The sequence below is a fragment of the Bacillus sp. (in: firmicutes) genome, from assembly GCA_017656295.1.
Classification (GTDB): Bacteria; Bacillota; Bacilli; order Bacillales; family JACDOC01; genus JACDOC01.
Map to the genome: position 1 here is coordinate 1 of JACDOC010000023.1, position 48,535 is coordinate 48,535.

A 48,535-nucleotide genomic window follows, 5' to 3' on the forward strand; every position below is an offset into this window, starting at 1 on the left:
CCTCATTTGTTGAGCGTTCTAACGTTCCCTCAACAAATGAGGGGGTTAAATTTTGCCCACAATAATTTTACTCATACATGATACATATGAAGTCCATAAATATAAATTGATCTTCGTTTTGGTGAATAAATAATTTTATTGTCTGTTGATATCAGAAATATAAAAATATTCACAAATTTAGAAGGAGTTTGTCTGAATTTGTGGAATAAAACAATGATGAAAGCGTTTTAATTAGATGGATGTATGTTTCAATAATTATCCAAATATATTGAACTGTATGCATATCTTACATTTGGAGGGAATTGAATGATTGGTATAAGTAAGTATAGTTACCTTCTTCCAACCTTCCGACTCCCATTTCAACAGATGGATGAATTTTTCGGGTCGAAAGGGAGGAAGGGGTGGAAATACGTGGCGTCTTTCGATGAAGACAGTGTAACTCTTGCCACGGAATCCGCAAAACGATTGTTAGGACCGGAAGGAGAAAAAGGGATAGATGCGTTATTTTTTGCATCAACAACCGCTCCTTATAGTGAAGGGCTACACGCGAATATTTTGGTCAAAGCGTTACAGCAATCGCCCCATATCCAAACGGCTGATTTTGCCCATAGCTTAAAGTCTTCCACTGCCGCACTTTATACTGCTTTTCAGATTGTTCGAGGTGAGAATGATAAGAAAGTATTAGTAACCGCTAGTGATTGCCGAGTAGGTAAAATAAATAGTTTAGAAGAAAAAGAGTTCTCCGATGGAGCGGTCTCTTTTTTAATGGAATCTGGAGAAGGGGTAGCGGTCGAACTTTTACATACGTATCAGTTGCAAGACCGGGACTTTTTCCAATGGAGAAAAGGAAATCATGTATATGTTCAACGATGGGAAGAACGTTTTGGCCAATACGTTTCCTCTCAACTTGTCCAACAAGCAGTAGCAGAATTTGAACAACAAACAAACATGTCACTTCACCACGCTAACCACATCATTGTTTCAGCCCCAACATTGAAACTACAGCAGCAACTCGAAAAACAACTTCGTATTCCTAAACAGCAACTTATGTATAAAGAGAATTTAGTTCTTGGTCATTTTGGATCAGCAAATGGTCCATTGTTGTTTTCACTTGCTCTGGAACAAGCGAAAAAAGGAGAAACAATCATTTGGATTCAAGTAGGGGATGGATGTGATATTTTCGCTTTTGAAGTGCATAAAGAAATAACACCTAATGGAATGAATCGTACCGTTTTACAAGATGAACGCTATTTTAAAGAAGTATCTTACGGTCAATTTTTAAAATGGAGAGAGCTTATTTTAGTTGATAAAGGAAGAAGACCTGATGCACCTATTCCCTCTGCACCGGCTTTAAAAAGAAACGAAGAAAAGGTGTATTCATTAGTTGGTTCAAAATGTCAAACCTGTGGACAAGTGAGTTATCCAAAACAACGCATTTGTAGCCATTGTTTTTCTAAAGACAAAATTGAACCCTATTCTTTTTACGGAAAGGATGGAACCATTCGTACGTATACTATTGACTACTTAGCAAGTTCACCTTCTCAACCAACGGTGTTTGCCGTGGTGGATATCGATGGAGGAGGGCGGATGTTGCTTCAATTAACTGATTGTGATCCTCATGAAGTCGAAATTGGAAGAAAAGTGACATTTACATTTCGACGTCTTTATGAAGCCGGTGGAATTATTAACTATTATTGGAAAGGAACATTAAAGCGGGGTGACAGAGTTGAAAAAATCGATACATGATCAAGTAGCCATTATTGGGATGGGGTGTACATCTTTTGGTGAGCATTGGGAGAAGAGTACGGATGACTTAATTATTGAAGCGGCAGCTGAAGCGATTGAATGTGCAGGCATAGAACCTTCTCATATTGATGCTGCCTGGATTGGAACGATGGATTCAGGATATGCAGGTATGACGTTGGCCACCCCCTTAAAAACCGACTATTTACCTGTCACCCGAGTGGAAAACATGTGTGCGACTGGTTCAGAAGCATTTCGAAATGCTTGCTATGCCGTGGCAGCTGGGGCTTACGATGTGGCATTAGTAGTAGGAGTTGAAAAGCTAAAAGATTCTGGTTATAGCGGTTTAGTTATTAATAGTCAGCCTGGTGATGGGACCTTTCCAAATATTACAGCACCAGGAGCGTTTGCACTGTTGGCCCCGTCCTATTTTCAAAAATATGGACTTGAGAAGAAACAAGGAAAAGAGGTATTGGCCAGGGTTGCCTGGAAGAACCACCAAAATGGAGCAAAAAATCCAAAAGCACAGTTTCAAAAAGAAGTTCCAATAGAAACCATTTTAAAAGCTCCTCTAGTGGCCGACCCATTAGGTGTGTTTGACTGCTCAGGAGTAGCAGATGGCGCTGCAGCGGCTATTGTCGTTCGAACCGAAGATGTAAACAAATTTAGCGGACGACCGATGTACGTCAAAGCATTGTCTGTAGCGGTAGGAAATGGGAATGGTCTTTTACAGTCCGATTATGATTTTACATATATTCGCGAAAATCAAAAAGCAGCAGCTGAAGCCTATCGACAAGCTGGAATTACAAACCCTTTGAAAGAGTTAGATTTAGCAGAAGTTCATGACTGTTTTACCCCAACTGAATTGGTGATTTACGAAGATTTAGGTTTTAGTGAACGTGGGGAAGGATGGAAAGATGTCCTTAATGGAAAATTTGATTTAAATGGTGTTTTACCTGTCAATCCAGATGGAGGGTTAAAATCGTTTGGACATCCAATTGGTGCGAGCGGTCTAAGAATGCTTTACGAAGTATATTTACAATTTTTTGAACGTGCAGGTAATCGCCAGTTACCTAATCCGAAATTAGGACTTACACATAATTTAGGTGGATACCCATGGCAATGTGTGTCTTTTATTTCAATTGTTGGAAAAGAGTTGACGTAAAGGAGGAAAATGATGGCACATCCTTATTTAACAGAAGAACATGAAATGTTTCGGAAAGCATTTCGGTCTTTTTTAAAAAAGGAAGCAGAACCGTTTTACGAACAATGGGAAGAACAACAATGGATTCCACGGTCTTTTTGGGAAAAGCTTGGAGAGTATGGTTATTTATGCCCTCAAGTAGACGAAAAGTACGGTGGAAGTGGAGCCGATTTCGGTTATTCGGTTGTCATCAATGAAGAACTGGAACGGATTGGTTCAAGCCTTGTAGGAGTTGGGCTCCATAACGATATCGTCGTTCCATATATTGAATCCTATGGTACTGAAGAACAAAAGAAAAAATGGCTCCCCAAATGTGTAACTGGAGAAATAATTACTGCTATCGCCATGACGGAACCAGGGGCGGGATCGGATTTAGCCAACATTCAATCAACCGCGGTAAAAGATGGCGATGAATACATTATAAACGGTCAAAAAACGTTCATCACGAATGGAATTCATGCCGATTTAGTCCTTGTGGCTTGTAAAACAGACCCAGGAGCTGTTCCGAAACATAAAGGCATTAGTTTAATTGTGGTGGAAGCGAACACACCAGGTTTTTCAAAAGGGCAAAAATTAAAAAAGGTTGGTCTTCATGCCCAAGACACGGCTGAACTTTTTTTTGATGAATGCCGCGTGCCACAAACCAATTTATTAGGAAAAGAAGGGGAAGGGTTTCGCTATCTAATGGAAAAGCTGCAGCAAGAGCGTCTCGTCGTGGCAATCAATGCCCAAGTTGCTGCAGAAGAGATGTTTGAGTTGACGTTAGAATATACGAAGCAACGAAAAGCGTTCGGACGCTCAATCTCCTCCTTTCAGTCAATTCAGTTCGAACTTGTCGAAATGAAAACGGAAATTGAAATTGGACGGACGTTTTTAGACCAACTTATTGCTGAACATATGGAAGGGAAAGATGTAGTGGCCAAGGTGTCAATGGCAAAATGGTGGATTACCGAATTAGCTAAAAAAGTAGCTTCTAAATGTATGCAACTACATGGCGGTTACGGATATATGGAAGAATACAAGATTGCAAGAAGATATCGCGATATACCTGTGGCTGCCATTTATGCTGGGACGAATGAAATAATGAAAACAATTATCGCTAAAAAATTAGGTTTATAGGATAAATAAAGGAGGGTAGACAGTGAAGGCAGCGACAACCAAAACGTTATATACCTTTGATTATACAATCGAACGTGGAAAAATTCGGGAATTTGCTCAAGCAATTGGGGATCCAAATCCAATTTACCACGATATCGAACGAGCAAAAGAAGAAGGATTCAAAGATATCCCCATCCCTCCGACATTTCCGACGGTCATGGAAATGTGGGGAGGCTTGGATTTTGATGGACTTATTCGTTTGCTTCAATTAGACCCATTACGTGTCCTCCATGGTGAACAAAGTTACGAATATCTTCAAGATGTTTGTGCGAATGAAACGTTACATGCAACCCTCCACTTAAAACAAACCATTGACAAACCGACGATGAAAATTTTTGTGTTGGAAACGACGTATAAAAACGAACAAGGAGAAACGGTTTTAATCGGTACGTCAACGGTTTTAGAACGAAAAGGAGGCGATAAACGTGACTGAACTTCATCAATTGTCACCGATTACAAAAGACCGACTCACTCATACCCAACTAGTGAAATACGCTGGGGCTTCGGGGGATTTTAACCCTATCCATACGGTCGTTCCGATTGCCAAACAAGCAGGATTTCCTGATGTTATCGCTCATGGCATGTATGTCATGGGGATAGCCGGTGAAGCGATTACCACCTGGTTTCCACGAAAGACGCTTCGTAAATTCAACGTCCGTTTTAAACGAATCACTTATCCTGGAGAAACGTTAACCGTTCAGGGTCAACTTACTGATAACAAGCTAGTAAACGGTGAAACTAGATTAGTAGGAAAAATCCAAGTGGTGAACCAAGAAGAAGAAATCAAATTAGAAGGATGGTTCGAAGTCGAAAAAGTAGAGGAGGAAGCTACATGTTAACGGATCAAGTAGCGATTATTACAGGTGCTGGACGAGGAGTTGGAAAAGCGACTGCATTACAAATGGCAGCTAATGGGGCCTGTGTCATTGTGTCAGATAAAGATCCGGAACCAGTTGAGGAAGTTGTTCAAGAGATACGAAATCAAGGAGGCTCGGCTTACGCCTTTGTAGGAGATGTGACGGCAAAAGAATTTCCGGAATCGATCATCGATTTTACCATCCAACAATGTGGACAACTAGATATTTTAGTGAACAATGCTGGATATACGTGGGATGGGATGATCCATAAAATGAGTGATGAACAGTTTCAAGCAATGTTAGACATTCATTTAATTGCCCCTTTCCGGTTGATTCGGGCGGCAGCTCCATATATGCGAGAAGCCGGCAAGAAAGATATCGAAAACGGAAAAACGACCTATCGAAAAATTGTCAACGTTTCATCTGTCGCAGGAGTGATGGGAAACGTTGGACAAGCAAACTATGCTTCAGCAAAAGCGGGGCTTATCGGTTTGACGAAAACCGTTGCTCGGGAATGGGGACCGTTTAATGTGAACTGTAATGCGGTGGCCTTCGGTTTAATTGATACACGACTAACACAAGCAAAAGAAAAAGGCGAAACAGTTAACGGAGTGTCAATCGGAATTCCAGAAAAAGTTCGATCGATGTTTGAACAATCGATTCCACAAAAAAGAGGAGGAACCGTCGAAGAAGCAGCAGCAGGCATTTTTTATCTATCTTCCCCATTATCTAACTATGTGAATGGCCACGTTCTTCACATTAATGGTGGCTGGTATACATGATGTTAAAAGGAGTTCGTATACTAGACTTTTCCACTTATTTACCTGGACCATATGCTGCATTACGGTTAGCTGATATGGGGGCAGAAGTGATTAAAATAGAGCCCCCAACTGGGGACCCTGCGAGGTCGTTAGCTGGTGGTTATGTGTTTACAGCTAATAATCGGAACAAACAAAGTGTAACCATTGATTTTCGAAACAAAGACGATAGGAAGAAATTATTATCACTTATTCCCACGGCCGATATCATCATTGAGAGCTTCCGTCCAGGTGTGATGGAAAAATGGGGGCTTCATTATAACCGTGTAAAAGCGTTGAATCACCATATTATTTACTGTTCCATAACAGGGTACGGTCAAGATAATTCAAATCGTCACTTAGGTAGTCATGATTTAAACTACTTATCACTATCCGGTCTGTTATTACAATTGAAAAATGACAACGGGAAACCGGTACACCCGACCTTTCCACTAGCTGATTATTTGGGTTCGTTAGTAGCTTGTGAGCGAATCATCGCTGCCCTTTATGAACGAGAACGAACGGGTATGGGGAGTTACTTAGATATTTCCATTTTAGACAGTGTTCTGTCATTATTAGGTACACACATCGCCTTTTATGAAGAATTACACCGTACGAACGGAATCCCATTTATCGACGGTTCGATCGTTTCTTATGGAATTTACGAAACGAAAGATGGACGATATGTTTCATTAGCTGCATTAGAAGAAAAGTTTTGGAAAAATTTCTGTGAGGCTATTAATAAACCGGAATGGATTCCTTATCATTTGTCTGTACGAACAGAAAAAAATCCTATTTATATTGAAATAAAAAATGTGTTTGCATCCCGATCTTGGGAAGAGTGGTTACAATTTTCTACGTCTGTTGATTGTTGCTTAACTCCAATTTTTGACCTCCCAGATGTACTTCAACATTCTTACCTTTATGAACGTCAACTGGTAGAACAAACATCAAACGGTAGAACCGTCATGAAAACGCACCGTCATGCTCAATATAAACCCGCACCAAAATTAAATCAAAATAAATTGTCATTCCATTTATTAAGGGAGGATGAATCCAAATGATGAACACCCCATTAATTTTAACATCTTTCATTCAACGTGCTGAAAGGTATTTTCCTAACAAAATGATTATATCGAGAACGCATGACAAGATTCACCGCTTGACGTATCGGGAATATATAAAACGTACACGGAAATTGGCAAGTGCCCTCACTTCCCTAGGAATGAAGGAAGGAGACAAGATTGGTACTTTTGCGTGGAATCATCATCGCCATTTAGAAGCGTATTTTGCTGTTCCTTGTAGTGGTGCGGTCCTTCATATGATTAATATTCGTCTTTCCCCAGAACACATTGCTTATGTCATTAATCATGCCGAAGATAAGTTGCTTCTTGTGGATGAAGACTTAGTTCCACTAATCGAACAAATCCAAGACAGACTTTCAACGGTTGAGGCTTACATTATCATGACTGATAAAGAGGAGCTTCCAAAGACAAAGTTACATCCAGCCTATTCTTATGAGGAACTTTTGAAAAAAGGGGACGAAACATACGCCTTTCGGGACGACTTAGATGAAGAGACTCCTGCAGGAATGTGCTATACATCAGCAACCACAGGTAATCCAAAAGGAGTGGTATATAGCCATCGAGGGATTTATTTACACAGCATGGCGTTAGGTTTAGCCGATTCTGTAGCCCTTTCGGAAAAAGATGTCGTCATGCCTGTAGTTCCGATGTTCCATGCGAATGCTTGGGGAATGCCGTTTGCCTCCGTATGGTTTGGAGCTACTCAAGTGTTCCCAGGACCACAAATGACACCTGCGATTATCGCTCAAATGATCCAAGACGAAAAAGTGACAATGACTGCTGGTGTTCCGACCATTTGGCTTGCGCTCCTTCAAACGTTGGAAAAGGAAAAATACGATATTTCTAGTTTACGAGGAATTGTATGTGGCGGTTCGGCTGCGCCTATTGGCGTTATCAAAGCGTTTGAAGAAAAATACAAGGTGCCATTTATCCATGGGTATGGGATGACCGAAACAAGCCCAATCGTTACGTTGTCAACCATTACGAGTGAAATGGAACAAGTGAAAGGTGAAGATCGATTCCGCTTATTATCGATGCAAGGGCTAGTCGTTCCAGGATTAGAGATAAAAGTCGTTAATGAACAAGGGGAAGTGCCTTGGGACGGAAAAACAATGGGGGAACTTATTGTACGAGGTCCTTGGATCGCAAACGAATATTACAAAGATGAACGGACAGAAGAAGCGTTCCGGGACGGTTGGTTATACACTGGCGATATCGCTACCATTAATGAATACGGTTATATCAAAATTACGGACCGAACAAAAGATTTAATCAAAAGCGGAGGAGAGTGGATTTCTTCTGTCGACTTAGAAAACGCTCTCATGTCCCATGAAGCGGTTTATGAAGCAGCGGTTATTGCTGTGCCACATGAAAAATGGCAAGAACGACCATTAGCGTGTGTCGTCTTAAAAGATGAGTATAAATCAACGATTAAAAAGGAAGATTTACTCCAGTACTTACAACCGCAATTTACGAAATGGTGGCTTCCTGATGACATCATCTTTATAGACGAAATTCCGAAAACATCGGTCGGAAAATTGTTGAAACGTGCCCTACGTGAACAATATCAAGATTATTATTATTCCGTTTCTGAATAATTAATGAATATATGAAGGGGGAATACGATGTATCCAACGATTGCCACATTGTTTGACCAAACAGTCCTTAAATATCCCAAAAAAGAAGCATTAGTTGATGTCACTAACAACCGAAGATGGACGTATGAACAGTGGCAAGATGATGTTCACCGGGTGGCTCATGCTTTGCTTGATGCTGGGGTTAAAAAAGGAGATCGTGTGTCAACGTTCTTGTTCAATGGAAGTGAATTTGCCACGACGTATTTTGCTTGTGCGAAAATTGGTGCTGTTATCAATCCGATCAACTTTCGCTTAAAGCCGAAAGAAGTAGCTTATATTTTACAAGACGCCCAACCTAAAATCGTTTTATTTGAACAGCCTTTAAAACCCGTAATAGATGCTATCTATGAAGAGTTTCCACACATTCAGTTTTGGTATATTCATCCAGATGCTCCTTCCTATGCGAAAAGTTATCATGAACTAATCTCCCTTTATCCAACTGAGGCTCCGAACGTATCGGTACAGGAAACAGATTTGTACGCGATTATGTATACAAGCGGAACGACTGGACGCCCCAAAGGGGTTATGCATCGCCATCGCGATATGGTCGAACAAAGTTTAATTTGTTTAGCGGCATTGAAATTATCACCAGAAGATCGAGGTCTTGTCATTGCACCAATGTTCCATTGTGCTGAACTTCATTGCTGTTTTCTTCCACGAGTTCAAGTAGGCGCATGTAATGTCGTTATGCATCATTTTGATCCAAAGCTAGTCCTGCAAACAATTCAAAACGAACGGATTACCATTTTCTTTGGTGCCCCAACGATGTGGAATATGCTCCTCCAAGAGGATATTCATACGGAAAACATTTCTTCCTTACGCCTAGGACTATACGGAGCAGCTCCGATGGCACCTGTACTTGTAAAAGCGATTAAAGAACGTTTAGGAATTGATTTAGTTCAAGCATATGGTCAAACAGAAATGGGACCTGCAGTTACATTTTTAAGTGAAACTGAACAACTTTCAAAAGCTGGTTCTGCCGGAAAAGCTTGTTTCAATCACGAAATTCGTATTGTTCGTCTAAGAGAAGATGGGCCAAGTGAACCGGATGATGTGCTTCCACCTGGCGAAGTAGGGGAAATTCTCGTCCGTGGTTCTTGTACGATGGTTGGCTACTACAACATGCCAGAAGCCACGGAAAAAGCACTATATAAAGGTTGGTACCATTCCGGTGATTTAGGATACATGGATGCTGATGGTTACGTTTACATTGCGGATCGGGTGGACGATATGATTATTAGTGGAGGGGAAAATATTTATCCTCGCGAAATTGAAGACGTGTTATACGAACATCCAAATGTACTAGAGGTAGCGGTCTTAGGGGAACCGCATGAAAAATGGGGTGAACAAGTAACGGCTATCGTCGTTCCGAAACACGAAGGACTAACCGCTGAAGAACTCGATGAATTTTGTAAAAACAGCGAGCGTCTAGCGGATTATAAACGCCCAAGAAATTATGTATTTGTCAAACATTTACCTCGAAATGCGAGCGGGAAAATTCAAAAGTTTCTCCTTAGGAAGCAATTAAATGAGCAAAAACCGCTCCATTCATTCGAATGAGCCAGTCACCTTCTGACTGGCTTTCTTTAATGGAAAAATATCCTATTTTATGATACTCTCAAATTATTAAACAAAAATCCTATATACGAATGATAAGGGCAGTGCTATACTAATGCACATACATATTTTTCTAACTTCGATGAGGTTTCAGCAAGGAGGGGAAGGTATGGGATCGATTCGTTCATCCCTGTGGACGTTAAAAAGTTTTTATTTGTTATCGTTTTTTGGTGTAGGAAGCTTACTTCCGCTTCTAAGTGTATATTTAAGTGAAGTGGAAGGATTGAACGGTTATCAAATTGGAATCATTATGTCGATGACACCGATTGTGACGATTTTCTTTCAACCCGTTTGGGGTATCGTTAGTGATGTGACAAAAGCTCCGACATTGGTATTGTTTTGGACTTCTTTACTGGCGGGAATAGCAGGATTAACGTTCTTATGGACGCATGATTACATGTTATTTGTCCTTATTGCTTTTTTTGTTGCATTATTTCAAAGCGCGATTGTCCCGATTTCTGATAGTATTTCTATTCAATTTGCCCACCGAACAAACGTGAAATATGGAAGCATTCGCTTGTATGGTTCTTTAGGATTTGGGTTAGCGGTATTTTTCATGGGTCGACTAGCCGAAACAACTATTGGATTATCGGTTATTTTTTATGCTTTTTTTATTTCTTTAGCGATTTCAGCTGTGATTGCCCGCTTTGCCCCAAAAGAAACATCAGCAAAACGGGGGAAAATTACGGCGGGAATGAAAGAACTCCTAAACCAAAAAAAGTTTTCCTTGTTTCTTCTTATTACCTTCTTACTCTTTGGACCTAATTTGGCAAACAACTTTTATTTTGGTTTATTTGTCGAAGACCGTGGGGGGACGTTTACCGGTATTGGTATTGCTTTCCTTATTGCGGTATTATCAGAAATTCCATTTATGAAAGTTTCTGGTTCATGGATTATGCGCTGGGGTCTTTTACCCATTGTTCTTGTATCCGGTTTTATATCTATGATCCGATGGTTTTTATACTTTACGGAACCAAGTCTTACGGTTATTTATTTGTCAGCTGTACTTCAAGGATTTTCTCTTGGATTATTTATTCCTGCCGGTCTCCAATATATTCGAGAAATTACTCCAGCTCATATTGCCACCACAGGTGTTACTCTTTATTCAGCAATTGGAAACGGGTGTGGGAACTGGTTTAGTACGTTTTTAGCCGGTATTATTTTTGAAAAATTTCATATTTATATGGTTTATTTCTTTTTTGGAATTTTAACGCTAGTTAGTGTTTTATTAACGGTTTACCTTATTCGGTTAGAACGTCAAAGTCAAAAAAGAATATCAAAGGTGGCTCTTGTATCCAAAAAATAACAACTACATACGAGGAATTATTTATAAGATTTGTCCTTTTGGAGGAGAGATGAAACATTGTGGAAAGGACTGCGTGGTCTACTCATTCTCGTACTTTTTTTTGAGGGGGGAAATTGGTTTGCTCATGCTCTACAACTACCTGTACCTGGTAGTATCATCGGGATGATGTTGTTCTTTTTACTCATGGAATTAGGAATTATTTCTGTTCATTGGGTGGAAGAGATGGCTCAATATCTATTAAAACATTTATCCTTTTTCTTTCTCCCAATAACAATTGGCATTATGAGTATGGGAGATTTATTAGTAAGTAAAGGATGGAAGCTACTTCTCATTTTAATGATCAGTACTTTTTTTGGATTTATCGCATGCGGATGGACGGTGCAATGGTTCGTTCGAAAAAAGGGGAGAAGTATGGATGGACAATCAGCTCAGCGCTACCATTCTTAGTCTTCTTATTACCATTTTCGCTTATAGATTCTCTCGCTGGCTTGGGAGAAAAACAAACCATCCTTTATTTACTCCGATTTTACCCGCAACGATCATTGCTATATGGATGTTAACTACTTTGGAGATTTCTTATGAAGAGTACGAGTGGACATACAAAGGAATTACGTATTTATTAGGACCCGCTACACTTGCCTTGGCTGTTCCATTATACCACCATTGGCCAACGATTCGAAAATACTTTCTTCCTTCACTAATAGGAATCATTGTTGGAAGTACGGTTACATTACTGGCCGCGATTACTTTAGCCCATCTTTTGGGAGTAGAACAAGAGCTCTCCTTACCGCTTTTACTCAAATCGATAACGACACCTGTTGCAGTGGAAGTTGGTAAAATCATTCATCTAAATCCAACCCTTATTGCTTTTTATGTAACTGTAACCGGGATGACAGGTGCGGTTTTTGGGGGATGGTGGATGAAATGGGCAAGAATTACCGATCCGCTCGCTCGAGGACTCTCTTTTGGAACGATTTCTCACGGGATTGGAACGAGCGAAGCGGTAAAAGAAGGGGAATTACAAGGAGCTGTATCGGCTGTGTCGATGGGAGTAGCTGCTGTCTTAACTGCCTGTTTGATACCCGTTATCATTTCTTTCATTAATAGTTAAGGAAAGGAAAGATTAAAAATGTCGGTCACAACAAAAAAATTAGCCGCACCGTCTGTACTTCCTGTTTACGGGATTTTATTTGCCATCAGTTCCGGTCATTTTATCAATGATACGCTCCAAGCAGTTGTACCAGCGATGTTTCCGATATTAGAAAAAGAATTACAATTAACGTACACAGAAATTGGTTGGATTGCGTTTATGTTGAATATGACATCATCCGTTTTGCAGCCCGTATTTGGATATTTTGCCGATAGAAAACCGAGCCCGTTTTTATTACCAATAGCCATGTTGTTCAGTATGATAGGCGTATTAGGGTATGCGATGTTTCAGCATTTTTTATTTTTATTACTTGCCGTGATGTTTATTGGAATGGGATCAGCCATTTTTCATCCAGAAGGTTCACGGGTTGCTTATATGGCAGCGGGGAATCGGCGTGGTTTTGCCCAATCGATTTACCAAGTAGGAGGAAATACGGGCCAATCGTTAGCACCGATCATTACTGCGTTCATCCTTGTTCCATTGGGGCAAAAAGGGGCTGCTCTTTTCATGCTTGTAGCTTTGCTAGGTGCTATTATTTTGTACCGTGTTTCTTTATGGTACCGTAAACAAACCATGCATAGTAGAATAAAGCCGAAACATCAAACTTCAAAAACACGATTAAGCCATATTCCGCATCTGGTTAAAGGGGCAATTGCCTTATTGATTTTTCTTGTATTTGTCCGTTCTTGGTATGGTGCGGCGATATCAAACTTTTATCAATTTTACTTAATTGAAGATTACGGGTTATCAATACGAGAGGCACAAATTTACGTATTTATATTTATGTTCGCGAGTGTGATCGGTACGTTTATCGGCGGTCCGATAGCCGATCGAATTGGAAAACGTACTGTGATATTCGGGTCATTATTAGGTGGGGCTCCATTTGCCCTTATGTTACCTCACGTACCGTTAATTGGGGTTATTCCCGTTGTGTTTTTATTAGGAATTATCTTGTTTTCAAGTTTTAGTGTCACCGTTGTTTACGCACAAGAGTTGGTCCCGAGAAATGTTGGGATGGTGTCAGGATTAATTGTTGGATTAGCGTTTGGTATGGGGGCCATTGGAGCAGTGTTCTTTGGTGGAATGGCCGATGCCTTTAGCATTCGGACCGTCATGGTTGTTAGTAGCTTTTTACCGTTATTTGGTTTATTGACTTGGCGCCTTCCATCAGATCATACCATCCGTTCGTGGTATCAATAAAATACGGAACGGATTCGCTCAGGAATCCGATCCGTATTTGATTACTTTTTGTTACTTTTAAGCAGAGAAGAAACGGCAAATAAGCGGCTGCCTCCAAGTGTTAAGACAATGGCTAATCCTAAAAGAGCTAAATCAAGCTCGTATCCAGGCATTTGTCCGTTTCCGAAAAATCCTATCGAAAACTTCACCGTAACGATCGCGCCAACCATCACCAAGCCTAGTAGCGCTGCAGAATATTGAACGAATAAACCTAGAATAAGAGCAAGACCAGCGACTGTTTCAACAATGGCGGTAGCATAAGCAAAGAAGCTGGGTAATCCAAAATTTTCTGTAAACATATTGACAACCAAATCCAGCATTTTAAATTTTTGAATCCCGTGCGCTAACATCGTACCCCCTAAAATGAGACGAGCAAGAAATAATCCCCATTCAAGTCGCCGACTCATCTTCCATCACTCCTTTAAAAGAATTTGTTTTCATTACCATAAATATGACAGAATCCTTGTTTATAATTATGGGACATTACTGTTAAAAAACGAAAAAAGTCTGCCTTTAGTCGTTAGGCAGACTTTTATATTAACATGATTGTTCTAAAACAGCGAAGAAGAAGGGCTTAATTTTAGACTATTTGCAACCATATTCATACTGTTTGTACCAGAATAACAATTTCAGGAGAATGGTTCCTCGATTCATGTGAACGAAAGGAGTGAATGTCTGAAGGTCTGATTGGTTTTATACTGTACTTTATGAGGATAAAAATGGTTAAGACAATTGATTAATCTTCTTTTTTGGATAAGCAACGTTCACATTCAATAAAATGTGATTCCATTTTTTCTTTAATAACTTCCCCGCATTGTACACAAATTTTCGTTACCATACGTTTTTTCAAATGAATCTCCCCCTTAATGTTATATTACAGAATATTATAATTAATGTTGTTATATAACACAATATGTAAAACAAAGAAAATTGTGAAATTTTTTAATTTTTTTCGTTGAAATGGACGATGGTTTTAAGAAGAGCGTATGAATAATGAAGTAATCCACAATTAGATGTAATCACAATTCATCTTCAAAAAGCATAGGGGAAGAAACGATTACTTAGTCATACGATTCTAACGTTATAAAAAAACTTGCTAGTATGTTAGCTGGATTATATACCAAAGTCAAACAATCATAGGTAAAGATTTTCGATAGAGTTGGTAAGAAACTCCCACCTCTAAAGAATGTGTAGGTGGGAGAGGTTCATTAAAAAGCTTATTTCCAATGTTTTTCAATAAATTCATCCCGACCAGATTTTGCACGGTCTTCTTTATAAGCTTTCGGATTCTTTTTATAAAAGTGTTGATGATATTCTTCTGCAGGATAAAAGGTCGAAGCAGGTAAAATTTTTGTTACAATTGGTTTGTTAAACCGTCCGCTTTCTTCAATTTGTCGTTTCGATTCTTCAGCTAATTGTCTTTGTTCTTCCGTATGATAAAAAATCGCTGTACGATATTGCGGGCCACGGTCATGGAACTGTCCGCCATCGTCTGTTGGGTCAATTTGCGGCCAATATAATTCAAGAAGTTTTTTGTATGGAAATATTTCAGGATCATATGTAATTTGCACCGCTTCGTAATGACCCGATTCACCTGACTTTACTTGTTCATATGTAGGATTTTCAACATGGCCACCTGTATAACCAGAAACCACCTCGTGAATTCCAGGCAGTTCATCAAACGGTTGAACCATACACCAAAAACATCCTCCAGCAAATGTGGCTTTTTGTAGTGAACTCATCGATATATATACCTCCTTGTTTTCGGTATTTTACAGTATTTCACTATATTAAAGTTTATTATATTACGGATAACAGATGTAAATCTATTATTTTGATATATACCCGGTATGTAACTTTTGAAATTGCCCTCGGGTAAGTAACATCCCTATAATAGCCATGTAAACTATTTTTCTAAAAACTATGCTTTTCGTTTCCCAATTAAATATCCATCTCCCCCTACCTAAATAAAAAACAAGCTGAAGGGTCAGCTTGTTTAACGAACAGTAAAGGTAGCTGTTCTTGGATACGTTTCATCATAACAGGTTAACCATACTGTTAAAGTATACGTGCCAGGTTCGAGGTCAAAGGACATCGTATGGGTAAAAGATTTGCCAGGGGCGAGTTTCAACATTCGAACGGCTTGGGTAAACATCTTGCCATCGGAATATCGTTCGATTAGTTCACCATTTTCATTCCGAAGTTCATGCTCGAATGTTTGACCAGTCGGAAATGTAAATGGAACATACTTTTCGGATTGATTTTTGACTTCATACACAAATTGAATGGGGGATGAAATAGTTAGTTGAGTAAGTGTCGCTTCAATATCTCCAGCGACCTTCTCAGAAGATTCATTCATTGGATTCGTTTCCTCCTTGTCTAGCGATTGACAGCCAACCATAATCCATAAAACGAGATAAAAAAACATCCATTTTTTCATTGTTTCACCTCAAAAGGTAAGACGAATAAACTTCACATTAGTCACCTTCCTTTATCACATTTATTCCTGAATGAAGATAAACATATTATATGACGTCGTACGCTCGCAAAATTCGTAAGTATTGTAACGTTAATATGCCTTGCCATTCTTTTTTGGCTTGTAGCCACTCTCTTTCAAATTGGCCCCACGACCATGTTGGTTCCCAATGCCCTTCTGCTTGTTGAGTTTCCTGAATGTATTTGAGATTAGAAGGAATGTATTCTGAAACGAGTTCATAAAAACGGGATGTAGGAGTAGGTGCAATTTGTATCGGTTGTAAACTATACGTGTCCCATTTAGTAGGATTTGTTTCCACACATGCTTTTATCATTGGAGTTAATTGTACTTCTAATCGTAGTTGCCATTTTGATGCGAGTTTGTCCATTAACCGTAGGAAACATAAGAGTTCGTGAAATTCGTAGTTTTCTAATGAATAAAGGTAGTCTTCCACAAAAGGAAGCATGGATTCAGCCCATGTTCGATCCTCTTTTGTTCCGTATGTATAAAAGTAACCAATGATTTCAGCTGACGGATTTCCCCAATTTACGATTTCCTCTCGGTAATTCCACCAAGGCGCACGAGGGGCTTCATTTACATCTTTTGGTACAGACAGCCATCCGTTCAAATCTGCTTGATACGTTTTTCTCAAATAATTGAGAGCGTTTTCAATAATTAGATCAGGCTTTTTGTCTAAAAGATCGAACATTTGAAAGGCAATTGTTGTTGCCATGGGAGAAGAAGTAGAACACCGAAAATCTGGTTCTAATGCGTGGCCAAATCCGCCGTTTTTGTTTTGATAACGTTTTAACGTGTCAATAACCGTTTGAACAGAACCGCTTTCAAATAAATAGTGGAAAAGAGCTTGTTCGACCAGTCGGGCATTATTTTCAATAAATGATTTTCCTTTTTCATAAATCGTGGAACTCATTCGATCACCTCATATCATTATTTCTTACATTTATTATACATGAATGAATTGTTAAAAAGCGGAAACGGAATGGAATAAATAAGTAGTCATATAGAAAAAAGGTGAGTTCTACAAATATATACTCACCTTTTTGACGGGTATAGACGTATAGATTGAATCACCTCGTATAACGATTTGCATAACTAAAGGCGGTGTACGATTCCGGTTTGATCCTGGCATCCATACCCATAGCTGTTATTCGCCCGACCATGTCTTGAATTAATTCTTTCGTTAACCCTTTTCGTCCGATGTCTAAATGAATTTCTATCGTTAAAGAAGCTCCTTTTTTTTCATACGGTACAATTAGTTCAGATAAACTTAATAAATGATCATCAGTAAATAGATAAGCAATTTCCTGACTAAGGGACGTTTCAAGGGAAATTTTTTCACGGATGCTATCGATTGGACGAGGAATGATTAGCTTGCGAATACATCCCCACGCTCCTTTCCCTTTTCGATGAAGATGGATGGCGGTGATAAACCGTGTCTCTTTTTGATACGTTTGGGAATCAGAACCAATGGAGAGAACGTAGCAAGCGGTAGGATCCTGTAAAATAAATGACTGAATTTTTTGAAAAACGACATCAAATGTCATTACACCGTCACTCGTATTTGTAAAATTATACGAATTCATAGAATCGCTCCTTTTTAGAAAAATGCTATTAAGCTCTCATGTTGTCCTTATATTATTGTATGCAAAATAAAGAGGGGGGATGAACGGTATGGGAAAAAGCGCTACCTAAAAAGGTAACGCTTAATTTCGTTTCAACTAAAAATAAAGTTTCGCAACGGGGCAACAAGGTCTAAGTACGTCTAAGGTATTCGAAAATCAGACAGACGCACAGTAAGGAAATTGATTGATCGATGATGAAAAAACGAAGGTCAAAAAGCTCACATCCACCACAAAAAATTTACAACCGGAGCTTTGGGACCGACAATTTCTTCGAATCCTGACCGCTAGTGCTGTTTTAGAAAGGTTAACAGGCATGTACGAAAGGGGTACACCCAATCCTAACACCAAGATAATAGGTGATCATGTATTAAAGAATCATTTCATTAAATCAATTGATGAAAACGATTTTCCTGGTAATTTTCAAACCAATGAATGACATGGTCGATGATAGTTCTCGAAGCATTCGGTCTGTACATAGACGCAAGTGATTGTTTCATTTGTTGTTGTTTTTTTGGATCCTTTATCACACGCAGAATGGTTGGGAGTAAGTCTTTTCCTGAAGAAACGATCACAGCTGCACGTTTTTGTTCAAAGTATCGGGCGTTTTCTTGTTCTTGACCAGGAACAGGTTTATATAGGATAAGTGGAGTGGTTGTGGCAGTGGCTTCTGTTAGTGTGATACCACCCGGTTTCGTTACCATCACTGTAGACAAGCGGAATAATTCATCGATTTGTTCTACAAATGGAAACACCCGCAGTCGATGTGGATAAAGGCGTTGTAAAGATGATAATTCCTCAGAAAGTTTTGTATTATGGCCACACACGACAACTATTTGTACGTCCGTTTCATGAATGAGTTGTTTACATGTTCGCTTCACATGTTTTAACAGCCCCTGTGCCCCGGCCAAAATCGTCACTATAGGATTGTTAGGAGACAACTTGTATCGTTTATATAAAATGTCCGAAGAAATAGGGAGTTCGAACGCAGGGCGAATTGGGATACCGCTAACAATAATTTTGTCACGGGGTACATATTTTTGAGCCAAGGCTTCCTTTAGTTTAGGCGTTGCAACAAAATACCGATTAATATAAGGATGAACCCACATTTTATGCAGACAATAATCAGTTAGTACATTAAAAATCGGAAGTTGAAAACCGGAATATTGACGAAACTCTGGAACGACCATTAATGGAAACGTATTAATGATCATGTCCGGACTTTCTGTTTGTATGAGTGTTAATAATCGTTTGCGACCTACGTAATAATACCATTTCAATAACCGATGGTCGTTCCATTTATCAAGGCTATAGTAGAACATTTTATAAAGCGGTTGTCCATACGAAAAACATTTTAAATACAAATATTCCGTCATTTGGGTTAAAAAGGGATATGCTTCAGCTAATAAATTGGATACAGTAACTTGTGAAATTCCTTGGTATTTAGCTTCTTGACAAAGCGAATTGGCTACTTGAATATGCCCCGTTCCGAAACTAGCCGTCAAGATAAGAATGCGAGGTTCTCTCAACACGTTCCCCCCCTTTTCCGTTATTACTTTTAAAGGTACCATATTTTTGTTAGGGAAAAATCAGGACAAGTTTTAGTATTTGAAAAAGATGTTAAAATTATGTAAAAAGTTCTATGTAGGTAAAATGATAAATGCTGATGGATAAAAGAACTTAAAAAGCTGACGTACATCAGAAAATGGTGATGTACATCAGCCGTAGAATCAAAATACATCCATTTTTATTTCTGTTTCCAAATTTCCATTATCGCACGTACGATTTCAACGCCTTGATAAAGAAATAAGTCAACTGCAGTTAATGAAAATGCGACGATAAGAAAATAGCGAATCCACATGATTCGTCCCTCCTTATTTTCATATTTCATTTGGAAGGACAATACAAACCACATTTCTCGATTGATAAAAGACGGCTAATAAAAAGTGAAAACGTAAATAAACAAATAACGGAATAAAAATAATAAAAAAGCAAGAATGGACAAGGCAAATAATACATATATCAGGGGTAATCGTAAAATCATCGGTTGTATCAAGTGTATTTTCAGAAAGGCTAATTAAAGTTTCTTCAAAGTCATACAGTATAGGGGTGAATGTGAATGAGCTGTCATAAGCAGAAACCAGATGGTATGAGATTAGGAAATGTATGAACCAGAATAACATTACGATTCACCCCTTTGTTAATCATTTTATCTATAAAACTCGTTAAATTCATTAAACAGTTACAGTAATTTTATGCAGATGACATAACCTTTTTCTTCGTTTTTTATATGATTTTATTGCCTAATAAAAAGGAAGGATTAGAGAGATAAACGAATATAGAAAGAAGCGAACGATATATACTTTGGTGGCGATCAGGGACAAAAACCCTACCTAAAATGAACATATTCCATAAAAAGGAAAAGTCGAATAAATGGAAATGCTCCATTGAAGATGGATGGATTCGTCAAAAAATGAATGCTAAAGTACAAGTTAACAAAAAGAAGCGGCAATAAAAGTCCGTATCTAACTCTATCACTCTAATTTGAATAAAGATATCTTATTTTACCATTTTTTAAAGGGTAGGGAGCAAATAATTACTAAATAGAATGAAAGGGAAGAATCATGATGAAGTACATTGATAAAATTTACGCACTTCAACATCGTAGTCCTGGTATTTTTGGAGAAGATGAAGCAACGAAATATGCGATTTTTCTCCCTCTTATTAGAGTAAAGGAGGAAATTCATGTACTTTTTGAAGTTAGGGCTCATCATTTACGTCGACAGCCAGGAGAAATTTGTTTTCCTGGCGGAAAAATTGACAAGGTGGATGATCATGCGAAGGCAGCGGCCATTCGAGAAACGTTGGAAGAACTGAATTTGCACTCTAAAGATGTATCGATTGTAGCACCTCTAGATATAATGGTCGGGTATGGGCAAATCATAGAACCATTTGTAGGGGAAATTTGTCAAGACGTGAACAACATTTTTCCAAATAAAGATGAAGTGGAAGAAATATTTACGGTCCCATTGGATTATTTTATGGACACTAAACCAGAAAAATATCTTGTGGAGCTTCACCCTCATCCATCGGTCGATTTCCCATTCCACTACATTCCGAATGGGAAAAAGTATAATTGGCGGATGCGAGGAATAAATGAATTATTTTATGAATATAACGGTCGAGTCATTTGGGGGCTTACAGCCAAAATTCTTTATCACTTTGTGCAGTTGGTGCAAAAATCGAAAAATAACAACAAATTGGTATAATTTGTATTCTCTCCCCATACGTTGAAAAGGGAATGCGAACGCTTTTATAAGGGGAGGAAACAAATTGAAGAAGTGGGTGGTTACAATTGTATTATTCTTTTTACTCGCGACCGTCTTTAAGGCACCTGTGTCTGCTGGGAAATTTTTTAACCCAGGAGCTGATGGAACACCAGGAACATGGTATGTTGGGGCCACGCCTGATCATCTCGACCCGAATGCACCTGTCATTCTCTTTGTTCAAGGGTTAAATAGCTCAGCAAGTACATGGTTTGACAATAATGATATGTACGTAACCGCGTATAATGCAGGTTTTCAAACCGCATTTGTCGAGCTTTTTGATGCTGGTGGTACGTCGGAAGACATGTGGGACAACGGACATTTATTAGCCGAGTTAATTGAAGAGATTTATCAATACTTTGGTAAGCCACTTGTTCTAGTAACGCATAGTAAAGGGGGGATTGATGCCCAAACCGCATTAGTTCATTATGGAGTGTATCCCTATGTTTCAAATGTGATTACACTCAGTAGTCCTCATTTTGGTTCCGAATTAGCAGATTTAGCGTATAGCAGTTGGGCAGGGTGGTTAGCTGGTATTTTAGGGTCGAGAAGCGATGCAACGTATTCGCTACAAACATCGTATATGAATTATTTTCGTTCCATTACCGATCAGCATCCAAATGTAAATAAAAACAACTATTATACATTCGCCGGTACCAAATGGGGTTCATTTGGTTCTTCGTTATATTGGGGAGGATTGTATTTATCCCAGTACGGCCCAAACGATGGAGCCGTAACGGTGGAGAGAGCCTTCTTGCCAAATGGAACCATGGTGAAAGTAGGGGATTGGAATCATTTTACTATAAAAGAAGGATCGTCCACCTTTTCTTTTTTTGCCCCGTATTTAACGACTTCTACTTCCATGGCTAGTGCGCAAATGGCGGCAGCTACAGTAGAGGATATAGCTATTACTGACCAATCATTAACAAGCGGCCAAATCATTCGTGGTGGTCCATTTAAAGAAGCAGGCACAGAAAGCTTTCTTGTGGAAAAAGGGGTTGAAACATTAACAATCAATTGGATGAGTGATGTCCCCGTAGATACTCTTGAGGTCATCGGTCCTAATGGGAAACGTGAAACTGTTACGGTGGAAAGAATAGAAGACAAAGGAATATTTGCAGGAGCATGGCACCACGTGGCAGTCCTCCAAAAACCAAATGCAGGAACATGGAAAGTATATGCTTCCGATGATGATGCACAAGCTTATCTTCTTGTCGTTTCCTTACAATCGGACATTTCAAATGACCTAGTTCTTCAAAATAAACACAGAAAAAAGATATGGAAACTTGAAACAAAACAGAAGAAAGTAAGAGAAAAAGAAACAAAAGCCACATATTCGGTAGACTTTACCCCTTATCAAAACGGAAATTCGATAAAAAATCGAAAAAAATTAAAAATAAAGGAACCAATATCTATTGCTAGTGAAATCACCCTTCCAACGGTTACCGAGGCAGGAACGTATCAAATAACTGTTGAGATTAAAGGAAAAACAAAAGACGGATATCCATTTGAACGAACACTTCTAAAATCCGTCTATAAAGATGAATATGGTAATTTCTATTAACACAGCCATCCATTATTTGGCTGTTTTTTTTGATTTGAATGGTAAAAAAAACTACCATCTAGAGAAATATTTGATAATATAAAATTGTGCAAAAAAAGGGGGAAGGCGAGTGAGCATGAGTCTTTATCAATCAGAGATTCAATTAAGCTTTTATCGATCAATGTACAAAAAGGAATTGCTTGCATTTGAATTACTTCCTGAACAAAAACGGTTTACTGCTCTTCCAAACTACTGGATACAAAATAAATCGAAAGAAGGGCAATGGTATCCGATTGTCATTTTACAAGGAAGCTCCCCAGTCGGGTTTTTTGTGTTAGATGAAGGAGCGGACGTAAAAACATATACCTCACGTCCAAATAGCATGCTTCTTCGTTCGTTTTCGGTTCATCTTCCACACCAAGGAAAAGGCTATGCAAAAAAAGCCCTTCATCTTCTAGTATCATTTGTTGATACACACTTTCCACACATTGAAGAAATCGTGTTAGGTGTGAATGAAAACAATCATGCCGCCCTCCGCTTGTATCAATCTTGCGGATTTATCGATCAAGGGAACCGAGTGTTTGGACGTCAAGGGTGGCAATATGTTCTTCATTTTTCATTAAAAAATGAACAGTAGATATATTCGGAGAGGTACTAACATGATCGTAAAAACCCATTTTTTGAAACAAGTAGGAGGACGCATGATGACGATGAAGAATTCGATATTGATGGTCTTTGCTGTAATTGTTATCTTATCGGCGTGTAGTCAACAAACAATGTCCTTTGAAGGGATAAGCGAGCATTGGCACGTCAATGTAACAGTTGTACAGAATGGAGGGCGAATCGAAAATGACATTGTGATGACCTATATTGGAGAAAAACATGAACCTATAACAAAAATAATGTATGAATTCGAAGGGCCAATATCCCAAATAGGCGGAGAACGACAAGTGAACGAGGAAGGAATAGTTCATGTGGAACATATATTGAATTCCAAGGTATTTTCAGAGGATATGATCGTCACTATTAAATGGAATGGGCAGGAAGAATCGTTTCCTTTAGTAAAAAAATAGAACAACAAACTTAAATAGGTGAATTTTGAAACATTTTTCTATGATTGTTCGTATTACGTAGTAGAAACAGTGGAAAGGGGAGAGCAAAATGAACGAAAAAGGTTGTATTAAATGCGGATCGCGTGATGCGGGACAAAAGGAAGTCGCAATGACCGGAACCGGGCTTTCAAAAATGTTTGATATTCAACATAATCGGTTCGTTGTGGTATATTGTCGCAATTGTGGTTACTCCGAGTTTTATAACAAAGATGCTTCTGTAGGATCCAATATTCTTGACTTTTTCTTTGGGGGATAAAACACAATGTATGTAGATCTACGCTTGGAACAAATCTCCAGGCGTTTTATTTTTAAAGTAAGTTTAGCGTGTTCTATTCATTCATTCACAAGTAGTGCTTAACAGTAGTGTTACGTGCAAAAAGACTTTTTTGAATAAAAGCGTTTTAAGATGCGATGAGGTTTCAGAGTGTAAATCTTTTTAATTTAGTTCAAAAGTACCAATTTAGTGTATAATCTTGTAAACTGGTGCAAAAAAGGTGAATGGTCAAGATATTATTGTTCAATATTTTTGAATTAATACGATAGGTAGTTAGTTTATTATCATAAAAGAAAAAAATGTGCTTTTAAAAAGTAAAACGGACACTATTCATGTCCGTTTTTACAAAATTCCAATGAAACTATTACTCTTGTACTTCTTTTTTCAAAAAGCCCACCATAAAAGCGGTTACAAATGAACCAATTAAAATGGCAAGAACATATAACCATGCACTACCTGTAACAATTGGAATCACAAATGCACCTCCATGTGGGGCTGGTAATCCAATTCCAAACATCATCGTTAAAGCACCGGCAACTGCTGAACCAACAATAATAGATGGGATGACGCGTCCTGGGTCAGCCGCTGCAAATGGAATCGCCCCTTCTGTGATAAAAGAAGCTCCCATAATGTAACAAGTTTTTCCTGTTTCACGTTCTGCTATAGTAAATTTTTTCTTAAACATGGTAGTAGCTAACGCTAAACCAAGTGGAGGAACCATACCACCAGCCATAATCGCCGCATGTGGAGCATAGTTGCCTGCATCAATCATCGCAATCCCGAATGTAAAAGCAGCTTTATTAATCGGACCGCCCATGTCAACAGCCATCATTCCACCTAGAATTAACCCTAAAAGGACTAGGTTGCCAGTCCCTAAACCTTCTAACCAAACTTTTAACCCATCATTTAATGCTTTCACAGGGTCAATGACGATATACATCATGATCAGTCCTGTAATTAAAATACCAAATAACGGATAAAGAAGAACCGGTTTAATTCCTTCTAAGGAAGGAGGTAATACGCTAAAGATACGTTTCAATCCAAGAACTAAATAACCTGCAAGAAAACCAGCGATTAATCCTCCTAGGAAACCGGCACCACCTGTAGCGGCCATAAATCCACCGACCATCCCTGGAGCAAATCCTGGACGGTCCGCAATGCTCATTGCAATAAATCCAGCTAACACAGGAATCATAAGTCCAAATGCATTCCCGCCACCTATTGTCATTAATGCTTCGGCGATTGGGTGATATGATGGGTCATTGGGGTCAAAGGCTTTAATGCCGAAGATGAATGAAATCGCAATTAAAATACCGCCTCCAACAACAAATGGAAGCATATTGGACACACCATTCATTAAGTGTTTGTAAAAACCTTTTCGTTCTCCAAATGTATTAGCTGAATTTGATTGATTTCCTGAACCTTGATATATTGGTGCATCTTTCTTTAAAGCCCGGTGAATTAATTCTTCTGGTTTTCTTATTGCTTGTGAAACTGGGACTTGAATGACTGGTTTACCAGCAAAACGGTCCATTTCTACTTGCTTATCGGCTGCAACGATGATTGCAATCGCCTCATCAATATCTTGTTGCGTCAACGCATTTTTTACACCTGTTGAGCCATTCGTTTCTACTTTTAAGTTCACATTCAGTTCTTTTGCTTTCGCTTTTAGGGCATCTGCAGCCATGTACGTATGTGCAATCCCCGTAGGGCAGGCGGTAACCGCTAAAATTTTTCCTGATGTTGTCTTTGTTGAAGTATCTTCATTCGGTACTTTATCATTTTCCTCATACTCATGAATGGTTTGAATAATGTCATCAGCCGTTTGTGCCGTTTCCAGTTTATGACGAAATGATGGATCCATTAATAAAGTTGACAAGCGAGATAGGGTTTCTAAATGTGCATTATGTGCTCCTTCTGAAGCGGCAATCATAAAAAAAAAGTGACTCGGCTTACCGTCTAATGATTCAAAATCAATCCCTTCTTTGGAGCGGCCAAAAACAATTGCTGACTGTTTAACGGCTTTCGATTTTGCGTGTGGGATGGCAATTCCTTCACCAATACCGGTTGTACTTTGAGCTTCCCTTGCTAAAATTGCTTGTTTAAATGCCACATCATCATCAAGCTTTCCAGCTTTTGCGAGGGTACGAATCATTTCATCGATGACGGCTTCTTTCGTAGTGCCCCGTAAATCTAAAATGATTGTATCTTTTGTTATTAAATCGGTAAATCTCACATTAAAAACCTCCTTACGAAATGGATTTTATATGGATGCTGGATAAAAGCCGATCGGTTTCGTCCTTCGTACATAAATCTTCTGAAAAAGCAGTGGCAGTTCCAGCGCTGACTCCGTATTGAAAAGCTTTCATCCAATCTTTGTCTTGAATAAATGAGGCTAGAAAGCCAGCTACCGTTGAATCACCGGCACCAACAGTATTGATGACGTTACCATTTGGAACCGTCGCCACGAATTGATGCTTTTCATTAATAAAAACTGCTCCATTTCCCCCCATTGATACGATGACATTGGATGCGCCTTCTTGTAATAGTTTTTTTCCATACGAGATGGCATCTTGAACAGTTTCAATAGTAACATGAAACATATCACCTAACTCATGGTGGTTAGGTTTAACTAAAAATGGACGAAAGGGAAGAAGTTTTTTTAATATAGGTCCTGTTGTATCAACGATAAAAGGAATATTTCGTTCCGTGCAAAGTAACGCTATTTCTTCATAAAATTGTGTGGGAATCGAAGGTGGTAGACTCCCTGATACCACTAGGACATCGTTTTTCGTTAACGATTCAATTTTTTTTAAAAACTGTTCTTGTTTTTCTTTTGAAATAGTTGGTCCAACTCCATTAATTTCGGTTTCTTGAGCATCTTTAAGCTTAATATTGATTCGTGTTGGCTCATCAACTTCAATGAATTGAACTGGAATTTGTTCTTGTGTTAGTGCCTGCTTAATGAAGGTTCCAGTAAAACCACCAGCAAAGCCCAAAACGACACTATTGATTCCGAAGCGCATAAGCACTCGTGAGACGTTAATTCCTTTTCCACCAGGGGAAAAAATCGTTTGTTCCGCACGATTTAACGTGCCAACTTGTAAGTGTTGAATTCGTACGTAATAATCAATAGAAGGATTTAAAGTCACGGTATAGATCATGATGTTTTCACAACCTTTATTACAGTTTTTTTCATCCAGTCTTCATACATGTCTTGGTCTATTTCACTCGTAATGATGGTTGCTTCATGTAAATCGGCAATTTTAGAAAATGTAAATTCATTAAATTTCGAATGATCAGCTAGTATAAAAGCCTTTTCGGAAAGGTGAATGGCTAATTTTTTTACAGTAGCTTCTTCAGGGTCTGGTGTTGTGTAACCATAATCGAGATGAATGCCATTGACCCCCATAAACGCTTTATCAAACCGATAGGCTTGTAAACCTTCTTGTGCACCACGACCAATCAGTGCTCGAGTTTTTGATTTTACATAACCACCTGTTACATACGTTTCGATTTGGTGTTCTAAAAGTGCTTCCAAATGGGTTAAACCATTCGTCACAACCTTAATATTTTTCGCTGAAATAAATGGAATCATTTGAAACGTAGTCGTCCCAGCATCTAGATAAATACAATCTCCTTCTTGAATTAGATTTGCTGCATATTGAGCGATTTTTTGTTTTTCTTCTAAATTCTTCGTTGATTTTTCAAGGATGCTTAATTCGATGCCACGTTGATGTAATAGTGAGGCCCCACCATGAACACGTTTTAACTTTCTTTCTTTCTCTAGTTGACTTAAGTCGCGTCGGATGGTGGATTCTGATGATGAAGTCGCTTCCACAAATTCTTGTATTTTCACCACTTCTTTTCGTTGTAATAGCTCTAAGATAATGCGATGTCTCTCTGGAGTTAGCATGTTTCCACCTCTTAATAAAAAGAAACCAAATTTGACTTTAATTATATTAAAAGCATTTTCAAAAATCAATCATTTTTAATCAAAAACTATCAAAAAAAATCAAATTACACTCATTATCAATCATAAACTATCAAATTCTATAGACAAGGGAAAAAACAAATTTTATAATTTCTATCTTTTGTAATAAAATAGGATTAATCATCAATCCAATTTCTGGAGGGAATTTGATATGAAAATAAGGCGAGCAACTATTGCAGATGCTGAACAAATAGCAAAAGTTCACGTAGATAGTTGGTGAACGACTTATAAAGGAATACTTTCAGAAGACTTCTTACAATCGTTATCCTATGAAGCAAGAGCGAAAAGATGGGAAGAAATTATCTCCAATTCAACAGGTGGGTCAGTGTTTGTCGCAGAAAATGAATACGGGGACATTGTTGGATTTACGAATGGTGGCAAGGAACGATCCGGGAAGTTACCCCTATGACGGGGAATTGTATGCCATCACTGCTAGAAAACTATCAAAGGCAAGGGATTGGAAATCAGCTAGTCCGACATGTTGTCCAAGAGCTTCATACATTTAATATCTTTTCCTTATTTGTCTGGGTATTAGAAGATAATCCATCGCGTTTCTTTTATTATTAAAGGTCTAGAGATCCAATCAGGTTCACTCACCTATCAAAATGGTGAACTAACGTTTGGAGAAGTTATGGAATAGTATTAAGTTGAAAGGAATGAAACTTGTGCGACTCACAGGAAGATTAGTCACGATTCGAACGATTGAAGAGCATGATATACCGATTCTTTGGAAATTTATTCATGACACGAAAGATCCTGAATGGAAGAAATGGGATGCACCGTATTTTCCACTAGAACACAAGACGTTAGAAGAGTTTACACGAAATTTAAAACAGCAACTTACGTCAGAACCAGTCCCTTCACGTGCTGTCATTGAAGTCAATAACACTGTCATAGGAACGGTGTCTTTCTATTGGGAACACAAGGCATCTAAATGGTTAGAAGTAGGTATTGTCATTTATGATCCATCCTATTGGAACGGTGGGTATGGAACAGATGCCCTAAAATTGTGGATTGATTACTTATTTAACGAGATGCCGCTCGTTCGAATTGGCTTAACGACATGGTCCGGAAATAAACGAATGATTCGCTGTGCAGAAAAAGTAGGCATGAAAATGGAAGGAAGAATTCGAAAGTGCCGCTATTGGAACGGGGAGTGGTATGATTCGATTCGTATGGGACTGCTACGGGAAGAGTGGGAGCAGAATCAAAACCCCTGTCCTCAAAAGAACTGGAAATTACGTCTCATTTGGATTGTCCCGAACCTTCTTTTTTATATTGCTTGTTTTGTATTAACTATTTGGGTAGTCGCAAATAAAGACGGATTGCAAGAGATCAATCGTCTATCAATCTATGTATTTATTTTGCTGGCTCTCTTTTTTGTTTCTGTTTTATCAACCAGTCGGATCATTTCATGGATTAAAGAAGGAAAAATGTAATACATACAACAACGAATAGGAAGCGAGAGATATTAAATGATTCAATATCCATTTTTCAAGATGATTACACGGTAGAGGATGTGTACCCTAATCTTGAGGAAGAACTTCAAATTCCTATTGTTTATGATCGACTACGGTCACATTCCGCCACAAATGACGTTTATCAACGGAGCCATGTGAAAATGGAAAAGGTGTTATCAGACAGCATTTTATTTAACACGCTAAAATATTCAGATAGGAAAGGAAATTTTAATGCACCATGGAGCCGGAATGCAAGTAGGAGATGTGTTTTTTCAATTCATGATATTTATTTTAGGTTTAGGGATGTTTATCGTTCCCATTGTACTCATTATTTATGTCATCATTGATTATCAAAAAAGATTAAAGCGGATAAAAGTAGACCAATTAATGGACGAATTGAGAAAACAACGATGAAATAGGCTCGCTATGTTGACGAGAAAAATTTTGACCGAATTATAGAAGATAATTGGGAGTTTAGAAATCTTTTTTTGGTGCTTGGTTTGTGCTGAGATGATCGAGACATACAGTTGTTAAATTTTATAGAATCATAGTTTGGAGGATTATATATGGAGCATCGTCATTTGTTTTTGTTTGGCGGAAGCCCCCCTTTTACCCAAAAACTTGGTCATTTGTTTTCATCGATTGTCCAACAACGAAAAGGAAGGGTCGGTATCCTTTTTGTTGAACGAGATGGTTGGGAAGCGTATATGCAAAAGTATACATCCGTATTACAACAATTTGGAATTGAGGACTTTTATTACTTTCCACTCTCACAACAAAAGCTATCCAATTTTGAACTGGAAAGGTTACGTGCATGTTCAGGAATAGTGATCGGAGGAGGAAATACCGAACTTTATCAAAAACGGATGGTGAGGACGAATATTGGAGATATCGTAAAGTCCATGTATCAAAAAGGTATACCTGTAGCAGGGTTTTCTGCAGGTGCTTTGATTAGCCCAGTTCATTGTGTCATTCCGCCTATTGATAATGAGTTAAATCAACATTTGTTTTTAGAAGGATTGGGATTGATTTCGAATGCTGTCGTAAGTGTCCATTTTACCAAATGGAAGGAAAAAGAGAATCTTCTTACAGCGATGGAACGAACCAACGTGTCGGTAGGGTACGGAATTGATGATGAATCAGGAATTTATTTTACCAATGAACAATATGTTCAGCATGAGGGTAACGTGTACACCTTTAATTCCATTCGCAGATAAGGAAAGAAGATTTTGATTTTAAGAATCGTTTCAATTAGTTTTGTGGGTTTCATAATAAGAAAAGGAATAAAACAATTAGGAGATTTTTCTCGTCTACTCTAATATAAGTTAATGGTGGAGAATAATGAAGAAATTCATTTTTTCATGTGTAGCAAATGGTTGTGCTTCGGATGTACATCTAACAATGATGACCAGTCAGTTAGTAAGCCGAATCCACTGATTTATAGTAGAGAGAATATTTATTTTACCATTTGGGTAAATCAGAAAGAATTTGTGAAATTATTGTAAAAGCATCGGCAACTAATGTTGGGGGAAAAAGTGTGATATACGCTGCTGGGAGTTCAACTTGTGTAACCCATTTAAGGATTCAAATTGTTTCAAAGGAAACAAACCGTTCTTTATCGGTTAAGCCTTTAGAGATCATGGCCTGTACAGACGATTTACATGTTGAATAATTAGAACCAAATGAAACGATTCACGAAGAACTTATTTTTTTACTTAGAATCCCAAAAAGTTTTCCAAAGAGCTTCTTTCATCATCGAATGAAATGTATGAAGTGACAGTGTCGTTTCGTCTAATGGAAAAAAGATGGGAAGAGTCTAAACGAATTTCTACACATATAACCATAAATGGAACTAATTTTTAAAAAGGATCACAACGAATACCATAAACATAAAAAAAGATTGGGGCAATGAAACAACTAAAAGTAGATTAATGGAAAAGCCGTATTTACCCGAAGTTATTTTTTTACGGCCCTTTGGTATGTAGTAACTGGTGTAGTATTGTTAATCGATGATTACCTTAAAAGGAAATGGAATATTTAATACATTTTTAAAAAACCGGGCTTACTCCATGGAGTTGGCCCGGGTTTTTTCTATCATGATTTTTGGTTTACGGTTAGTAAAATAAATGCCGAATAAGATAATGAAAAGACCTAGGAGTAAATGCTGGGTGATCGGTTCCTTCATCAGGATGTAGCCCCACATAATGGCGGTTACAGGAATTAAATACGTTACAGTTGTCGCAAATTCGGGGCTTCCTTCTATCATTAAAAAGTAGAAAAGAAGATACGCAATACCTGAACCGAAGCATCCTAGTCCGATGATAGAAAGAATAACGGTACCGTTGAATTCCATTTGAGTCGGAATCGTATTTGTCACAATCATTCCTACTAAACCGGTCAAGGTACCAACCAGTAACGTACAGGTGGAGATTAATAGGACGTGCATTTGTTGTAAGTATTGTTTCGCATATTGGGAAGCAAATCCGTAACAAAGCGTGGCTAACACCATCGTCCCCATCCCGATAAAGTTTTCACCGAGAATCATATGAATCTGAAATTCTGTTAAAATAAGAATTCCGCAAAATCCTAACAAAATCCCCATCCATTGTTGGCGAGTTAGCTTCTTTGAAAAGAAAAGAAATCCGATTAGTCCTGTAAAGATTGGTGTTAAAGCGTTTAATACGGATGCGGTGCTTGTATGTATTTGCGTCTCACTTAATGCAATGAGTCCCCATGGGAGTCCAGCATTAAATAGACCAACGATGATGACATGTCTCCATTGAAAAGTACTTGTAATTTGCTTTCTTTTCCACCACAAGAGGGGGAGAAGAATCAGAATTCCTGCTAAACATCGAAAAAAGACGGTTCCCCATACCCCAGCAGCATCTGTTATCCACTTAATAAACACAAACGACATTCCCCATATAAGGCTCAGTCCAATTAACGCACTATATAACCGCATCATTTTCACTCCTTAACTCTCTATTTATTATGCATCAAAGATGTGCAATGTCTTTCATAAATCTTTTATACATGTTTATTGGTTAGTAAGTAATAAATAAAATTTACAACTAAATCCATCTTTTGACAAGTAATGTTATTTGAAATTGGGGACAGTCCCTCACTGTTTTAAAACTTTAAAGTATTGAGGGACTGTCCCCAAAACCAGAAAGAAGAGGATGATTGAGAAATGGTTTTTTTTATGACGTCCCCCTAATAAAAAAATAATCTATCATTTCTTTCGATTATATCTTCCAATTTCCTTCCATTACCTTAAAATAGAAGAGGGTTGGTTGTATGGCGTGAAAAATTTGAAATTTGTGGCACAGATGATTTAATATAGCCAATACATAAATAAGGGTTCAATAGTCTGAAAGATACTGGTCATCTCAATGATTTTGATTAACTTGACCATGAGTATTTATCAAAAAAATAAATATGATAGAGGTGGACAGTTTGAAAGTAACAGATATCATTTATGGGGACTATATAATAGAAGGGGTTCTTGAAGAACTAATCATGAGTAAACCAGTCCAAAGGTTAAAAGGAATCTATCAAGGTGGTGCAAGTTATTTAGTCAATGAGAACTGGAATGTGACACGGTATGAACACTCAATTGGTGTTATGCTTTTAATTCGGAAACTTGGCGGCTCATTAGAGGAACAAATTGCAGGTTTACTTCACGACATATCTCACACAGCCTTCTCACATGTGATTGATTTTGTCCTGGAAAATAAAAAGGAAGATTACCATGAAAAAATATTTGAGCGTGTCATTGTGAATTCTGAGATTCCTTCTATTCTTGAAAAACATGGATACGATTATAAAGACATCTTATTAGACGATTCAAAGTGGACCTTATTAGAACAACCTGCACCTGAATTATGTGCGGATCGAGTAGATTATACTTTACGTGATATGTACCAATACGGACATATTTCATTGAAAGAGGTAAAACATTTTTTGGACCATTTAACAGTTATTAATGGTAGAATGTACCCGAAAGAAATTAAAACGGCTGAATGGTTTGTAGAAACCTATTATAAAGAAGTGATTGATTTTTTTATGAACCCTTTAAATGTGTATGGTTATGATATGCTAGCGAAAACGATAAAATTAGCATTAGATAAAAATGTGATTCGTCTTAATGATTTACTTGGTACAGACGAAAGTGTATTAAACACCTTACTTTCGTCTGACGACCGAGAGATCCGAAGTCTGTTAAAGAAAATTCATCGTCATGTACATGTAAAAGAAGATAAAAACGACTATGATTTCCATCGTAAAAATAAAGTACGTCTGATAGACCCTTCCGTACCTTATGAAAATAAGTTAGCAAGAGCCTCAACATTATCAACAAAAGTAAAAAGCATGGGGAAACAAGCGTACCAAAAGGCTGTTACTGGAATGTACGTAAAAGTGATTTCTAACTAATAACCTATTTATCCCTAAAACAAAAAGGACTTTTATGGTTTGGAAGTCCTTTTTGTTTATATATATCAACAATTACTGTGAACATAAAGACAGCTTATAGGGTTATTTCACAATAGGTTCCTGCGTCATTTTTTGTAATAAATTTCCAAACTTTGGATAGAAGTATTGAACGACGAATCCTAATGTAAGAGTAACCATAATCGTTCCTATTCCGATGGCACCTTTAAATATGAAGGCAAGGGTTAACGCAAATCCTTCACTAATGATTCGGGCAGTGCGCAATTTTAACCCAAAGCGTTGATGAATGGCGACCATGAGCGTATCCATCGGACTTGCTGGGAATTTGGCTTGTAAATAAATGGCGATGCCAACTCCTAATGTTAGAATACCTGCAATTAAGTAACTAACTTGCAAGAAAAGATTATGAGGTGTAAATGGTTCTAACACAATTAGTAACCAAAAGTCAATAAGCGCACCAATAACAAAAATAGTAGCCGCAGCAAGAATTTCTGGTTTTTTCTTTAATAAAAAGGAATTGATAAAAATAAGTACAATTCCGTTAATAAAGATACATGTACCAACGGTGATACCAAAGACGTTCGATTCACCAACCGCAAAAGCATCCCACGCAGCTGCTCCAAGACCTGATTTAATAATTAAACCTACGCCTAACGTTAAAATGAATAAACCAACTATAAAAAATAATGCACGTTCTTTCATTCAACATTCTCCCTATTTAAATATTATGATGTCAGTCGTCATACCTCTTAAGCGGTTACATATGAGAATGATACTTAAATGAGTGATGAAAAGCAAGTAGAAATATATGAAAAAAAAGTGAAGTGAGTGTGGGAACATACTTTTAATAATTCCGATTTTAAATTTTGGAATAGATGAAATTGGTTACACTAACAATAATGCGCTTTTATTAGGGTGATTCAAATGATTCGAACGGTAGCAATCTTAGATGACTATACAGTCGTAAAAAACATTCCATTGGAACAACTGCATGAAAAAAACGTCCAATGGTTTTGGACAGATTTTAACAAACCTTTAAAAGAGGAAATGATGCAGTTAAAAGAGTTTTTTCAATTTCATCCGCTAGCCATTGAAGATTGTATTAATCATCTTCAGCGCCCTAAATTAGATTATTATGATGACTATGTATTTTTTGTTATTTATTCATTGCAATCTAACCCATTAAAGAAATACGAAATGGACATTTTTTTAGGGACACATTTTATCGTTACTTTTCATATGGAAGATTCCAATGCATTAAATCAAGTTTGGTACCAAATAACGAATGAAAAGGTAACGGGGAGTTGGAGTCCAAACTATGTATTATATCGTTTAATCGATAAAACAGTGGACGAGTTTTTTCCTATTCTTTATGAATTAGAAGAACGGATTAATCGACTAGAAGATCGGCGTGCTTATAAAACCTATGAAAATAAAAGTATTGAACAACTTTTGGACCAACTCTTTCGGGCAAGAAGCGAGCTGTTATTTTTAAGGCAAACAATCAACCCAATGAGAGACTTAATTTATCGGATGATTAATTCAAGGCACCTGCAATGGATGCATGCAAAAGAAGCATACTTCATGGATATATACGATCACTTAATTCGCCTAACGGATAAAATTGAATCTAATCGAGAAGTAACTTCAGATATTCGAGATAATTACTTATCAGTTAGTACTCATCGGACGAATCGAATTATGCAAGTGTTAACGGTCATTACGACCATTTTTATGCCGTTGTCGTTTCTTGCAGGTATTTATGGGATGAACTTTTCTTACATGCCGGAATTAGAATGGAAATATGGATATTTCATTGTCTTAAGCATCATGTTTTCATTAGGTATTGGCATGTATCGACTTTTTAAACGAAAAGGGTGGTTAAAATAATTTGTTATCAAGTAACTTAAGATGAAGATTTTAAGTCTCAATTAATTTAGAAATTCACTTTGATTTGTAAAACATGTAAGAGATGGTTGGTAACATTAGTTACTATTTCAGTCTATTCTATTTGTATTTAAATAACCTGCTACGAACTAATTTGTTTATTGATTTTTTAACAGGCGGGAAGTGTAATTAAATCAAGCATTATGCGGATTGTAGATGAATAAATTATAATGAATGTTCACGGAAGGGAGGGGGATAGATGGAAATTCGAGTTTTAGGTTTTCTTTATGAATCAACCGATGATACATCTAATCACGAATTACATTCCCATCAACTTTATATTACTTCTTGGGATGGAAAGCCGTTACATTCACACAAGATTTCAGGTGTCACATCATTTGATGCAGGTCATAACCATAAATATGCTGGAATGACTGAACCTGCACCTAGTGGAGTTCCTCATAAACATAAGTATTTTACCATTACCTCGTTTGATAATGGGCATAGGCATAAAATTAAAGGTGTAACTGGACCAGCGATTCCGTTACCAGGGGGAGGACATTTTCACAAATTTAGTGGAGTAACATCTCGAGATGGAGACCCTCCACATACTCATAAATATTTCGGAAAGACAAGTCCATAAAAAAGAATGGGTGAAGCTTGGATCATTATTAATGATCCGGTTTTTTTTATTTAACCGAATTAATTGTATATGCCTATACAAAACCAACTTTTCATGAATATGATGTTGACGATTAAAAATAATTTAGGAGGTTTAATTAATGTCACAAAATAAAAAAGAAAAAGTGATTCACGTTGATAAACTGACTATTCATGCAAAAGAGGTCGAGTTCATTCATGATCGAATGAGAGAAGATTTCCCTAAGAGAGATCCATGGGATTTTTTTTGGAGGCGGCCACGGAAGGATGAGCTAAATAGTACAGATACAGATGTTCAAGAAGCACGCGAGGGACAAAATTAAGATGAATTTCATGCATAAAGAAAAAAAATAATGTATTCGTCGAATTTACGTTTTTTTTTAACTTTATTCATTATTGTGCATGTATCAAAAATATAACTCCAAAGATTTTAGCCCTTTTCAATTCATTTACCATTCATATTAATTGGTAATAAATAGTGAAAGCGACGAGGAAAAATGCCGGTAAACTATTATTTCAATCTCTTAACGGCCCTAGAGGATTTTTTATCCCGTTCTTTTACATTGTTTCCTTGTTCTTATCAGCCTTTTTCTTTTTATGGACAATTGTTTTATAGCACAAGTATCTTCTTATGGATCTTTGTGCTTTTTTTATTTACAAAAAATAGAATTGTATTTTACAAATGGAAAGGAAAGGTCATTTCTAACCTGTTTTTCAGTTTTTTTATTATTAACTTGGAGAAAAATAAACAGAAGACAAACATAAACCATCCCCTCTACAAATCTGAAGAGGATGGTTTATTGAATGAGTTAATAAACTTTGTAAAATTAAATTTTTGAAGAAAAAATGAACATATTATTTCATTTTAATAGTGATTGCTTGCATTCCCATTTGTTCCCACGCTTCAATAAATTCCTGTTTTGGTGCTTTTTTATTTTTCGTCCCGGTTAATGGGTCATTAAAATATATAAATTGTTCATCAAAGCCAGTAATTAATACTGAATGCTCCCGATAAGTGATTTTAATGGGACCTTTTGGTGTTTGCCATTCTACAAATTCATTAGGTGGGAGTTCACGATAAGTCGTATTTGTAATTACCCAAACTGGTGAACCGTTTAATAAATAGGGATAGATTTCTTCAAACGACTGTCCGGTCAAATCTACGATTTGATTCGGTAAATACTTTTCCGCTAACTCTTTAATTGGTTTATGATATACGCCTAATCCCGGATTTTCTCTCGTATACATATCCCCAACGAATCCTTCATTTGGATGCCCGAAAAATATTTTTCCATTACGTCTTTGATAGGGAGTTGAATCTTTCTTTACTTCTTTAGCCAAGGTCATCTTATCGACAGACACTCCCGCATCATTTAATAACATCGCCAAACTCGTGACCTCACATCCTCTTGGAAGTTCCGGAAGTTGAGACATAATCGGTGCATCAATTAGCACGGAACTAATTTGGGGAGGATCTTGTTCTTCCAAAAAAACAGCACTTTCATTAAACACTATCTTTTGAGTAGATGTTTCTTGTGTAATTTTTTTAAATGTATGGATGGATTTGTTATTATTGATATAATATTGTAATAATGATAATAATAATATAAAAATCATAATAATACCAACAAGAGGAACGTGATTAGGTTTTTTATTTCGATAATAAAGAAGTATGGCCATTGAACAAACAAAAAAAGCAAAGAAAAAAATAGGTTCAAACATATTCAGTGAAACTCCTTTAGTCAAAATAGACAAATAAGGTAGATTAAGGTAAACAAGTTAATCATATAATATATACTACTCAAAATGCTAGGTTATGATTTTAATTTTTTGATAAATTAGGAGGGCGACATTATGTGCGGCTTTATTGGTTGCATCCATGATGTTCCAAAAACAGTGGATGAGACATGGAAAGAAACGTTTCAACAAATGAATAATATGATTACACATCGAGGACCCGATGATTGCGGTTACTATTTCGATGAACATGTGAATTTTGGTTTTCGCCGTTTAAGTATTATCGATCTTGAGGCTGGACACCAACCATTATCCTACGAAAATGAACGCTATTGGATTATCTTTAATGGGGAAATCTATAACTATATAGAACTAAGAGAACAATTACTCGCCAAAGGATATGAATTTACGACACATTCAGATACTGAGGTAATCATTGCACTTTACAGTGATGAAAAAGATAAAGCGGTTGAAAAGCTACGCGGTATGTTTGCGTTTGTTATTTGGGACAAACAAGAAAAAACGATTTTTGCTGCAAGAGATCCATTTGGAATTAAACCGTTTTTCTACATGGAGCAAGGTGAACGGACGTTTTTCGCATCGGAAAAGAAAAGCATTTTGCACGCATTAGAAAACGATGTACTGAACTACATTGCACTGGATCATTATATGACGTTCCAATATGTTCCGGAACCAATGACCATGTCGGAAAGGATTAAAAAGTTAGAACCAGGTCATTATATTAAGAAAAAAATCGGTGAAAAATTAACCATTCATCGTTATTGGAAAGCACAATTTCAACCAATCCAACAATCAGAAGACGAACTGGTAAAAGAAATACGCAATGCCCTGTTTGATTCCGTTAAGGTTCATATGCGAAGTGACGTACCGGTAGGTTCATTTTTATCCGGAGGAATTGATTCTTCCATTATTGCGGCCATTGCGAAGCACTACAACCCACAGATTAAGACGTTTTCTGTCGGCTTTGAACGAGAAGGATTTAGTGAAATTGATGTAGCGAAAGAAACCGCTGACAAATTAGGTGTTGAAAATATTAGCTATGTGATTACACCTGACGAATATATGCAAGAATTACCGAAAATTATGTGGCATATGGATGATCCTTTAGCCGACCCAGCTGCAGTACCGCTTTACTTTGTCGCACGTGAAGCACGAAAACATGTAACTGTTGTGCTTTCTGGTGAAGGTGCAGACGAGTTATTTGGCGGATATAACATTTATCGTGAACCACAATCTTTAGCGATATTTGACGAAATGCCAAATACGTTAAAAGCGGCTTTAAAAACAATTGCAAACATTCTTCCAGAAGGAGTAAAAGGGAAAAGCTTTCTGGAACGAGGAACAACGCCAATCGAAGAACGATATATTGGAAATGCAAAAATGTTTGGAGTAGAAGAAAAACAAGAGCTGCTCGTTGGGCCGCATCGAGGATTGGATTTTAAGGAAATAACAGCTCCTTACTATCAAGAAACAACACAATATCCGCCCGTCAATCGCATGCAATACATTGATATACATACATGGCTACGCGGAGATATTTTATTAAAGGCAGACAAAATGACGATGGCGCACTCATTAGAATTACGTGTTCCGTTTTTAGATAAAGTTGTTTTTGATGTGGCAGCTAAAATTGGTCCTGACATGAAAACGGCCCACAACACAACCAAATATATTTTACGGAAAGCGGCAAAAGGAATCGTTCCTGATCATGTGTTAAACCGGAAAAAACTTGGTTTCCCAGTTCCTATCCGTCATTGGTTAAAAAACGAAATGTATGATTGGGCGAAAAACTTAATAAAAGAAAGTGATACCGATTATTTACTAAATAAAAATGTACTTTATCGTTTATTGGATGACCATTGCAGCAATAAAGGAGATTATAGCCGTAAAATTTGGACGGTGCTCGTCTTTATGATTTGGTACCAAGTGTTTGTAGAAAAGAAATATAATTTCTCAAATATTTACAATAAAGAAAAGGAATTACTTTCAATCTAATGAGTATTGGCACCCAACGATTGGGTGCTTTTTTATTTTCTTGGCATATTTTTACCATAAAAAATTTCATCCATTTCATGATTTATTTTTGCTGTTATTTCATCGATTTCTTTTTTAGTTAGTTCTTCTTTTGAATAGCCAAAAAGATAATGATCGATATTAAATTCTCTAAGCTTACATTTCGTATGAAAGGTATGTTCCTGATAAACATTAACATCAATCATATCGTATTTGGATTGAATATCTTTTGGAATATAATTTTGAATCGACGTAATATCATGATCGATAAATAATTTATGCCCATTGATATCACGTGTAAATCCTCTTACACGGTAATCAATAATCATGATGTCGGCATCAAAAGAATGAATAAGGTAATTCAATGCTTTCAGCGGAGAAATTTCTCCACATGTTGAAACATCTATATCTGCACGAAATGTACTTATTCCTTCATGAGGATGATATTCTGGATACGTATGCACAGTGATATGGCTTTTATCAAGTGAACATACGACAGAATTAGGTAAAGGACCTGGTGATTCTTTATAGGTGTCTTCGGGCACTTCAACAACAGGACCTTCTGAAACAAGCATTGTAACACTTGCCCCTTGTGGAACATAATCCTGATTAGCAATATTTAATATGTGTGCACCGATCAAATCAGATACCTTTTTTAAAATGGACGTTAACCTTTCTGCGTTATATACATCGTCAATGTAATTAATATAAGCTTCTCGTTCATTTTTTGTTTTGGTGTAACAAATATCATACATATTAAAGCTGAGCGTTTTTGTTAGATTGTTGAATCCATGTAAGGTGACGTGAGGATTCCTTGTAGTACTCATTGACATGGTCTCCCTTTTCCTTTTTTCTTAGAATCCCAATAATCGAAAAGAATCATGCAACTAATAAAAACAATTGTTCACTAAGTCGATTAATTGTTTTTGAACAAGACATACTATGGTTAACCAAGAATGAGGTGGCGAATGATGACAATTGTTAGACTTGGTTATGTCGCAATGAGTGTTCATTTACAAAATTGTTCCCCGTCACAAACAATGACATTTGCCCAATTTCAAAGAATACCTGATTGTGATGCTGCTATTCGGAAGTTAGAACGGATTGCGGTTTCAAATTTAGAAAATTGTTTACGGTTATTAAAGCATAATCTTGCTCATGATATTCGTTTTTTTCGATTAAGCTCAAAACTTATTCCTCTTGCCAATCATCAAGAATTAGAGGGGTGGAATTATATCCAGCCTCTTCGTGCCATATTAAAAGAAATTGCCGAATTTTTACATAAACATCCTATGAGAGTGGATTTTCATCCCGATCATTTTGTCTTATTAAATTCTCCCGATTCAGAGATATTAAAAATGTCTATGAAAACGTTACGCATCCATCAATTGTTGTTAAACGGAATGAACATTCCATCAAAACATCGATGTGTGCTCCATATAGGAGGAGGGTATAACGATAAAGAAAAAGCGTTAGAACAATTTATTCATAATTGGGCATTTGTACCAAATGATTTGCAAGAAATGATCATGTTAGAAAATGACGATACCACATTCACGTTAGAAAATACGTTATATTTATGTGAAAAACTAGAAATTCCCCTTGTTTTCGATTTACACCATCATTTAGCCAATCACGATAATAGTGATTGGAAACCTCAATGGGAAAGAATTGTTGAAATATGGAAACATTCACCATTACCGGTTAAAATGCACATCTCAAGTCCCCGAAGCGATCAAGATTTTCGTGCCCACAACGATTTTGTTGATCCGGACATGTTCATGCGATTTTTACATGACATTAAAGGTACAGTTCCACAAATCGACTGCATGATTGAAGCAAAACGAAAAGATGGAGCGTTATTCCAATTAGTAAACAATTTAAAAGGGTATCCAGAAATTGAGTGGATCGATCAAGCAACTTTTTCTATTCAATAACTGAGAAAATATTTAGCATACAGTTAAAGGGACCTTATTGGAAAGGTCTTTTTTTCGTGAAAGGCTTTTATAAATAGGATGAATTATTGGTGGAACAGTTTTTTACTTGTAAAAAAGAGTGGTCCTATTTGAAAGGTTTGCCGCAGCGACTGGGATGCTCGGGGATTAATCGTGGGTTGGTTTATCCATGGAACTATATAAAGAAAATTTATAAATCAAATAGATTGGACAATATCACTCGTCAGAAATCTCAAAAATATAAATCCACCCTAATATATGACTGCATACTTCCGAAACCTATATATTGTGGAAACTAAAGGGGGTAACATGATGTTAGCTTTTTGGAAAAGGATCCATGGGATTAACTTATGGAAATTAAACAGAACGTTACTTAAATTATCAAAATCTAAAATATCGTTAGAAGAACAAATGAACAACGGGAAGATAACAATTCACTTTGAATCAAGACATTCGGAATTTCTTATTGATAATGAACAAAAGAAAGAGATTGAAGAATCGATTCAAAAACTGGAAGGTTTCGAGATTTTACGGTTAACTTTGTTAGAAGAAATTGTACCGGTTTATAAAGAGCAACGTACCTTTGGCGGGGTATCGAGATGGCTTGAGATTCGTACGAAACAAATGAATGAAGAACATGCAGCTTCTTAATAGGAACATCATTCAAAAAGAGCAGCCTTCACTTTGGCTGCTCTTACGTTTTTTTATTGTAGTTTCGATCGTATTGGCCATTGCCCAGAAGTTTATTCCTTCATTATATATAATAGGTGTACAACAAACTCTCCTCCCTAACTTTTTATGAAGGGTGGCTTTCGTTTTATTTTCGGAAGAAATGTTTTTTTCATGGTCAGGAATAATGTTAATAGGAAAACGGAAGGGGATTGAACATGGAAGAAACGAAATATTGCCGAGAATCGTATGTAGTAAAAACAAGCATCGTATTGCCACCCGATACAAATAATTATGGGACAATGTTCGTCGGAAAGTTAAAGGCGAACATTGATGATGTCGCAGCCATTTCAGGGATCCGACATCCCCGTAAACCGGTTGTCACGGCTTCCACAGAGTAGGAGATAAGCGTTCATACGATCGAAGGGCATTGTATACAAACGATTCGTCCATATTAGCATAATGGACAATTCGGTTGGTCGCCTCACTGATCGATAAAGCAGATTCTTCATTCAATTTTCCTATAGATGTACTTAAAAAAGCGGTTCCGTTGTTGTATTCCCAATGGGCGATTTCCTGTTGGTAAGGGATACGACATTCTACTAAAGCGCGTGGTTTAATATGATTTTGCGACCATTCGGCTGCTTGCCATAATGTATCAGTATCTATAGGGGTCAAATCGTATGTTTGATTCGTAATTTTACCATTAGGGCGTAAATAAGAGACAAGTAATAATGATTGAAGCCGGTGAATCTTCACTTGTGCCCCTGGAAAAAATCCGGTTAACCATTGATTTGAAAAATCATCGCTCTCAGGACTAATTAGAACAGGTTCAATCCATTGATCACCTAAATCGCATAAATATTGGTACTTATCTTCCATAACGACTGCGATATGACCGTTCAATGAAAACAAATCATGACCAATAGCATACGCTCGAATGCCATTTTTCTTGCATTCATCGAGAAGCCAGATCGCTAGATCGAAACAATTCCCAGACGAACCGAACTGTTCCCGATGTTCCTTCATTAAAGAAACATCCCGTTGTTTTTTTTCTATAGGCTTATGAAAATACCATATTTTCGTTAATGTTTCCATCGGAAAATCATCGAATTGGTACCAGATAGCTTTAATAAAGGCCGGAGCGTGCATAAATCTTCCTCCTTAAAAAACTAAAATACTATTCGTACATTTGTAAAAACAACTTGAATTATCTGAATGTTCACTCCATAATTATACAAAAATAGCAAGCTTTTATAAATAAGGAGTGATCCCCATGACCAGTGTCAATCGACCGAAAAAATTACAAAAAGGTGATACGATAGGTATCGTTTTTCCTTCATCAGGAATAGCGGCTTTATGCCCGAGATGGCTAAAAAGAGGAATCGAAATGTTAGAACAAATGGGCTTTCAGGTTGTTCTAGGGAAGCTTGTCCAAAAGCGATAGGAATATATGGCGGGAAGCGTGGAAGAACGATTAGAAGACCTATATACGATGTTCCAAAATGACGAGGTGAAAGCGATCATTACTACTATTGGTGGAACATGTTCCCACTATTAGAGTATCTCGATTACGAATTAATTAAAAACCATCCAAAAATTTTTATGTGGTATAGTGATATAACAGCTCTTCATTTAGGCACTTATGCTAAAACCGGGCTTACCACCTTTTAAGGTCCAGCGATCTTACCGCAATTTGGGGAATTCGGTGGGTTGTATCCCTTTACGAAACGCTATATGACGGATTTATTAATGGAAGGAAAAATCGTAACCTATCAAGCTTCTGAGGAATGGATAAACGAGCGGTTAATGTGGGATGAAAAGGATAACCGAAAACGAACCGCGCACCCAAACGAAGGCATGATTGTATTAAAAGAGGGAAGTGCGACTGGTCCCATCATTTCTGGAAACGTATGAACCCTTATGGGGAGGAACCACTTGAGAGAACGAACAGGAAAAGCAACGTTTACATTATACCGCGCAGAGATTACGAGAATTCATTTCAACTATTGAAAAGTAAGAGTAGAACCTTCCTAATCTACAATAATATCATTATGTAAACCATGATAATTCTTTAGATCTTGACCTCAATGATAGAGAAAGGTCATATTAGAAATAAAAGTCGATTGTTCCTACATAGAGGAAGAATCGACTTTTAAATCTTAACTCCGTTTATCGTGTGTGTGCTTTTAGAGATTAAATATTTAATAGTGATACAGTATCGTTCTCTTCTAAATTTTCTACCATTTCATACCAAGACTTCGGTTTGTTCGATAAGACAGAATAATAACGTTTTAAAAATTTCACAACTAGCTCAGCTGGAAGTTTATTTACGTTATCGTCCATAGGAAGAAAACAAAGGTCGAGCCCTGTAACAGCCTCTCCATCATTGTTCCAAGATGGGTGAACATAAGGGAAGTCAAGACGCTTATATCCAAGATGAGACAATACTTCACGACGTACGTATGGATCCATTGGCTTAATTCCGCCAAATTCATAATGCTCGACTCGGTAAGGATCATAAATTTCAGCAAACATTCCAAATAACTGTTTTCCGTTGGCAGCTGCCCAAGCGTTCAAATCCTCTAATCGCTTTTGTGCTAAAAATCGACCGATACCAAGTCCTGCTTGGCCAATGATCGTAAAATCTGTCATGGCGACATTTAAATCTTCATAATAGCGGTACTCGGTCGCACCTACGACTTTTCCTTCGTGAACAGCCACATACACACGAATTCCCGGATCCTCTAGAGGATCTTTCCATTGATCGAATGCTAATACTTCTTCAGGAGGAAATACCTCTTGCATCAATTCGTGCATTTTTTTAAATAAAGGCTCCTCAATACTTGTAATTCTCCGATATTCCATTTTCATCATTCTCCTTGTGAAGGTTTGGCGGTATGAAAAGGATTTTTCCATTCCATTAGTGCTGCATAGTTACAAGATTCTTCGTCCTCTAAATAGTTAGCCACCACTTGAACAGGGGTTCGTCCGCAGCGAAGAAGGAAGGTAATGACAGGGTCCTTTAATTCACCTTTTACGACCGCTTCAAGGTATTGTTCGGCCGTCATCTCATGAGCTTTTTTATGATAGCCAGGCATTCTTCCTCCGCCTAACAGACGTACTAATCCAAGTTGAATAACGACTTCATACATGGATTGCATTAGCCATTTTCCTAATCCTAATTTGCGGTAGGCTGGGCGTACGCCAATATCAACCACATAAAGCGTATTTCCATTCGGATTATGGTTCCGAATATATCCATTATCGGTGATTTCTTCCCATGTATGAGCCGGATGATTTGGGTCAAAGTCTACAATTAGTCCAGTCATCGACCCAGCGATTTCCCCATCCACCTCAACACATAAGGCTCCTTCTGGAAAGAGCGTCACATGGTTTTTCAACTGCTCTGTGTTCCACCATAATTCAGACGGGAAGGGAGGGGGAAAGCTTTCCTGTTGAATACGGATTAAGCCAGGAAAGTCATTTTCATCATAATTTCGAATGACCGCCGGGACGGGCCGATCTTGGTCAAAGACGTAAAACTCCTTACGATACATGATTCACCCTCCTTGTAAAGAGCTAAGTCTTTTTATTTCCAATCCGGATATAGGTCAGTTCGGCGATCGCGCCATGTAGTAACAGAACCACTTTCACGAACTTGATATAACAGTTCTAAATCAAGATCAGCGGTCACAATCATATCGTGATTGATTTCCCCTTCGACCAAGATGCCGCGTGGAGGAAACGGAATATCATTCGGTGTAATGACTGCCGCTTGGCCGAAATTCGCGCGCATAAAGTCAACTGTAGGAAGGGAGCCGACTGTACCAGTGGTAACGACATACACTTGGTTTTCGACCGCTCTTGCATGGCTAGTGTATCGAACACGATGGAAGCCATGACGATCATCGGTGCAAGAAGGACAGAAAATAACATCGGCACCTTTCGCTTTTGCCATGCGAACGATTTCTGGGAATTCGATGTCATAACAAGTCAACATGGCAATGGTTCCTTTTTCCGTTTCGAATACTTGTAGCCCATCGCCAGGTGACATGTTCCATTCTTTTACTTCTGTAGGCGTAATATGGAGTTTTGCCTGTTCAGCGACTCTTCCGTCTGGATAGAACAAATGCGCCACGTTGTATAATCGGTCCCCTTTACGGATGACATGGGTTCCTCCGATGATATGCATCTTTGTTTTCTTAGCCAAATCGATAAATAAAGTCCGATACTGTTCTGTAAAATCAGGGAGATCTTGAATTGTTAAAGGTTGTCCTTGATCATTACCAATGGACATCAGCTGAGTGGTAAAAAATTCTGGGAATAAAACGAAATCAGCATCAAATTCTTGAGCTGTTTTAATATAATGCTCCACTTGTTGAGCAAATTCTTCAAAAGATTGGATGGTATGGAGATGATATTGAACGGCTGAAACTCTTAGTTTCATCAGCCTCCTCCTTTCTTGTCATCAAACTATGAAAATTTAGATGGCTATGATAATGTTATTATTAGCCAAATCATTTGTTTTCACAAGTACACACTTTCATGTAACATAGTGTAAAAAAGTATACTATAGCGAATAAAAGAAATAGCGGATTCTAAGAAATCTGTAGAAGTGATGACAGTCATCGATGTAGGATACAATCAAACGGGCAGCGGATTTTTTATAAAAATGGCTGCCCGTTCTTTGCTGTCTGTTTCTTTATCGCTATTTGGATAGGCTTGTATCTATACAAAAATTTGTACGCCAATTAAAGGACAGACTAAATGGTAAAAGAAGGTTAGTTTCGAGACTTTAAGGAAGAACGTATTTATTTGGCGGACTCGTTGATTTTTACATGGTCCTTCACGACCGTCTCCAAATAGTTTTTTCCCCATTCATACATAGCATCGAGAATAGGTATAAGACTTTTTCCATGTTCGGTTAGTGAATATTCCACTTTTGGTGGAACAACGGGATAAACTTTGCGATGAACAATTTGGTCTGCTTCCAGCTCTCGCAACTGGTTAACAAGCATTCTTTGGGTAATCCCTGGCATAAGTGACTTTAACTCACCAAATCGCTTTGTCCCGCCTTTACCTAGATGCCATAATATAAGCATTTTCCATTTACCACCAATGACAGCAAGTGTCAATTCTTTTTCACAGTTATACGTCTTGCCACAAACATGTCCCATTTATTCCACCTCCTTTGACTATTATAACCATTCGTAGACTTAATGTCGCTACATGCTCATAAAATACATACTATTTATGCATCTTGATCCCATAATTACCATAAATATGCTTTTTTTGCATTATAGTATGTTTTAGAACTACATAATAATAAAGTGCAAATTTTTTAAGGGGAATTATAAAGACAAAGTTTTTCAACAAATAAATCTACTTGTTTATTTTCTTACTCGAATACATCAAACATTCTTATTAATAACTAAACATAACTAAGGGAGCATTCCTGTAATGAGGAAAAATGAGATTTGAAACAAAAAAAGTCCCCTTGGTATGATACAGGGTGTCAAG

At 37.6% G+C, this 48,535-nt stretch carries 51 protein-coding genes and 2 pseudogenes; 34 read left to right on the forward strand and 19 right to left on the reverse strand.

From position 1 onward, the window contains the following. The first annotated feature begins 306 nt into the window (after positions 1 to 306). The 13 genes from H0Z31_13845 (at position 307) to H0Z31_13905 (ending at position 13,754) form a co-directional block, all read left to right on the forward strand. The gene (locus H0Z31_13845) at positions 307 to 1,746 is read left to right on the forward strand and encodes a hydroxymethylglutaryl-CoA synthase family protein (protein ID MBO8178514.1); all 1,440 of its coding nucleotides are present in this window, start codon (positions 307 to 309) and stop codon (positions 1,744 to 1,746) included. Next, on the forward strand, positions 1,727 to 2,908 hold the full coding sequence (locus H0Z31_13850; protein ID MBO8178515.1) for an acetyl-CoA acetyltransferase: 1,182 nt from the start codon (positions 1,727 to 1,729) through the stop codon (positions 2,906 to 2,908). Before H0Z31_13845 ends, H0Z31_13850 begins: the two co-directional genes overlap by 20 nt. Before the next feature lie 12 nt (positions 2,909 to 2,920). Continuing rightward, complete coding sequence (locus tag H0Z31_13855; protein MBO8178516.1) at positions 2,921 to 4,066, forward strand: acyl-CoA dehydrogenase family protein; 1,146 nt, start codon at positions 2,921 to 2,923, stop codon at positions 4,064 to 4,066. 22 nt (positions 4,067 to 4,088) lie between these two features. Continuing rightward, positions 4,089 to 4,538, forward strand: coding sequence for a MaoC family dehydratase N-terminal domain-containing protein (locus tag H0Z31_13860; protein MBO8178517.1), 450 nt, complete (start codon positions 4,089 to 4,091; stop codon positions 4,536 to 4,538). Then, complete coding sequence (locus H0Z31_13865; GenBank protein MBO8178518.1) at positions 4,531 to 4,944, forward strand: MaoC family dehydratase N-terminal domain-containing protein; 414 nt, start codon at positions 4,531 to 4,533, stop codon at positions 4,942 to 4,944. Before H0Z31_13860 ends, H0Z31_13865 begins: the two co-directional genes overlap by 8 nt. Then, the gene (locus H0Z31_13870; protein ID MBO8178519.1) at positions 4,938 to 5,744 is read left to right on the forward strand and encodes an SDR family oxidoreductase; all 807 of its coding nucleotides are present in this window, start codon (positions 4,938 to 4,940) and stop codon (positions 5,742 to 5,744) included. The genes H0Z31_13865 and H0Z31_13870 overlap by 7 nt, the downstream gene beginning before the upstream one ends. After that, positions 5,741 to 6,823 carry a CoA transferase gene (locus tag H0Z31_13875; protein ID MBO8178520.1) on the forward strand — a complete coding sequence of 361 codons (1,083 nt, stop codon included), beginning with the start codon at positions 5,741 to 5,743 and terminating at the stop codon, positions 6,821 to 6,823. Before H0Z31_13870 ends, H0Z31_13875 begins: the two co-directional genes overlap by 4 nt. Next, complete coding sequence (locus H0Z31_13880) at positions 6,820 to 8,442, forward strand: long-chain fatty acid--CoA ligase (GenBank protein MBO8178521.1); 1,623 nt, start codon at positions 6,820 to 6,822, stop codon at positions 8,440 to 8,442. The genes H0Z31_13875 and H0Z31_13880 overlap by 4 nt, the downstream gene beginning before the upstream one ends. A gap of 27 nt (positions 8,443 to 8,469) precedes the next feature. Beyond that, positions 8,470 to 10,041 carry a fatty acid--CoA ligase gene (locus H0Z31_13885; GenBank protein MBO8178522.1) on the forward strand — a complete coding sequence of 524 codons (1,572 nt, stop codon included), beginning with the start codon at positions 8,470 to 8,472 and terminating at the stop codon, positions 10,039 to 10,041. Positions 10,042 to 10,207: 166 nt separating this feature from the next. Next, positions 10,208 to 11,404 carry an MFS transporter gene (locus tag H0Z31_13890; protein MBO8178523.1) on the forward strand — a complete coding sequence of 399 codons (1,197 nt, stop codon included), beginning with the start codon at positions 10,208 to 10,210 and terminating at the stop codon, positions 11,402 to 11,404. Positions 11,405 to 11,461: 57 nt separating this feature from the next. Then, entirely contained in the window at positions 11,462 to 11,851 is a 390-nt protein-coding gene (locus H0Z31_13895; protein ID MBO8178524.1) for a CidA/LrgA family protein, read from the forward strand. Continuing rightward, positions 11,820 to 12,515, forward strand: a complete 696-nt coding sequence (locus H0Z31_13900) for an LrgB family protein (protein MBO8178525.1) — start codon at positions 11,820 to 11,822, stop codon at positions 12,513 to 12,515. The genes H0Z31_13895 and H0Z31_13900 overlap by 32 nt, the downstream gene beginning before the upstream one ends. An 18-nt stretch (positions 12,516 to 12,533) precedes the next feature. Continuing rightward, positions 12,534 to 13,754 (forward strand): MFS transporter, encoded by a 1,221-nt coding sequence (locus tag H0Z31_13905; GenBank protein ID MBO8178526.1) that lies wholly within the window; start codon positions 12,534 to 12,536, stop codon positions 13,752 to 13,754. A gap of 41 nt (positions 13,755 to 13,795) precedes the next feature. On the opposite strand, the gene H0Z31_13910 is transcribed toward H0Z31_13905, so the two are convergent. From H0Z31_13910 to H0Z31_13940, 7 genes are all read right to left on the reverse strand, one after another. Then, a complete protein-coding gene (locus tag H0Z31_13910; GenBank protein MBO8178527.1) occupies positions 13,796 to 14,200 on the reverse strand; it encodes a DoxX family protein in 405 nt (134 codons plus the stop codon). 329 nt (positions 14,201 to 14,529) lie between these two features. After that, positions 14,530 to 14,631 (reverse strand): YhfH family protein, encoded by a 102-nt coding sequence (locus tag H0Z31_13915; GenBank protein ID MBO8178528.1) that lies wholly within the window; start codon positions 14,629 to 14,631, stop codon positions 14,530 to 14,532. Between the two features lie 379 nt (positions 14,632 to 15,010). Then, positions 15,011 to 15,535, reverse strand: coding sequence for a peptide-methionine (S)-S-oxide reductase MsrA (gene msrA / locus H0Z31_13920; GenBank protein MBO8178529.1), 525 nt, complete (start codon positions 15,533 to 15,535; stop codon positions 15,011 to 15,013). A 254-nt stretch (positions 15,536 to 15,789) separates the two neighbouring features. Then, complete coding sequence (locus H0Z31_13925; protein MBO8178530.1) at positions 15,790 to 16,233, reverse strand: hypothetical protein; 444 nt, start codon at positions 16,231 to 16,233, stop codon at positions 15,790 to 15,792. Between the two features lie 85 nt (positions 16,234 to 16,318). After that, entirely contained in the window at positions 16,319 to 17,200 is an 882-nt protein-coding gene (locus H0Z31_13930; GenBank protein MBO8178531.1) for a hypothetical protein, read from the reverse strand. Positions 17,201 to 17,357: 157 nt separating this feature from the next. After that, entirely contained in the window at positions 17,358 to 17,873 is a 516-nt protein-coding gene (locus H0Z31_13935) for a ribonuclease H-like YkuK family protein (GenBank protein MBO8178532.1), read from the reverse strand. 422 nt (positions 17,874 to 18,295) lie between these two features. After that, positions 18,296 to 19,438: a glycosyltransferase gene (locus H0Z31_13940; protein ID MBO8178533.1), complete on the reverse strand. Its 1,143-nt coding sequence runs from the start codon at positions 19,436 to 19,438 to the stop codon at positions 18,296 to 18,298. A gap of 1,095 nt (positions 19,439 to 20,533) precedes the next feature. Here H0Z31_13940 and H0Z31_13945 point away from each other — a divergent pair. The 5 genes from H0Z31_13945 (at position 20,534) to H0Z31_13965 (ending at position 24,146) form a co-directional block, all read left to right on the forward strand. Continuing rightward, positions 20,534 to 21,178 (forward strand): CoA pyrophosphatase, encoded by a 645-nt coding sequence (locus tag H0Z31_13945; protein MBO8178534.1) that lies wholly within the window; start codon positions 20,534 to 20,536, stop codon positions 21,176 to 21,178. Between the two features lie 64 nt (positions 21,179 to 21,242). Beyond that, positions 21,243 to 22,799 carry a hypothetical protein gene (locus H0Z31_13950; GenBank protein ID MBO8178535.1) on the forward strand — a complete coding sequence of 519 codons (1,557 nt, stop codon included), beginning with the start codon at positions 21,243 to 21,245 and terminating at the stop codon, positions 22,797 to 22,799. A gap of 115 nt (positions 22,800 to 22,914) precedes the next feature. Next, positions 22,915 to 23,415: a GNAT family N-acetyltransferase gene (locus H0Z31_13955; protein ID MBO8178536.1), complete on the forward strand. Its 501-nt coding sequence runs from the start codon at positions 22,915 to 22,917 to the stop codon at positions 23,413 to 23,415. A gap of 67 nt (positions 23,416 to 23,482) precedes the next feature. Beyond that, the gene (locus tag H0Z31_13960; GenBank protein ID MBO8178537.1) at positions 23,483 to 23,851 is read left to right on the forward strand and encodes a hypothetical protein; all 369 of its coding nucleotides are present in this window, start codon (positions 23,483 to 23,485) and stop codon (positions 23,849 to 23,851) included. Positions 23,852 to 23,939: 88 nt separating this feature from the next. Next, positions 23,940 to 24,146, forward strand: a complete 207-nt coding sequence (locus H0Z31_13965) for a hypothetical protein (GenBank protein ID MBO8178538.1) — start codon at positions 23,940 to 23,942, stop codon at positions 24,144 to 24,146. Positions 24,147 to 24,528: 382 nt separating this feature from the next. Here the strand turns inward: H0Z31_13965 and H0Z31_13970 are convergent, their stop codons facing one another. Genes H0Z31_13970 through H0Z31_13980 form a run of 3 tightly spaced genes read right to left on the reverse strand, consistent with a single transcriptional unit; the run spans position 24,529 to position 28,080 of the window. Next, the gene (locus H0Z31_13970) at positions 24,529 to 26,400 is read right to left on the reverse strand and encodes a PTS sugar transporter subunit IIA (GenBank protein MBO8178539.1); all 1,872 of its coding nucleotides are present in this window, start codon (positions 26,398 to 26,400) and stop codon (positions 24,529 to 24,531) included. 13 nt (positions 26,401 to 26,413) lie between these two features. After that, a complete protein-coding gene (pfkB, locus tag H0Z31_13975) occupies positions 26,414 to 27,328 on the reverse strand; it encodes a 1-phosphofructokinase (GenBank protein ID MBO8178540.1) in 915 nt (304 codons plus the stop codon). Further along, complete coding sequence (locus tag H0Z31_13980) at positions 27,325 to 28,080, reverse strand: DeoR/GlpR transcriptional regulator (protein ID MBO8178541.1); 756 nt, start codon at positions 28,078 to 28,080, stop codon at positions 27,325 to 27,327. The genes pfkB and H0Z31_13980 overlap by 4 nt, the downstream gene beginning before the upstream one ends. 229 nt (positions 28,081 to 28,309) lie before the next feature. Between H0Z31_13980 and H0Z31_13985 the strand changes: the two are divergent. The 4 genes and pseudogenes from H0Z31_13985 to H0Z31_14000 all read left to right on the forward strand — a co-directional run bounded on the left by H0Z31_13985 (position 28,310) and on the right by H0Z31_14000 (position 30,835). Next, positions 28,310 to 28,725 (forward strand): annotated as a pseudogene (locus H0Z31_13985) (GNAT family N-acetyltransferase). A gap of 89 nt (positions 28,726 to 28,814) precedes the next feature. Then, on the forward strand, positions 28,815 to 29,597 hold the full coding sequence (locus H0Z31_13990) for a GNAT family N-acetyltransferase (protein ID MBO8178542.1): 783 nt from the start codon (positions 28,815 to 28,817) through the stop codon (positions 29,595 to 29,597). 252 nt (positions 29,598 to 29,849) lie between these two features. Next, the gene (locus tag H0Z31_13995; GenBank protein MBO8178543.1) at positions 29,850 to 30,032 is read left to right on the forward strand and encodes a hypothetical protein; all 183 of its coding nucleotides are present in this window, start codon (positions 29,850 to 29,852) and stop codon (positions 30,030 to 30,032) included. 152 nt (positions 30,033 to 30,184) lie between these two features. Continuing rightward, positions 30,185 to 30,835, forward strand: coding sequence for a Type 1 glutamine amidotransferase-like domain-containing protein (locus H0Z31_14000; GenBank protein MBO8178544.1), 651 nt, complete (start codon positions 30,185 to 30,187; stop codon positions 30,833 to 30,835). A gap of 845 nt (positions 30,836 to 31,680) precedes the next feature. On the opposite strand, the gene H0Z31_14005 is transcribed toward H0Z31_14000, so the two are convergent. Beyond that, positions 31,681 to 32,580, reverse strand: a complete 900-nt coding sequence (locus H0Z31_14005; protein ID MBO8178545.1) for an EamA family transporter — start codon at positions 32,578 to 32,580, stop codon at positions 31,681 to 31,683. 494 nt (positions 32,581 to 33,074) lie between these two features. On the opposite strand from H0Z31_14005, the gene H0Z31_14010 reads away from it, so the two are divergent. Further along, on the forward strand, positions 33,075 to 34,052 hold the full coding sequence (locus H0Z31_14010; GenBank protein MBO8178546.1) for an HD domain-containing protein: 978 nt from the start codon (positions 33,075 to 33,077) through the stop codon (positions 34,050 to 34,052). Between the two features lie 102 nt (positions 34,053 to 34,154). On the opposite strand, the gene H0Z31_14015 is transcribed toward H0Z31_14010, so the two are convergent. Then, complete coding sequence (locus H0Z31_14015) at positions 34,155 to 34,772, reverse strand: YitT family protein (protein ID MBO8178547.1); 618 nt, start codon at positions 34,770 to 34,772, stop codon at positions 34,155 to 34,157. 222 nt (positions 34,773 to 34,994) lie between these two features. On the opposite strand from H0Z31_14015, the gene corA reads away from it, so the two are divergent. The 3 genes from corA (at position 34,995) to H0Z31_14030 (ending at position 36,940) form a co-directional block, all read left to right on the forward strand. Beyond that, complete coding sequence (gene corA, locus H0Z31_14020) at positions 34,995 to 35,960, forward strand: magnesium/cobalt transporter CorA (protein ID MBO8178548.1); 966 nt, start codon at positions 34,995 to 34,997, stop codon at positions 35,958 to 35,960. Between the two features lie 256 nt (positions 35,961 to 36,216). Continuing rightward, positions 36,217 to 36,600 (forward strand): hypothetical protein, encoded by a 384-nt coding sequence (locus tag H0Z31_14025; GenBank protein MBO8178549.1) that lies wholly within the window; start codon positions 36,217 to 36,219, stop codon positions 36,598 to 36,600. A gap of 139 nt (positions 36,601 to 36,739) precedes the next feature. Beyond that, on the forward strand, positions 36,740 to 36,940 hold the full coding sequence (locus tag H0Z31_14030; GenBank protein ID MBO8178550.1) for a hypothetical protein: 201 nt from the start codon (positions 36,740 to 36,742) through the stop codon (positions 36,938 to 36,940). Positions 36,941 to 37,472: 532 nt separating this feature from the next. Here H0Z31_14030 and H0Z31_14035 read toward each other — a convergent pair. After that, positions 37,473 to 38,339: a C39 family peptidase gene (locus H0Z31_14035; GenBank protein ID MBO8178551.1), complete on the reverse strand. Its 867-nt coding sequence runs from the start codon at positions 38,337 to 38,339 to the stop codon at positions 37,473 to 37,475. Positions 38,340 to 38,471: 132 nt separating this feature from the next. On the opposite strand from H0Z31_14035, the gene asnB reads away from it, so the two are divergent. Beyond that, entirely contained in the window at positions 38,472 to 40,370 is a 1,899-nt protein-coding gene (asnB, locus tag H0Z31_14040; protein ID MBO8178552.1) for an asparagine synthase (glutamine-hydrolyzing), read from the forward strand. Positions 40,371 to 40,402: 32 nt separating this feature from the next. On the opposite strand, the gene speD is transcribed toward asnB, so the two are convergent. Then, on the reverse strand, positions 40,403 to 41,215 hold the full coding sequence (gene speD, locus H0Z31_14045) for an adenosylmethionine decarboxylase (protein MBO8178553.1): 813 nt from the start codon (positions 41,213 to 41,215) through the stop codon (positions 40,403 to 40,405). Positions 41,216 to 41,359: 144 nt separating this feature from the next. Between speD and uvsE the strand changes: the two genes are divergently transcribed. From uvsE to H0Z31_14060, 3 genes and pseudogenes are all read left to right on the forward strand, one after another. Then, complete coding sequence (uvsE, locus tag H0Z31_14050; GenBank protein MBO8178554.1) at positions 41,360 to 42,325, forward strand: UV DNA damage repair endonuclease UvsE; 966 nt, start codon at positions 41,360 to 41,362, stop codon at positions 42,323 to 42,325. Positions 42,326 to 42,655: 330 nt separating this feature from the next. Beyond that, the gene (locus H0Z31_14055) at positions 42,656 to 42,994 is read left to right on the forward strand and encodes a hypothetical protein (protein ID MBO8178555.1); all 339 of its coding nucleotides are present in this window, start codon (positions 42,656 to 42,658) and stop codon (positions 42,992 to 42,994) included. A gap of 236 nt (positions 42,995 to 43,230) precedes the next feature. After that, a pseudogene (locus H0Z31_14060) lies at positions 43,231 to 43,410 on the forward strand (acyl-CoA thioesterase). Here H0Z31_14060 and H0Z31_14065 read toward each other — a convergent pair. Then, on the reverse strand, positions 43,394 to 44,164 hold the full coding sequence (locus tag H0Z31_14065; protein ID MBO8178556.1) for a hypothetical protein: 771 nt from the start codon (positions 44,162 to 44,164) through the stop codon (positions 43,394 to 43,396). The pseudogene H0Z31_14060 and the gene H0Z31_14065 overlap by 17 nt on opposite strands. Before the next feature lie 124 nt (positions 44,165 to 44,288). Between H0Z31_14065 and H0Z31_14070 the strand changes: the two genes are divergently transcribed. Genes H0Z31_14070 through H0Z31_14085 form a run of 4 tightly spaced genes read left to right on the forward strand, consistent with a single transcriptional unit; the run spans position 44,289 to position 44,929 of the window. Next, the gene (locus H0Z31_14070) at positions 44,289 to 44,459 is read left to right on the forward strand and encodes a hypothetical protein (protein ID MBO8178557.1); all 171 of its coding nucleotides are present in this window, start codon (positions 44,289 to 44,291) and stop codon (positions 44,457 to 44,459) included. Positions 44,460 to 44,477: 18 nt separating this feature from the next. Beyond that, the gene (locus H0Z31_14075) at positions 44,478 to 44,573 is read left to right on the forward strand and encodes an LD-carboxypeptidase (protein MBO8178558.1); all 96 of its coding nucleotides are present in this window, start codon (positions 44,478 to 44,480) and stop codon (positions 44,571 to 44,573) included. Continuing rightward, complete coding sequence (locus H0Z31_14080) at positions 44,558 to 44,686, forward strand: LD-carboxypeptidase (GenBank protein MBO8178559.1); 129 nt, start codon at positions 44,558 to 44,560, stop codon at positions 44,684 to 44,686. The genes H0Z31_14075 and H0Z31_14080 overlap by 16 nt, the downstream gene beginning before the upstream one ends. A 39-nt stretch (positions 44,687 to 44,725) precedes the next feature. Further along, the gene (locus tag H0Z31_14085) at positions 44,726 to 44,929 is read left to right on the forward strand and encodes a hypothetical protein (GenBank protein ID MBO8178560.1); all 204 of its coding nucleotides are present in this window, start codon (positions 44,726 to 44,728) and stop codon (positions 44,927 to 44,929) included. A 279-nt stretch (positions 44,930 to 45,208) separates the two neighbouring features. Here H0Z31_14085 and H0Z31_14090 read toward each other — a convergent pair whose 3' ends face one another. The 4 genes from H0Z31_14090 to H0Z31_14105 all read right to left on the reverse strand — a co-directional run bounded on the left by H0Z31_14090 (position 45,209) and on the right by H0Z31_14105 (position 48,192). Next, on the reverse strand, positions 45,209 to 45,880 hold the full coding sequence (locus H0Z31_14090; protein MBO8178561.1) for a GNAT family N-acetyltransferase: 672 nt from the start codon (positions 45,878 to 45,880) through the stop codon (positions 45,209 to 45,211). Between the two features lie 5 nt (positions 45,881 to 45,885). Beyond that, on the reverse strand, positions 45,886 to 46,572 hold the full coding sequence (locus H0Z31_14095; GenBank protein MBO8178562.1) for a GNAT family N-acetyltransferase: 687 nt from the start codon (positions 46,570 to 46,572) through the stop codon (positions 45,886 to 45,888). Positions 46,573 to 46,604: 32 nt separating this feature from the next. Next, entirely contained in the window at positions 46,605 to 47,462 is an 858-nt protein-coding gene (locus tag H0Z31_14100) for a carbon-nitrogen hydrolase family protein (GenBank protein ID MBO8178563.1), read from the reverse strand. Between the two features lie 364 nt (positions 47,463 to 47,826). Continuing rightward, positions 47,827 to 48,192 carry a winged helix-turn-helix transcriptional regulator gene (locus H0Z31_14105; protein ID MBO8178564.1) on the reverse strand — a complete coding sequence of 122 codons (366 nt, stop codon included), beginning with the start codon at positions 48,190 to 48,192 and terminating at the stop codon, positions 47,827 to 47,829. Positions 48,193 to 48,535: the final 343 nt, after the last annotated feature.

Excerpts from the sequence above, each read along its gene's own strand:
- H0Z31_13935 (MBO8178532.1), bottom strand. The coding sequence starts at position 17,873 with ATGAATTCGTATAATTTTACAAATACGAGTGACGGTGTAATGACATTT.
- H0Z31_14090 (MBO8178561.1), bottom strand. The coding sequence starts at position 45,880 with ATGGAATATCGGAGAATTACAAGTATTGAGGAGCCTTTATTTAAAAAA.
- H0Z31_13900 (MBO8178525.1), top strand. The coding sequence starts at position 11,820 with ATGGACAATCAGCTCAGCGCTACCATTCTTAGTCTTCTTATTACCATT.
- uvsE (MBO8178554.1), top strand. The coding sequence starts at position 41,360 with ATGACAATTGTTAGACTTGGTTATGTCGCAATGAGTGTTCATTTACAA.
- H0Z31_13960 (MBO8178537.1), top strand. The coding sequence starts at position 23,483 with ATGACGATGAAGAATTCGATATTGATGGTCTTTGCTGTAATTGTTATC.
- H0Z31_13870 (MBO8178519.1), top strand. The coding sequence starts at position 4,938 with ATGTTAACGGATCAAGTAGCGATTATTACAGGTGCTGGACGAGGAGTT.
- H0Z31_13930 (MBO8178531.1), bottom strand. The coding sequence starts at position 17,200 with ATGAGTTCCACGATTTATGAAAAAGGAAAATCATTTATTGAAAATAAT.
- H0Z31_14025 (MBO8178549.1), top strand. The coding sequence starts at position 36,217 with ATGGAAATTCGAGTTTTAGGTTTTCTTTATGAATCAACCGATGATACA.
- H0Z31_14065 (MBO8178556.1), bottom strand. The coding sequence starts at position 44,164 with ATGCACGCTCCGGCCTTTATTAAAGCTATCTGGTACCAATTCGATGAT.
- H0Z31_13990 (MBO8178542.1), top strand. The coding sequence starts at position 28,815 with ATGAAACTTGTGCGACTCACAGGAAGATTAGTCACGATTCGAACGATT.
- H0Z31_13955 (MBO8178536.1), top strand. The coding sequence starts at position 22,915 with ATGAGTCTTTATCAATCAGAGATTCAATTAAGCTTTTATCGATCAATG.
- msrA (MBO8178529.1), bottom strand. The coding sequence starts at position 15,535 with ATGAGTTCACTACAAAAAGCCACATTTGCTGGAGGATGTTTTTGGTGT.
- corA (MBO8178548.1), top strand. The coding sequence starts at position 34,995 with ATGATTCGAACGGTAGCAATCTTAGATGACTATACAGTCGTAAAAAAC.
- H0Z31_13915 (MBO8178528.1), bottom strand. The coding sequence starts at position 14,631 with ATGGTAACGAAAATTTGTGTACAATGCGGGGAAGTTATTAAAGAAAAA.
- H0Z31_14015 (MBO8178547.1), bottom strand. The coding sequence starts at position 34,772 with ATGAAAGAACGTGCATTATTTTTTATAGTTGGTTTATTCATTTTAACG.
- pfkB (MBO8178540.1), bottom strand. The coding sequence starts at position 27,328 with ATGATCTATACCGTGACTTTAAATCCTTCTATTGATTATTACGTACGA.
- H0Z31_13890 (MBO8178523.1), top strand. The coding sequence starts at position 10,208 with ATGGGATCGATTCGTTCATCCCTGTGGACGTTAAAAAGTTTTTATTTG.
- H0Z31_14005 (MBO8178545.1), bottom strand. The coding sequence starts at position 32,580 with ATGCGGTTATATAGTGCGTTAATTGGACTGAGCCTTATATGGGGAATG.
- asnB (MBO8178552.1), top strand. The coding sequence starts at position 38,472 with ATGTGCGGCTTTATTGGTTGCATCCATGATGTTCCAAAAACAGTGGAT.
- H0Z31_13885 (MBO8178522.1), top strand. The coding sequence starts at position 8,470 with ATGTATCCAACGATTGCCACATTGTTTGACCAAACAGTCCTTAAATAT.
- H0Z31_14070 (MBO8178557.1), top strand. The coding sequence starts at position 44,289 with ATGACCAGTGTCAATCGACCGAAAAAATTACAAAAAGGTGATACGATA.
- speD (MBO8178553.1), bottom strand. The coding sequence starts at position 41,215 with ATGAGTACTACAAGGAATCCTCACGTCACCTTACATGGATTCAACAAT.
- H0Z31_14100 (MBO8178563.1), bottom strand. The coding sequence starts at position 47,462 with ATGAAACTAAGAGTTTCAGCCGTTCAATATCATCTCCATACCATCCAA.
- H0Z31_13875 (MBO8178520.1), top strand. The coding sequence starts at position 5,741 with ATGATGTTAAAAGGAGTTCGTATACTAGACTTTTCCACTTATTTACCT.
- H0Z31_13910 (MBO8178527.1), bottom strand. The coding sequence starts at position 14,200 with ATGAGTCGGCGACTTGAATGGGGATTATTTCTTGCTCGTCTCATTTTA.
- H0Z31_14035 (MBO8178551.1), bottom strand. The coding sequence starts at position 38,339 with ATGTTTGAACCTATTTTTTTCTTTGCTTTTTTTGTTTGTTCAATGGCC.
- H0Z31_13980 (MBO8178541.1), bottom strand. The coding sequence starts at position 28,080 with ATGCTAACTCCAGAGAGACATCGCATTATCTTAGAGCTATTACAACGA.
- H0Z31_13925 (MBO8178530.1), bottom strand. The coding sequence starts at position 16,233 with ATGAAAAAATGGATGTTTTTTTATCTCGTTTTATGGATTATGGTTGGC.
- H0Z31_14055 (MBO8178555.1), top strand. The coding sequence starts at position 42,656 with ATGTTAGCTTTTTGGAAAAGGATCCATGGGATTAACTTATGGAAATTA.
- H0Z31_13965 (MBO8178538.1), top strand. The coding sequence starts at position 23,940 with ATGAACGAAAAAGGTTGTATTAAATGCGGATCGCGTGATGCGGGACAA.
- H0Z31_13845 (MBO8178514.1), top strand. The coding sequence starts at position 307 with ATGATTGGTATAAGTAAGTATAGTTACCTTCTTCCAACCTTCCGACTC.
- H0Z31_13905 (MBO8178526.1), top strand. The coding sequence starts at position 12,534 with ATGTCGGTCACAACAAAAAAATTAGCCGCACCGTCTGTACTTCCTGTT.
- H0Z31_14080 (MBO8178559.1), top strand. The coding sequence starts at position 44,558 with ATGTTCCCACTATTAGAGTATCTCGATTACGAATTAATTAAAAACCAT.
- H0Z31_13855 (MBO8178516.1), top strand. The coding sequence starts at position 2,921 with ATGGCACATCCTTATTTAACAGAAGAACATGAAATGTTTCGGAAAGCA.
- H0Z31_14030 (MBO8178550.1), top strand. The coding sequence starts at position 36,740 with ATGTCACAAAATAAAAAAGAAAAAGTGATTCACGTTGATAAACTGACT.
- H0Z31_13995 (MBO8178543.1), top strand. The coding sequence starts at position 29,850 with ATGCACCATGGAGCCGGAATGCAAGTAGGAGATGTGTTTTTTCAATTC.
- H0Z31_13945 (MBO8178534.1), top strand. The coding sequence starts at position 20,534 with ATGATGAAGTACATTGATAAAATTTACGCACTTCAACATCGTAGTCCT.
- H0Z31_14095 (MBO8178562.1), bottom strand. The coding sequence starts at position 46,572 with ATGTATCGTAAGGAGTTTTACGTCTTTGACCAAGATCGGCCCGTCCCG.
- H0Z31_13880 (MBO8178521.1), top strand. The coding sequence starts at position 6,820 with ATGATGAACACCCCATTAATTTTAACATCTTTCATTCAACGTGCTGAA.
- H0Z31_14000 (MBO8178544.1), top strand. The coding sequence starts at position 30,185 with ATGGAGCATCGTCATTTGTTTTTGTTTGGCGGAAGCCCCCCTTTTACC.
- H0Z31_14105 (MBO8178564.1), bottom strand. The coding sequence starts at position 48,192 with ATGGGACATGTTTGTGGCAAGACGTATAACTGTGAAAAAGAATTGACA.